Origin of the sequence: Capnocytophaga sp. oral taxon 902, assembly GCF_013394735.1 — a bacterium.
GTDB classification, from domain to species: domain Bacteria; phylum Bacteroidota; class Bacteroidia; order Flavobacteriales; family Flavobacteriaceae; genus Capnocytophaga; species Capnocytophaga ochracea.
This window is the reverse complement of sequence record NZ_CP058261.1, coordinates 2,523,530-2,581,200: the sequence shown is the minus strand read 5'-3', so window position 1 is coordinate 2,581,200 and position 57,671 is coordinate 2,523,530. Positions and strand designations below refer to the sequence as shown.

The window sequence follows — 57,671 nt, the reverse complement described above, 5'->3', positions numbered from 1 at the left end:
AGGCAAAGAGTTCTGCACTGTATCTAAAATAAGGATTATCAGTTTTTAGAGCTGCCAAATACCCTAAATAATTTGCTTCTTCTTCGGCAGCATACCCCATTTGATGTGCTATCTCGTGGCAAACAGTAATAGGCACACTATAACCTATCATCTTTCTGTTTACTTGGGCTTCATTAGTAAACGGATTCAAATACCCACTATATCCCATATAGGTGAGCAGTTTACTGTAAAGAGAAGGTTTGACGCTTTTCATTGCTTTAAAGTCTGTAACACCTTGTTTCTCCAAAGGATAGCCGTTATAAGCAATGCGATATATTTCTTTTTGTGAAAGCCAAAAGTCTACTTTAGTAGTATCATTGGTTGCTAATCGAGAATGGATTGTGTTGGCTCTGTCAATACACGTTTGTGTAGCTTTCAGCAGTTGGGCTTGGGTATATTCTTTAGAAATGTGCAAAGATTCCGATAAAGGTACCCTGAAATAGTTGAATCCCCAGAGGAAGAAAAAGGCAAAGGTAATACGTATTATTTTTGAAAATATCTTATCTAAGATTTTTAAGGGGGCTTGCCATAACTTTTTGAAGTGTTTTACTACGGCTAAAAATATACCTATAATGAGCAACGTGTATAGAATATCACCCATAGAAAAAGGTATCCACCCGAATAAAAAGTGCAACACTTTAGCTATATACGGGTAGATACCTTTACTATAAATATGTTCTGTAACGGTAGGAAAAGTACGAAAAACAAGCCAAATAACTATGTAAATAGCAAAAACACTATATTTCCATACTTGTTTCCTTTCCATTATTTCTTATCGTCTTTACCTTCTAAGTCTCTCTCAAATTGTTTTACTTCTTTGAGTTGCTCTATAATCTTATCAATAGTTTCTTTTTTGTCTATTTCAATAGGAATTTCCACTTTAGTATATTCCCAACGAATTACTAAATTTACTTTTTCATTAGAAATGTTCTCGAATGAGAACTCTAAAGCTTCTTGTAAATCTTTGGTTTGAGTAACAGGCACTGTAAATTCAATAGCATTCTCATTAGGGTCATAGCTATAAGCTCCCCACGCATCGGCATCGTAATTGAGAACTACCGTCCACTGGTGAGCTTCAGGAGTTACAAAAATAGCATAATCGCCCTTTTTTACCGACTTGCCTCCAAATTTTACAGGCTGAAGAAAACTAATACTCGTAGCTTGATTAGCTCCTAAACGCCAAATCTTCCCATAGGGAACTAATTCGCCAAATATTTTACGCCCGCGCACACTTGGGCGACCGTAATCTACTGTAATTTGACTCACAGAAAACTGTTGTGTGATTACCTGACGTGGACTTGCCATAGGGTAGCTAAAGTTCTGTGCATAAGACGCAAGACTTATCAAAAAAACTACTATAAGAATTAGTTTCTTCATATTATTCGAAGTTTAGATTTAATAAGAAACCACGGCTCTTTAAACCATTAAGGTTACCTGTCCAAGGGCTATTGGGATTATTATCGGGTATCAACTCATTATTAACTGAAAATAAGGCTCTCAGAGAAGGAGAGACTCTAAAGTAAGGAGTGTAGAAGTCAATACCTAAACCTAATTCATAGAAGAAAACATTTCTTGTAGCACGGAAAGTCTTTTCGGAATTATCAACATTTAGATTCGCATTACTACTCAAGTTAAACACCATCGAAGCTCCTGCTGTTACGTAGGGTTTTACGTTATACCAGCGCTTAGCGCTATACTTTAGCAATAATGGAATATAAATATAAGTAGAAGGAACATCGCGCATCGAATCTCTCGAATCGGAGAATCCAGGGAAGATAAGAATACGCTTGTTGTACACCAAACCTGGCTCAATTCGCAAATCGAGATGTTTCACTAAGCGCACAGAGCCTGTAAGACCTACGTTGAAACCTAATTTACGGTCAGTTTGTATTTCTCGCAGATTAGCTGTGCGATAATTTAAGTCGCGGTAATCTATTTTGAAGTCAAACACATTGGTACCAAAATAGTATCCCCATTGAAAACGTTTGTCATCAAAATGTTCTAAGTTCATAATAGGCTCTTTGATTTGCCCATACAAATCCAATGCTCCTAAAAATAAGAACAACCCTATAAGACTCTTTTTTAATGTTTTCTTATTCATTTTTTATTGTTAAAGTTCTATTTATTAGCTATGTAAATGGTGACTACTCCACCTAAGGTTTTAGGATAATATTCAGTTTTCTGATAACCTACCTTATCTAATATCTCTTGAAACTTCTTCCCGTAAGGAAAATGGATAGCCGAATCAGATAAGTACCTATAAGCCGACCTGTCTTTAGAAAAGAGTTTGCCAATGAGGGGCATCATATAATTTGTATATAGATGATACCCTTGTTTGAAAGGGAACTTTTTAGGTACAGAAGTCTCTAATACCACCAAGCGCCCCTTTGGTTTCAGCACTCTGAGAATTTCACTTAGTCCCTTTTCTAAATCTTCAAAGTTGCGTACTCCAAAACCTACCGTTACAGCATCGAAAGTAGCATCAGCAAAAGGTAGTTGCTCACTATCTCCGTGTACTAAATTAATGCGGTCAGTAAGTTTTTTTTTAGCTATCTTTTCGCGTCCTACTTCCAACATTCCCTCTGAGATATCTAATCCTGTAATTCTCACATTTGGAATAGTAGTAAGAGCAATTGCTAAATCGGCTGTGCCTGTAGCTACATCAAGCACCGTAGTAGGGTGTATCTCTGCCACTTTTTGTACTACAAATTTACGCCATTTTACATCTGAGCCCCACGAAATCAAACGGTTCAAACCATCATAAGTATCTGAGATAGTGTTAAACATTTGGGTAACTTGTTCTTTTTTACCCTGTGCTGAATCTTGATAGGGCGTAACAGTGTTCTTAGGCATATAGTGCTTAATTTTTTGCAAAGATAGAAATTAATTTTCAATTGACAATATTTTTGTCTCTTATTCACATACACGCCAATTCCAGAACCCTAGCTTTACCTCTTACCTATTTAAATGCCTTTGTATTATTCTTAATAATCGCTTCTTTCTCGGCTTCTGGAATAGAGTATTTATGACCATAAGCAGCTCCTTCCCAATCGCCGTAAGAATAGTTAGGGAGCACAATAAAACGCTTGCCAAACTCTGTTTTGTTCTTATGTACTGCCTCTGAACGTTCTTTTGGAGTACCACCATCGAAATCTTTAGAAAAGTCGGAAAGGTTGTCGCCCATCAAGAGCACGATGTCGTAATCTTTAGCAATTTGTAATCGACGATTTTCTTTGCTCTTCTCAGCAGAACGCAAGATAAGTCGATTGTCTGAAGGCAAAGGAAAATTGTACTTGCGCAAGTTCTTGGTCGTACCTTCACGTTCGTTGTCACGACGATTAGTTACATAGAAAATAGCTACTCCCTTGCTATCGGCGTATTTAAAGAACTCTAACGCGCCTGTTAGCGGTTTGGCATCGCCTAAAACTGTCCATTCTTCCCACGCTTTTTGTGAATAACTAATACCCTGTTTCGCACAATAGGCTTCAAAAGGCGAATTGTCCAAAAAGGTTTCATCTATATCGGTAACAATTGCCAGTGGTTTATCCCCTTTTTTAGCAAGGGCTTCGTCCAATCGCAATTGTGCCACGTTGAAGGCTTGCAAACACAAAGCTTCGTATTCAGCAGCGTTTTGCTGAAAGTAAGACGACCACAATTTGCCGTTAGCAATGAGGGCACTTTCTTGCGTAGTAGTTTGCGTTGTGGTAATGTTTTTAGTAGGACAGCAACTGCCAAGCAATAAAGCTGCTACTCCAATGAGTAAATAATTCTTTTTCATTTCTATTTAATTTATTAATAATCTTATTGTCTATACAAGTCGCCCTAATCTGCTAATAAATCAATTTTCCAAGCAAACTGGTCGATTATCTTGTCTACTATTATCTGCGCAAGCTTTTCTTTACTTTCTAAAGTCCAGCCTGCAATATGAGGAGTGAGAACCACATTATCCGCTTCCAATAGGTATTTAAACGATTGGGGCATTTGTTCGTCACTAAAGAAGTCTTCAAACGATGCCTTTTCATATTCTAACACGTCTAAGCCTGCCCCTAATACTTTCCCGCTTTGCAAGGCGCGTACCAAATCATCGGTAACTACGCTCTTCCCACGTGCAGTATTTAAGAACCAAAAACTCTTAGCAAAACTATTGATAAACACTTCATTCACCATACCTATAGTTTGTGGAGTTTGAGGCGTGTGCAGGCTCACTACATCTGCCTGACGAAAAAAGTCTACTAGGGTTACTTGCTTGGCATTCTCGTCACCTTTGTTGGGGAGTATATCGTAGCAAATCACACTACAGTCAAAACCGCGCAACTTCTTAGCAAAACTCTTTCCCATATTTCCGTAGCCTATAATACCTACTGTCTTGCCGTCGAGCTCCCAACCTCTGTTCTCCTCGCGCAACCATTTGCCATTTTTAATTTCGTTATTGGCTTTCTTAAACTTGTTCAGCAATGCCAGAAGCATACCGAGTGCGTGTTCGCCTACTGCATTTCTATTGCCTTCAGGGGCTGCGATGAGCGTTATACCTTTACTTTCGGCATAAGCTACGTCTATATTTTCAAGCCCTGCACCTACTCTGCCTATGAATTTCAATCGAGTAGCCTTGTCTAAAAATGTCCTGTCTATAGTAAAACGACTGCGTATAATAATTCCATCGTAATCAGCTATTTTAGCCTCAATAGACTCTTTAGAGCTTGTATAGTCTTCATAATTTTCAAAACCCTGTGCTGCGAGTTGTGAAAGCATCAAGGGGTGGTTTCTGTCTATATGTAATATCTTCATTATTAATTAATTTATTTTTTTCTTATTGGTCTAACTGAGCGCCTTGTTCAATCATTTGCATTCCTAAAGAAATTAGAAGGAATACCATCAATTATTTCATCTCAAAGTCCTAATGCTTTCCAAACCTCCACTTGCTTCTCTACTAATTGCTTTTCAGCCTGAGAAGGATTGTCTAATTGAGTTACTTCTGTTTGCCATTTTTGTTAATAACTAATAAGTTTAGCTCTTAAGCTTCCATTCTTCTGCAAAAGCTCTTTTTTGTACTATAGAAGGTTTTTGATTACTCAAAAGAAATATAAAACTCTTTTATTTTTGCATTTTGATAATTATTCACAAAATATCTATCACAAATTAGATTAATCTTCTTATTATTAGTATTAAAATTGAAATAAGTTTGTTCATCATAAAAATTATACAATGCTATAAAATCTTCTTTTATGATACTATTAAAAAAAGTAAAAGGAATAAGTTCTTTTAAAAATACCTCTATCTTTTTATAACAATTATTATATTCAAATCGAACTGTCTTATCTAGTTCCTTAACAATATATATATTATTATCTAAACTTTCTACATTATTCCATATTTCTAAAGAATCTGTTTTTTTATTTTAAAAATATTTCCTATATCCATAATTTTACTTTACTACTATTGCATTGATTTTTTAAAAATCAATGCAATATTTAATAAATTTGAGAGTTACTATAGTAGATATTTCTTATATTTTATTTAGCTATTTAATATTTTAACTTTCTAAATCAATCATTTGATGTTCTTTAAAAACTTTATAAATATTTTCATCAAAATTATGCAAGTCTAAAATGATTTCTTCTTGTTTTCCTGTAAATTGTTCACCATCTGGCTGACCAATGGTTGATGTATCTCGGTATTTTTTTATTCCGATGATTTTATCCATTCGTGTTCGATCAATAAAAAAATAGTTTTTGGCAAATTGTCCATATTTATCGTCCATATTTTGAGGATGAACTTGTGGTTCTCCAAATAATTCTATCATTTTATTTTTTACTTCTTGATTATCATTTGGAAAAGAAAAACAGATTTTGTCACCAAAATTATCTACATCAACAATACGTATGCCCTCTATTTCTACTAAAATTGAGAATTCATAAAACGAATCTATATTATCTTGGCTCAAATGAGTATTGGATAATGTAATGTATTCTTTATTCCAATTGTCGCTTGTCCAATTTAGTTGATAAAACTCTATAAAATTTTCGGAGATAGGAATATAGAATTTCTTATTTTGTCTATTGTAAGTAACCGTTCCATTATCCCAAAGATTTTTTTCCCTACCTTCAAAGTTTTTTTCATAACTATCAAAACCATTCTGTATTATTTCTTTCAGTAATAGTCGATTACTTAACAATTGTTCAGTTTTAACTCCTTGAGTTATTCTACCAGAGTTAATGGTATAATATTCTAATCTTCCCTTAAATATTAACCAATTCATATTTCTACCCGTAAAAATTATTTTTTTATCCATTTATTAACCAATACTTTATTATTTTCATCAAAACCTATATACTCATACCTTGAAACAATATTTCCTTTATTATCATACACAGTCATTGTCTCCCCTCCTTTAAAAATAATATCATTTTGATTTACATATTCTGGGATAATATTTGTCTTTGAACCAGTCATCCCCGTTTTCGTATATGGTAATGGATTATTATTTTGAGAAGTTTTAAAAGCATTGTCTATGATATTAAATTTAAATCATTCTCAAATTCTCTAATAAGATTATTCTTATTTGAAATTATCTTATTCATCTGTAAAAAACCTCCTCCTTTTTTACCATTAGGTAATATAGGCGTTGTTAGTACTTTCTCTATTTCTGCTGTAGAAGTGTATATTACAATGTTATTTGGAGCAGGAAAAGATGCTTCTGCCGTTTAATAGTGTATAAGACTCTTCTCCTAAATGATAGGATCATCTCCTTTCTTCTTCAAACTTTGTTAAGTATTACTAAATAATGTATAATAGAGTCTAAAGATTATGTCACAATCAATTTTTCTTGAATCAATCTACAACGTTTTTCAGGTGAGTGCCCCCCCCATTCTGTATAAATGAAATAAAAAGAATTATAATCTATGTCCTTATAAATTTTACAATTATTATAAGGGTAATAATTTAAAGATATAGGATAATTTGCAGACCAATAATTCTCATTTGTATGACATTCTTCCATCGTGATACCATCATCAGAATTTTCTACTTCTGAAATAAGAATTAATCTATTTTCTAAATCTTTACTAAGAATATTCCAAGATATATAATCTTTAGCAAAGGGGTCTGAATAATTATCAACATTAGAATGCTTCAACATTTCTATTAAATCTTTATTTGTCATATTTTAGATTTTTTTTACTTTTTCCCATTTAAATTGATTTTTAAGAAAATCTATATCCTTGATTATATCAATACTTATAAAACTCATCATTTGATAAGCTTATATCAAAATTATATTTTCTTTTTAGATTTATAATAATCCATTTAATATTATTGTATGTTTCTATATTGTTAAAATTAAGTGTTTCTATATTTTTAATAAATAAATCTTTTAATTCTTTTGAAATTTTCCATTCTTTCTTTAGTTTTTTATCTCCCTTGAAGCTATGCACAAAATATGACCATAATATTCCTAAAAGTTGTAACAAATCTTCTCCTGAAATATCTTTTTTTGTTTTCAATATTTTAATAATATTCTCCTCTGTTAATTCATAGTTTTCACCTTCTAATAAATAATATTCTAAGATCTCTGAATAAGTATCTGTGCTGTCATGCCCTCCTCTATCTCTGTCCATAACAAAATACTTTCCTTTTCCTAAAAGGAAATCTTCTATTTCATTATGTAGTATAGATTGTTTATATTTATTATTCATATAATTATTTATTTTATTTTTAATACATTATTACTTCCAAAAAAATTAATAAACGTATCCCAATCTTTATTATGAATAAGATTTTCTGAATTGGATATTACAGCTTCCTTAGTTCCATGTATTGTATATCCTCCAGGGATCCATAACTCATCATAGGCTCCCACTTCATTCCCGTTAGGAAAATCAAAAGTAAATTTCTCAGGAGGCACTTTGACAAAAAACACTTCATCTGTCGCTTTAAAATAATCTTTCCCTAAATCTAATTCCTCAATTAATACATTTAAATTCTTATTAGAATCATTATATTTCCTTATTACTCCTTCCATATCACTTCTTAATCCAATAAATTTTCTTGGAGCCATTGTGATATAATTTGATTCTACAACATCTCTTCTTCTAATAATAAAAGCACCTCCTTCTTTTTCAAACTTTGCTAAGTGTTGTTGGATATAACCTGAACTTAGATAAGTACTTGGGGCAGGTCTTTGTCCTTTAGGAATACTCAATATATCCTCGCTTGTTTTTCCATTAATAAAAACACCCTTAATACCCCATTGGTCATTAGGTATATTCTTAGCATCAGTAAGTTCAATAAAGACTTTTTCTTGTTGTCCTAATCCTTTTCTTTCAAACCAAGGATAGCTTTTCCGTACTCAAAATTTAAGTCTAAAGGTGAGTAACTCTTATATTTCTTACTTACCAAATATTTTTGTTCCTAAAAGTATAATATTAGTCCCTGGATTTCTTGCATATTCGCCTCCTATAAGGGCTAGACAAACTATATAACCATCAAATTTCACAATAATAGGGGTCGTATATTCATTTAAAATATAAGCCTCATATGTAATTATTCCTGTTTTTTTGTATACTTTTTCAACTAAAAAAGGGAATAAACTAGCTATTTTTTTTATTCTTTCCAAAGGAATATTTAATTTATTAGGATAAATAAGACTTAATAATTCTATTTCAGAATTATTTATCTCAGAAAACATATCAAGCTTTATTGTTTTATCTTGATTTATGAAAAAAAGTAAATCCCCATTACAAAAAGGTAATGGTGAATTTTCATTCAATTGTATTTTATTATTCAATAAAATTTTCATTTATTTCAATTTCTTTATATTTATAATTTCAATTTTTCCCTCCTTAACTAATTCTTCTATATTTTTTGAAAATTTAATTTGAACACCTTTCCCTTTTTGTCCAAACCAAGGTATAATTTCTCCTTTTTGAATTTTAATATCTTCTAAAACTTTTATTTCATAAAATTCTGCATAATCACTAACACTCCCTTTTAATGCTCTTTGTTCAAATGGATATGAAGTATTATCAATATTTTTTGGAGAAGCAAACCAACCTCTATGTATATCATCTGGCTGGATAGCACCATTGTAGTCATATCTATCTAATATTTCTCCCTTTTTTATGATATTATTTTCATAAGTTATAAACCCATCAAAAGGAGGCCATCCTTCATTCAAATTATTTTCTTTAAAGAACTTATAAAGCTCATCCCATTTTTCTTCACCCCATAGCTTAAATGCTATTTTGTATTGTTCATCTGTAGCATTAAAAGTTTTTATAAAATCTTCATAACTTACATTTCTGTAAATGAGCTTTTTAAAATCATCTACAAATCCCAAACTTCTCCATACTTCTTCTTGCTTATCTAATAAATCTCTTTCTTCTTTATTTAATGTCTTTAATTTCTCTATTCCTTTTTTCCAGTCCTGATATCTTTTAGCGAGTTGAACTCTTAAGCTTCCATTCTTCTGTAGAAGATTTTTTGTAGCTTGTGGTAGGTTCTTTGCAAACTTATAACCTGCTTGTCCAAGATTCTTTATCCCTATAACTCCCATTGCCAAGTTGTAGCTATTTACAACCTGCCCTAAAGAACTATGAGGGTCTATATGCTGTGATACATTCACTCCTATGTCCCCCACAGCTCCCACTACTTCTGCCAGTGCCTAAGCACGACGTACTGTAATACAACTTTGTTGATAATTTTTACTCTTTTTTAACCTCTAATAATTCTTTTATTTTATCAATAAATTTATAAAATTCTTCTATCTGATTTTCAGAGTATCCTTTCCCTTCTAAAAATCTCGGAGATATAGAAAAAAGATTTAATTCCTTTTTTTCATTATTTCTAAGTATAGATAAATCTTTCTCTAATATTTGATATAAAAAATTTGTTTTTTCATAGTTATTTAATATACTTTTTTTATATTCTTCCTGTGAAGAATATAAATCTTTCTCTGAGAAAAGAGTTTTTAGTTGCCAAAAAGGAATTTCTTCGATTTTCTTTTCTAATTCTTTTCTCATTAAACCCATTTTATTTTGAATAAGATTTATTATTTCATTCATTTTAATTCTTTTATACTTTTTGTTATTTCTGGGAGATTTATCTTATTTTGCTTATAATCAAAAATTACTTGCTCTATTCCTCCTTTCAAAAAGAAATCTTTAGTTACTGAAGAAGCAGGTTGCCTAGCAGCAACCCCTCTCCAAACATATATTCCTTGAGAAGGTGCTTCTATTTCAATAATTTTTGTCATCCCATTCCATTCAGGCATTACTGCTGTACCTCCTATCACTTCTGAAATAGATGTTGGTCTATCAAAAGTCCAATAGTTCCCTTTGGGTAGTGTATTCCCTGTTTGCGAAATATCATCCCAAGGTTTATATCCGTCAAAAACACGATATAATTTAGTTCCTGGCTTTATTTTAATAAATTGAATCCATTACCTAAATCTTCTATGACTTCTATATTCTCTCTCTTAATTAACTTAGCATTTTTAGCAAATGTTTCTCCTTGATATTTCTTTAATACAAAATCATTATTATTTACTTTTATTTTTATATCACTTTTTATATTATCTACAGAATTTGATATATATTCCCCTTTGGTAACACCAAGTATATTCTCATAGTCCCCTATGATTACTTTTTGATGATTTAAACTTTTTGCCTTTTCAAGCTTTGAAAAAAGCTCTAGTTTATTTGAGCTTTTGTTAAAACTACTTTCTAATTTGGAATAGTTCAATCCTTCTCTTACCCATTCTTTAATTTTATTTTTGACATTTATCCCTATTACAGTTTCCAAATCATCCACCCATTTAGCATTTAGAAGTATATCATCTATTTTATTTTCAAACCCTAATGCTTTCCAAACCTCCGCTTGCTTCTCCACTAATTGCTTTTCAGCCTGAGAAGGATTGTCTAATTGAGCTACTTCTGTTTGCCATTTTTGATGATAACTAATAAGTTTAGCTCTTAAGCTTCCATTCTTCTGCAAAAGCTCTTTTGTAGCTTGTGGTAGGTTCTTTACAAACTTATAACCTACTTGTCCAAGATTCTTTATCCCTATAACTCCCATTGCCAAGTTGTAGCTGTTTACAACCTGTCCTAAAGAACTATGAGGGTCTATATGCTGTGATACATTCACTCCTATGTCCCCACAGCTCCCACTACTTCTGCCAGTGCCCAAGCACGACGTACCCAATGCACTTTTGTAGCCAAAGCGGTTCCTCCACTAAGCGCTATCGTTGCTACATCTAAGGTGGTAATAATACCTTTTTCTATATAGTCATTCCTTATTTTATCCTTGCTATACTTTAAGAAAATAGCAGGTACTATATATACTTCATTCCCTAAATTATTCCCTTCCAATGCTGTTTGCAACAAAGGTAATTTATCCTTATCAGGAACGATAATAAGTGGCGTTAATGGAGAAACTTCAGCAATAGGTTCTCTTTGTTCGACTACATCTATTGGAACATCTCCTTTTACAAGAACTGTTTTAGAAGATTTAATCGTATAAACATCGTAAAGTTTTATATTTCCTGTAGCACTAACGTACTCTCCTTCATTTTTCTTTGATGTGGAGGAGAAATACATAAAAGAGGAATATTCACTATAACTAATAGGATTTAAATTAAGTGTTCTTTTGGCAAAATCTTCTTCATTTTTACCCCACCTATCTTCAATAGAAGCTGGATTATGGTTAAACATCCACACCAAAGCTCCTATAAAGTTAGTATAATTCTTCTTATCGGTCAAGAAATTAACAGATACATCATCTATTTCCTCTATAAGATGTTTCAATAGTTTATTGCCATTGGCTTCTAAATGGGCATAAAAACGCTTGTAATCTGTCGTCTTAATTCCAGACATCAAACGAAGCAACGCTACTTCCGAATGTTCTGTAATTCTTTCCTGACTGGCTATAATATCAAATAATTTTTCTATTTCGCCATAGGTTAACCCTGATATAGCAGCCATACAATAACTGTTTACTATTGAGGTTACCCTTTCAGGATTAGCTTCCGCTAAAAGTCCTTGCAATATTTTTCTTCCTTCATTTATTTCAGCAGTACTACATTCTTGCAAATCTCTCTCTCGTAAATGAGTGAAAAATTCCTTTCCACAAGAAGCATCTCGAACTGTATACGGTGCGATTCTCCAATAGCTTTCATTGTATTGAGCTATGTATTTCTCTATGGTTTGAACAATATTTGTTGATTGCTCATCTTTCGTTTCCCAAGGAATCGTCAAATAATCATAAGTACACCCATCTTTACGACTGCGATAGATATTTACTTTATTATTGATATTTTTAGCTTCTCTCTTTACTTTTATTGCTCCTTCTATGCCTCCTATGCCCACAAAAGCTTTGGATTGTCTATCCCAATAATATTGATACCCCTGATAACTAATCTTTTGTATAGTATATTTATCTGGTGCAACTTCAATAGTAGTGTTTATTTTTTTGCCATTTAAAAAGAATGTATCAAAAATAACACCATCAGGAGTCAATCCTAAATGTGCATTTGCATTATACTCTCCTTCCCCTTGTCCTTGGAAGGCATACAGTTTTACCTTAGGGTCATTGATTTGCTTCCAATCGCGGTAGAAGAAGTCTTGCCCCTGGTTGTAATCCATTAGGGCAGAGGTTTTACCTTTGTCGGCATTTTTACCTTTGAAAGGGTGTTCGAGTTTAAAGATGCCGTGCCCCAGTTCGTGGGCTATGGTGCGTGCATTGGTGCCGTAAACAAAGCCGTATTGCCCACCTAATCGCATATAGCCGTGATTGCCAGTGCCGTCGTTTACCAAAAAGATGTAATAAGTGTTCTCTTTTGGCTTTCTGTTGGTTGTAAATTTAGCGATGACTGCGTTTTGTTCAGGGCTATAGGTAGAAAGGTCACCAAACTCGTTTTCTGTGGGCAAAGTGCCGTTTTTGAGTTGGTCGCTAATATCAAAAGGGGTTTCAATATGTCAAGGAACATTATTTGTTTTTTCAGAATTTTATAGCGTCAGACATCGTATCCATCTGTTTAGTGAGAAAATCTCCGTAAAACTTATTAGAAACATAAATTAAATTGTTTACACCACGAAAGCCATAGTTATCATTTGAGTGAATTAAAGTATCTATTTTTTTATCACTATCAAACTGAGCTATAATATAAGGATATTTTTCATTTTTATATTGATGTTTTTTATCTATAAAAGCTAAATGGGCAACTACAAGAACAATATCATTCTTTTTATCATAAATTCCTGAAAAATAATATAGATCTGGTGAGATTTTTCCTATATTGATAGAATCAGGTCTTACATAAAGACAATATCTTTCTGATGAGATTTCAGTTGTTTTTAAGACTTGACCTGATATATAATAAGAAGTATTTTCTTCATATATACGTCTACTATTCTGTTCTCTTTCAGAATAGTAACAACTTTCATAAAACATCAAAAAACATATTATCCCAAAAAAGGTTGCCATTATTATATTAGCTGTCTTACTTGTTTGTATTACCATAATTTTAAAACTCTATTCCATTAGGAATTGTGTCCATTTGTTGGAGCAAATATTGCACTATAGGTTCTTTAACATCTGCATCTAATATATTTTCGTCTAATTCTAATTTATTATCAGAAAATGTAAAACCATATTTACCTATTTTAGGATTACACATATATGTTAGATAGGGAAGTGTATTGCTGTCTGTTTTAGCAATTCCTAATCGTGACTTAGAATTAGATAGAAGAATAGCTATTTTTTTATCTTCATCAAACACTCCCGAAATTCTATCCCTTCTTTTTTCTGATCTTAAAATATTTACAGAATCTGTTTTGACAAAAAGAGCATAAGAAAAGCTTCCTATTTTTTTAATTTTAAAAACCTGTCCTGATATATAAAAAAAAGAGTTTTCTTTATAAAAATTACTTTGCTCATTTTCATATATAGTATTATTTCTCGTCTCTATGAAATTATTTACAAAGATAAAAAGAACGCTAAGCATTATCAAACCTCCTGTGAGAAATAATATAATTTTTCGTAACATTTTTAGTAGGGTATTATAAATTTAATGTAACTCTTCAATTTTTCCCATTTAGTTTTGGGGGTGTCAACAGCTTTTTTATTAATAAAAGCTGTCTTTCCTATTCCTGCTGTAACACTTGGCGTTACTGGGGAAAGACCTCCTCCTACACCAACAGATCTAGAATATGAGAAAACATTCCAACTCACCTCTCCTTCTCTTTTCCCCTCTCCTTGCGCATAAGTATAAGCAGTCCCTGCGGAAATATCTAATCCTCCTAAAAGAAGTCCTGTACCAACACCAATACCTCCTCTTCCATATTTATATTTACCTTCAAATTTGATATGTTCCTTATATTCATCCGTTTCTGCAAAAGTCATAAATAAGCTTCCTCCTACATTAGCAGAAATACCAATATTCAATACTCCTCCCATTCCTGCTTCACCTCCTACATATGAATGAACATAACCACTATCATTACCTCCCATAAAGATGACATTTCCTAAAACAACACTAGCCTCTTGTTTTAATCCAAATTCATTTTCTAATCCAGCAGATTTTTCTATACCAAAACCAACTTTTGAAAAGTCTATTTTATTATATACTAATTCAAACATTTTTCTAAACTCTTCTATTTTATCTTTAGGTAAAATAGTTTCTAACCAACTTTTATCCACAGTACCTCCTTGGAAAGTAGGTTCTAATAGAGCATCTTGATTGGTTGCTGAAAGTGTTATAATGTCTTGGTTAAACTCGTTGTTTTTCTTTTTCTTGTAAAGATAGTCATAATACTTTTCTAACAAACGAATCTCTAAGCTTTGTCCTTCTTTTTCTTGATAATCTTGAGGAGTGTTTATCAGTTTTTGGGTCATAGTGTTTATACCATAGGCACTTCCTATCACTAACTGCCCCCAATTATCCGTTGGGTCTGAATTCTCTAGCATTTTCTTCATTACACGTTTGTATATCTCAATATCTTGCTTTTTAGAGAAAAACCTATCACTATAATTAATTTTATATTTCAATTGATTTTCTCCTTTTGTGTAGTGCAACCAAATGGCAAATCCTTGAGTTTTTTCTAATTCTTTTTTCAGTTTCTCAAATTCTTCATCTTTAATATTTGATGTACTTACAATTATCTTAAATTGATTATTAATTGTGTATATCTCAAACGAAGCATTATTAGGTACAGCAATAGTTTGTTTGCTCTTAAACTCTTTCTGGAAAGCGTTCTCTGTTAAAATAGCTCCTTGAGGAATAGTTGTACCATTAATAACACCATCAAAGTAACTGTCTTTTCCTACGTTGTTAATACTACCTCCTGTATTTTCAAAGCTATTTAATTTTTCTGTATATTTCTTTAATTCCTCTTGTAATAATTTAATTTCTTCTTCAACTTTTTTTACTTCATTAGAGGTAAAGTTTTTTCCTTTTTCAATAAGATTATCTGCACTCTTTTCTAAGTTCTCAAGAGATTTCTTGAGTTCATTATCATTATGTTTATCTATTTCATCCTTTATCTGTTTTACCTGTTCTTTTAACTCTTTCTGTTGATTCTTTTTACCCTTATATTCTCTTAGAATTGACTTAATCTTTTCTACCTCATTCGTAATATTTATCACATTCCTCTCGGTCTCATCATAAGTGGTTACGAGTTTTCCGTCTATGAGTTGCCGTTCGGTATTGAGCTTGATGCCGTTGAACACTACCTTTATCTTAGTGTCTTGCAAATAAGGTACTTTCACATAGCCTTCACCTGAGTATACGCCATTGTTACCCGTAGCGTTGAGTACCGTTACCGGGAAATCACCTGCCGTAAAGGTGGTGTTAGGATACAGGTTATCCTGCAAAGGCTCGGTGTTCTTGATGCGTATTTCGGGTTTTACCCCACATTGCACTTGGCTCTTTTCGTCTATCTGCTCGGTGGTAGTAAACTCCTGTTCGGTGCTATACATATAGCTCTCCTCACCAAATACCGAGCTACTATAGGCTGTTTCTAAGCCACAGGCTACACCCACTTTGTAAATGTAAGTACGTCCTCGTTTGAGTCCTGTAACTTTGGCATAGGGCATACTCACTTTTTGCGATTTCCACGTCTTGCCTTTCTCGCGGTACATCACCTTGTAAGGGTATTCCTGATTAGGCATCATCGCTTGAGCACTCCAGCGCAGTTGTGCCGAGGTGCTTTCAGTTATCGCAGTAAGAAATTTCGGCGCTTCACAATGAGAGACTAAATCAAAGTAAAAAGTCTCGGAGTTGCCGTTGTTTTTAAAGTACGATTGTTCGTTAGGATTATTGGGGTTATTTGTAAAAGCCCGTACCTGCCATACGTAGCGCTTGTTTTCCAATAGGATTGGCATCATATTAGTGTATGCCAAGGCTGGTGAAAAGGTTTTAGTTTGGTACACCAATCGTCCCGTCATAAACGCCTCTTCTGGCACCAATGCCAAGTCCCATACTTCTTTGAGGGTGAACTCATACTGCATAAAGGGGGCTACATCGCGAGGCATCCATTGGAAAACAATATGCTGAAAAGCGTTCTTTTTGGTAAGCACTTCTCCTTTTTGGGGCATTGTAAGCACAGGGGGTGAATAGCGTCGCACTTGTATCATCGCGCGTCCTTTGTTGGACACAGGGCGTCCAGTAGCTACGTCGTAAAGCGACAAGCCAATAAAATAAGTACCCTCAGGAAGTAGTCCGTTATAAGTCGCCTCATTAATACCGTAGAGGTTTTCGTAGCGCAGTAGGGTTTTGAAATCTATATTGGTAAGTGTGCGTCGTACGCCTGGGGATAGGTTTACCAAATAGGGGGTAATATAATCAGGTGTTTGGGCAATGACTTGTCCTTGGAAGTCCTCTAACGAGAAGCGGAGCACAAAGGGGCGTCCGCCGGTAGAGAGGTCTTTAAGCAGAAAGTGTGCTTGTATCTTCTGTTCAAAGGTGTCGGCATACCCTCTTAGGCTCTGTGGATAGGGCGGAGTGACAAACACTTGCACGTCCACAGGGTACTGCTGAGCTTGCAGAGTGAAACTCAGCAAGGTGAGGAGGAGGAGTATGTAACGACGTAAGAACATAGTAATTTTTTGCAAAAATAATAAATAATTACGAACTACAAGTGAAGAACCACAAATAATTTGCTAATCCTCAAATTTGCTAATTTGCTAATTATCCCCTACCTTTGCCGTCTATTAATAAGAAAAATTATGTCACTATCCTATTTACAACCCGTTGATGAAGCTTTTACCTTAGACGATTACAAGCCACAACAAGTAGGTTTCCAACTCCATAAACACCTCCCCTCCCTTGGTTTACCTGACCTTACCGACGTGAAAATTGCCTTTTTCTGTATCGAAACAGAAGGACAGTCATTCTATCGCTTTCGTCAGCATCTGTATTCTCTCTTTATGGGAAATTGGAATTTTGCCATTGCCGATTTGGGTAACTTGCCCTTAGGCGAAACCGACGACGATACTCATTTTGCTATCAAAGAAATTGTAGCCGAGCTCATTAAGCAAGACGTTATCCCTGTGGTGCTGGGGGGTTCGCAAGACTTTACTTATTCCCTCTACCGCGCTTTCGATAGTCTCGAACAAATGGTGAATGTAGTGTGTGTAGATGCTAAGTTCGATTTTGGCGATACCGAAGAACTCTTTGTAGAGAGCTCCTATATGAGCAAACTCATTTCAGAACCTCCCGTGAATTTACTCGATTTTACCAATCTCGGCTATCAGTCTTACTATGTAGCTCAAGAAGAGCTCGATTTGCTCGAAAAAATGTGTTTTGAAGTACACCGCTTGGGCAATATAGTGAGTGATTTGAAGATTATCGAGCCCGCAATGCGTGATGCCGATATCGTGAGTGTCGATATGACCTGTGTGCAGGCAAAAGATATGTTAACTGAAGGTAATGTAAACGGCTTCAATAGTAGGGAAATATGTGCTATCACGCGTTATGCAGGTATCAGTAGTAATGTGCAAGTGGCAGGTATTTTCGATATCCCCAATACCGATTTGGCAAGTCAGCTACTCGCCGAAATGCTTTGGTATTTCTACGAAGGATTTAACTTCCGTATCAAAGAACTACCTGTGATAAACGACGAGAATTACACTAAATACATCGTACCCATTGAAGATATCCAAATAGAGTTCTTCAAAAGTACACAAACCGAACGCTGGTGGATGAAACCCGGAGGCGATAAATACTCCGGACCTCAAAACCACATACCCTCCGGACTTATTCCTTGTCTACCTCAAGACTACGAAGAAGCCATTAGTGGCACTATCCCCGAACGTTGGTGGCGCTCCTATCGCAAATCAGTATAAGCAAATATCTTTTCTATAAAGCCATAGAAAATCGCAATTTCATTTACTTTAAATTCGCTTTTTGTTCATTTATTCTTTATCCACCCTTGCGGCTCCTACCGTTATTTGTTCGTTTTAGGTTTAGTTTAGCTTCGCTTTCTCTTCAAATAGGTCTTGTTTTTCAGATTGATAGTCTTCACTAATTTCTCTTTAAGGCTTGTCCCCCTTCGGGGGTTCGGGGGCTTTCGTCATTCGTCATTCATCTTTTCCTTCACTTTTCCTTCACTTTTCCTTCATCTTTTCTTCGTTCATTGTTCGTTCATTGTTCGTCTTTTCTTCGTTCATTGTTCGTCTTTTGTTCGTCTTTCCTATAAGCTCTCCATATCTACATTATTTCATTCTCTCGCCCCCATTTGCTAATTCTCAAATTTGCTAATTTGCTAATAACACCTGCCCGTTCAACTCGCACCGTCTTTACGCCACTATACTCCCTTTTCTAGTACGGACTTTGCCAAAGTTTCAGACTTTGGCAAAGTTGAAAGCTCCCAATAGTCTCTTTCTTACCTCCATTATTTCCTTATTTTGAATTTATCTTTTGTTCATTCATCAAGCATTCTTAAACCATTATAGCCCCACTATAGACCCACTATAGACCCACTGTAGACCCACTGTAGACCCACTGTAGACCCACTGTAGACCCACTGTAGACCCACTGTAGACCCACTGTAGACCCACTATAGACCCACTGTAGACCCACTGTAGACCCACTCTTAAGCCAGTCTTTCTTCGCCCGTTGTTCGTTTATCCCATAAGCCTTCTTTAATTTAACCACTAACCATTAATCACTAACCATTAATCTTTATGATTTCAAATTTTTATATATCATTTTTTTATCCTATTTTTGTCGCGAAAAAACACTCTCTCTTCTATCTTATCATTATCTTTTGAAGAGAGTATAATCACTTAAATTATGTCATTAATCAAATCAATCTCAGGTATTCGTGGTACTATTGGAGGTGTACCCGATGAAAATCTAACCCCTATCGATGCCGTAAAATTCGCTGCTGCTTATGGTACGTGGCTCAAAGAAAACCTCAACAAAGCAAATATAAAGGTGGTTGTAGGAAGAGACGCACGTATTTCGGGCGAAATGATACAGAACTTAGTACAATACACCCTTGTAGGATTAGGCATTAATGTAGTGGATATCGGGCTAAGTACAACTCCTACCGTCGAAGTAGCTGTCACAATGGAAAAAGCCGATGGGGGCATTATTCTCACTGCAAGTCATAATCCTAAACAGTGGAACGCCCTAAAACTTCTTAATAATAAGGGAGAGTTTCTCAGTGCTAAAGAAGGTGAAAGAATTCTAACCATTGCTCAAGAGAACAAAGTGGTTTTTGCTGACGTAGAAGATTTAGGAAGTATTTCTCACGATAATACCTATATTCAAAAACATATTGAGGCAGTGTTAGGGTTGCTAACATCTTCCACTATCGAAGCCATACGCAATTGTAAATTCAAAGTGGTTGTTGATGCGGTGAACTCCACAGGAGGTATTGCAATTCCAAAGTTATTAGAACGTTTTGGCGTAGAAGTAGTTCGTTTGTATTGTGAACCAAACGGACATTTTCCTCATAACCCCGAACCTTTAAAAGAACATTTGGGAGACATCTGCAAAAAAGTACTTGAAGAAAAAGCTGATTTTGGTATCGTAGTAGACCCCGATGTAGATAGATTAGCTTTTATTACGGAAGAAGGTGAAATGTTCGGCGAAGAATATACTTTGGTTGCTTGCGCCGATTATATTTTAGGAAAAACCAAAGGAAATGTAGTCTCTAACCTCTCTTCTTCTCGTACATTGAGAGATATAGCCGAAAAGTACGGAGTACAGTATGCAGCAGGAGCTGTAGGTGAGGTAAATGTAGTTGCTAAAATGAAGGAAGTGCACGCAATCATAGGTGGTGAAGGCAATGGAGGTATTATCTATCCTGAACTACACTATGGTCGTGATGCTTTGGTAGGTGTAGCGTTATTTCTTTCCTTACTTGCTGAAAGAAAATGCAGTGTAAAGACCTTGCGCAATAGTTATCCTGCTTATTATATGAGCAAGAACAAAATACAACTTACCAAAGACATTAACCCCGATAATATCCTAGGTGAAATGCAGAAGAAGTACGCACACGAGCAAATCAATACTATCGATGGCTTAAAGATTGATTTTCCTCAAAGCTGGGTACACTTGCGAAAATCTAATACTGAACCTATTATTCGCATTTACACTGAAGCTAAAAGTCAAGCAGAAGCCGATAAACTCGCTCTGCGTTTCATTGAAGAAATGAAAGCTGTTGCTTTTGCAAAGTAACTGATTCATAATGCACTAATTATTAAAACTCCCTATAAAGCTGTTAGCTTTATAGGGAGTTTTCTATATTCTTATTTCTACTTTTTTAAAGCTCAAGGGCTTGTTTAGGGTTGCCATTCATCAAGATCTCTATAGGATTTTCGAGAGCTTCTTTTACAGCTACTAAAAATCCTACTGATTCACGCCCATCAATGATACGGTGGTCGTATGAAAGAGCGACATACATTACAGGAGCAATCACTATCTGTCCGTTGCGCACGATAGGGCGGTCGACGATGTTGTGCATACCCAAAATCCCTGATTGTGGCGGATTGATGATAGGAGTAGAAAGCATAGAGCCAAATACGCCCCCATTAGTAATCGTAAAAGTACCACCGGTCATTTCATCTACCGTAATTTGTCCATCACGAGCGCGGGTAGCTAAGCGTTTTACTTCGGCTTCCACTCCTCTAAACGAAAGGTTCTCGGCATTGCGAATCACGGGAACCATCAAGCCTTTAGGTCCTGAAACGGCTATAGAGATGTCGCAGAAATCGTAAGTTACCTTGTCTTGTCTGTCAATCATCGAATTGACATCGGGGAAGAGTTTAAGGGCACGCACGACGGCTAAAGTAAAGAACGACATAAAGCCGAGACTCACATTATGGCGCTCTTTGAAAGCGTCCTTATATTTGGCACGCAACTCGTAAATAGCCGTCATATCCACCTCATTGAAGGTAGTGAGCATAGCGGTTTCATTCTTAGCACTCACCAAGCGTTCAGCTACTTTTCGGCGCAACATACTCATCTTAGTACGCACTTCTTTGCGCACGCCACCCGTAGGAGTCCCCATCGAAGGTTTGGAGGCTTTAAGTGCATCTTCTTTGGTAATCCGACCTCCTTTGCCTGTACCCACTACTGCTGATGCAGGAATCTCGCGTTCTGCTAATATTTTACGAGCTGCAGGACTTGGAACTTGCTTTGCAGAAGAGGCAGGTGCTATTGGAGCTGTGGAAGGTGCGGAAGCTGTAGATTTGGGTGCCACAGGAGCTTCCTGTTTAACTGGTTGTGATGGTGAAGTACCTGCTGATGAAGCTCCTGCTGGTGCTTTTGCTTTAGTATCAATCAAGCATACCACTTGTCCTACTTTTACAGCTTCGCCTTCTTCGGCTTGCAGTGTAATAACTCCACTGGCTTCAGCGGGAAGTTCGAGGGTTGCCTTATCCGAATCCACTTCGGCAACAGCTTGGTCTTTGGTTACATAATCACCCGTTTTTACAAGCCAACGGGCTATTTCTACTTCGGTGATAGATTCCCCAGGTGAAGGGACTTTCATTTCCAACATATCGTTTAGTTTTAGGTGTTAGGTATTAGTTATTTCGTCGTTAAAAAGTTTTTCAATTTTGCTAGGAGTCCTTTGCGTTCTTGTTTATCATTTTGCAAGAGAGTTTCGAGTTCTTGTCGGTTGAGGGTTATAAGCATATAGTGACCATCGAGTTTTTGTATTTTCTCTTGAGGCAATCGCTCTAAAAAGGTTTGGTAATCGAGTCCATCGAGTACCTCATAAGCATCAGGGTCGTTTTCATCGCCGTTGATGACTACCAAACTAATGCGCCACAACTTTACATCGTCTTGACTGAGGTTTACTTGGGTAAAATCTACAAAAGGCGGATATTCATACGGTAAGATAGTAGGAACGCCCTCTGTAAGAGCATAAGCTCCCATCACCTCTCCTCTATCATTTCTAAAAAACTGCTGACGTGCGATATATGCATCAGGGTGCTCATATAGTTGTTTTTCTATAAGCTGACTAAAGGCTTTTACCTTATCTTCGGCGGCCAATAACCCGTTTATCATTTCGTCTGACAAACATATAGGACGGTAGACACCGAACAGATAAGATCCTCCTTTTTCACCTTCATAACATTTGATGCCAAATTTAATATCGTTTCTATAATCGTACGTAATGGCATTGGGCTCATAAACCTCTCCTTCTTCATCAACTACTTTGCTACCCAATGCGGTGGCTACTTTGCCAATAAACTCGTACGCACCTAACCAATCGGCTTCGGTACTGGGAGTAAAGACGCGCACACCGTAGTCTTGGGTTTCGGTGTCGTAAGAGACCTCAAAACCGCGACCACTGATGCCTTCTTGTCCCATCAGCATATAGCCCCAATCACTGAGCGGTGCACTCATCACTTGGGAGTAATGCTCGTCGTTATCATCAATAGAGTATTGTACAAATCCCTCACGCTGGAGGTTGAGCAATTGCTGAGGAGTCATTTCTTCAGGTGCTTGTGTATTTTTAATGTAAAAAGTTCGACTCATTTTTTTAGGTGTTATGTGTTAGAAAGCTCCGTTCCCCATAGGGGTTGAACTTTACCAAAGTTTGCGACGAATTACTCGTCGTACTACGACTTAGGTTCATAAGGTGGTATATCTAACTTTTCAGGTTTTCCTTTTAGAGTAACTAAAATCACTCCATTTTTAGCTTTCTCACCGTATTTTTCAGTAGCTTTTTTGTCTTTTAGCACTACGATACTCTCTACTCTTTTAGGATTGACATTGTTCATAAAAAGCTTTCCTACTTCAGGATCTGAAAACTCTACATCATTGACAACAACCAGAGGAAAATCTTTGTTAGGATTTTCTATTCCTGATAGGTTATCTTTCTTAGAAGTGTCTTTGCTTTTCTTCAACGTAATGATAACCACTCCTTTTTCGGCTTTACTGCTACATAAAACAGTAGCAGAAGGATCTTTAAGTGCGCTTTTAAGTACGTTGATATTCTCAATATCATTAGGATCAATTGCGTTTAAAAAGATACTACCTATCTTGTCGTCATCTATCAGAATGCCATTCACCACGAGCAAGGGTGAATTCTGCTCTCGTGACACAATTTTGGTAACTGTTTTTTGCGCTGATAGTACATAAGTGGTTATCAGCAATAGTAATGTAATAATTCGTTTCATATCAATTGGTATTTTTAGTTTTTTATTATTCAAATACAGCTGCGATAGCTTCGTTATGGCGTTTGCGGTCACGAGTATGGCTACCAGAGGCAGGTGCTGCATAGGCGGGAGTACCTACATAACGCCATTTTACCAAATCGAAGTTCATTAACATATAACCATAAGCGCCCATATTTTTAGGTTCTTCTTGCGCCCAAATAAAGTCGGTGGCGTGTTTGTACTTCGCTATAATGGTTTTAAGCTGTGTTAGCGGTAGCGGGAACAACTGCTCGATGCGCACTAAGGCTATATCGTCTCTGCCAAGTTTTTCGCGTTCAGCATAGAGGTCGTAGTAATAGCGACCAGAGCAAAATACTACGCGTTTTACTTTTTGAGCTTTAGCAATAGAGTCGTCTAACACCTCTTGGAACTGTCCGCCAGCTAAGTCTTCCACAGTTGAAATCACTTGGGGTGACGCAGTAAGCTTTTAGGAGTGAATATTACCAACGGCTTACGGAAGGTAGTCTTCATTTGGCGACGTAGTAGGTGGAAAAAGTTAGCGGGGGTAGTACAATTGGCTACATACATATTGTTCTCAGCACAGAGTTGTAAATAGCGTTCTATACGTGCCGAAGAGTGCTCAGCTCCTTGTCCTTCATAACCGTGAGGGAGTAACATTACCAATCCGTCTTGCACTTTCCATTTGTCTTCACCACAACAGATATACTGGTCAATCATTATTTGCGCGCCATTGGAGAAGTCGCCGAACTGTGCTTCCCATATGGTGAGCGTGCGCGGACTTGCCATTGCATAGCCGTACTCATAGCCCAAGACTCCATACTCGGATAACAGCGAATTGTAGATATGGAAAGTACCTGTTGCCAATTGTTTGGTTTTGAGGTCTTGCAAGAAGCATATTTCTTCTTCGGTATCTTCTGTTTTGAGCACAGCGTGACGGTGCGAGAATGTACCGCGTTGCACATCTTCCCCAGTGATACGTACATCATAGCCCTCAGTAAGGAGTGAACCATACGCCAAGAGTTCTGCCATTCCCCAATCGATATGGTTGTGTGCATACGCCTCTTTACGGTCGGCTACAATCTTTTTCACCTTACTGATAAAAGGTTTATCGGCAGGCAATTCAGTAAGTGCCTTGGCTATTGTGTCAAGTTTTTCTTTGCTAATAGTCGTATCTACCTTTTGTAACATTTGTTTTGGCGATGCTATTTCAAAGCCTTGCCATTCGGTTTGCATAAAAGGCTTTAATATCGTAAGTGGTTCGCGACGAGATGCTTCGAGGTCAGCATCAAGAGTAGCTTTATAAGCGTTCTCTATCTCGGCAACATAACTTTGCTGTATGAGACCTTCTTTGATTAGCTTCTGTGCGTAAATATTGCGGGGATTGTCGTGCTTACTTATAATTTTGTACAAAAGAGGTTGTGTAAAACGTGGTTCATCGCCTTCATTATGACCGTATTTACGATAGCCAAAGAGATTGATATACACGTCTTTGCCAAAGGCTTGGCGGTAATCGATTGCCAAGAGAAAAGTGCGCACTACGGCTTCGGCATCGTCGGCATTTACGTGAAGCACAGGCGAATCATTCATCTTTGCAATATCGGTACAGTACAACGACGAACGCGAGTCGGCAAAATTAGCAGTGAACCCTACTTGGTTGTTTATCACTATATGCACGGTACCCGCGTTGGTGAAACCTCTCAAGCCACACATCTGCACCGTTTCGTAGACGATACCCTGCCCTGACACAGCAGCATCACCGTGAATGATGATAGGCAAGGCTTGTCGGAAATTCCCTTGACAATAACGGTCTTGTTTCGCACGAGTAATACCTCCTACGACCGCATTTACAGCTTCGAGATGCGAAGGATTAGGTACCAAATTCATATCTACGGTTTTTCCGGCACGAGTAGTGCGTTGGGTGGTGATACCCAAGTGGTATTTCACATCACCGTCGAACCAATCGTCCATTTCGTAATCCTTACCGTCGAACTCGGAAAAGATATCCTTTGGATTCTTGCCGAACACATTGGTTAATACATTTAATCGCCCACGGTGCGCCATACCGAGCACTACGTGTTTTACGCCTTGCTCGGCAGCAGCTTCCACCATAAAGTCGAGACCTGCGATGAGCGCATCGTTGCCTTCAAGCGAAAAGCGTTTTTGACCTACATACTTAGTATGAAGGAAGTTCTCAAAAGAAGTGGCTTCATTAAGTTTATTAAGGATTTGCAGTTTTTCTTCCTTAGAAAACTGAGGTTTATTGTGATTTTGCTGTAATCGTTTGGTGAACCAATCGCGTTCTTGGGGATTGTGAATATACTGATATTCTACCCCTATCGACTTACAATAAGTAGTATTCAACGCCTCAATAATTGCACTTAAAGGCGAGGGAGCTAAGCCTATTTCACGAGCAGCATCGAAGGTAGTGTTGAGGTCAGCCGTCGTAAGCCCGTAGTTTTCGATAGCCAAAGTAGGTGTATATGGCTCACGAGGACGTAGCGGATTAATTTGTGCGAATAAGTGACCGTAAGTGCGATAACCATTGATGAGGTTAAGCACGGCAAACTCTTTCTTGACAGTTTCGGAAAGCGCAGGGTTTTCGTTACCCACCACTTGTTGTACCATTACGGGTTCTGCTTCTTCTACCGGAGTACTGTATTGCTCTTGAGCAAAATCGAAACCTTGAAAGAAAGCGCGCCAACTGGGTTCTACCGCATCGGGGTTTTCGAGATATTTATCATATAAATCACCAAAATAAGCCGTACTTGCGGCATTCAAAAAAGAATACTTATCCATAAAAAGCAATTGTTTCGTTTATTTTTCATTAATGATAGGCAAAGGTAATGTTTTGTTTTGGAATAACCATACTTTTTATAAAATATTTTTAAGATAATGTATTAGTAATTTGGGAATTAGCCAATTAGAAAATTACCAAATGAGAATTCAGAATAAAAAAGGAATATCTAACCTTATAGAAATCTTAAAAATCAATAAAAATTGAAACTATAAAATAGTTATGATATTTAAAAATATCAACTCATTAAGCGGATAGTTTTCTTTATATAGATATTATCTATGAGAAATGAGGAAAAAAGAGCCATTTTGGAGGGAGTTTATCCGAAGCTAAAGCGAACCTAAGACGAAGCTAAGACGAACAAAAGACGAACAAAAGACGAAGGAACGCTATTAATAACCTATATATTAGATGCTTATAAGAGCCATTTATGATAGATAAAATCTATTAAAAAGAGGAAATTTAGTAATGTTTATTGTGAAGGCAATTTGCCAATCGTCTCTACAATATGGCTAAAAGAAATTGATTATCAAGGTAATCAACTTTGGCAAAGGTGCAAGTCGCACAGGCAACTTTGGCAAAGTGTAGCGACGCAAATGTAATTTAAGACTTTTAAAACAGCCTCGATGTAGCTCTTGAAGTATCTTGGCACTTTTTTTGTAATTATATATTTTCAAAAGATTTGGTTTTTATGAAGAAATACTTTTTTATAGCACTCCTCTGCTGGGGAGGTACTGCTCTTTGGTCTCAAAACAGTGAGGAAATAAGTAAAGAACGCGCTGGTTATGAACAACCTTATCACCCTGAGGAAGACGGTGATGCACGTATTACACAACTGCTAAAACAAGCTAAAAAAGAACACAAAAAAGTGTTGGTGCAAATAGGTGGGAATTGGTGTGTGTGGTGCTTGCGCTTTAACCATTTGGTGACTACTACGCCTGAACTGAAAAGTATTTTGGATAAGAAATATATTTTTTATCACCTAAACTTCTCACCTGAAAACAAGAATGAAAAGGCTTTTAAAAAGTACGGAAACCCTGGCGCACAATATGGTTATCCCTCTTTTTTGATTCTCAACGAAAAAGGAGATGTGCTTTTCACTCAAAAAAGTGAAGATTTAGAATCGGGGAAGGGGTATGATGTGAAGAAAGTAAAGAAATTCTTGCAAGGAAGGTTGTAATTTGCAAATTAGAAAATTAGAGAATTAGCAGATTGTGTTATTGGCTAAATTGAGTAATAAGTTTGATAATTTCAACGGCTTGAGAGGCAGGGACAGGATTGACACCTTTGCCTGTTAAAGCTTGGTAAAGGTCGTTATAAAAAAGCCAATAGTTACCGTGTTGGGCAGTGGTAAACAAACGTTTTTCAAGTGTATGGAGAATGCCATTAGGCTCGGTAACAGAAGGCAACCACTGAGAGGCTGAAGGGATAGTGCCCGCTACTAAGGCATTTTCTTGTCCGTCGAACCGCTGTTGAAGGAAGGAACCCTTAGTGCCGTGCAAGGTGTACTCCCATTGGCGTTCCAAAGCATAGGTAGTGGATTTAAGGCGGACGCGTAGTTCGTTTTCGTAAAAGAAAATCAGTTCAAAATAATCGTCGGTTTGAGTACCTTTGCGAAGGTAACCCAAATCGGCGTATACGTTTTTAGGAGTGCCAAATAGCTGGAGGGCTTGGTCTATGAGATGTGCTCCTAAATCGTAGAGAGCCCCTCCCCCACGTTCGGGAGTTTCCTTATGAGCCTTGGCACTAATTTCAGTGCGGAAACGGTCGAAGCGCATTTCTACTTCTTTGAGTTCGCCCAGCACACCACTGTTTACTATTTCTTTCACCTTTAAATAATCGCCATCATAACGCCTATTTTGGTAAACGGAAAGCAGCTTGCCTTGTTTTGTAGCCAATGTATTGAGTTCTTCAGCCTGCTCGACAGTAACCGTAAAAGGCTTTTCAACCAATACATTCTTATTTGCTAATAACGCTTCTTTGGCGTACTCATAATGGGTTTGCACGGGGGTATTGACCACTACCAAATCTACCGCAGGGTCTTGTAGCATTTCGTTTACTGAGCGATAGAGTTTAGCACCAGGATATAGAGCGTGCGAATCGGAACGATGGCGTTCTACTATCGCATAGAGGTGATACTGTGGGTGTTGTGCTATGAAAGGGGCGTGAAATACCCGTCCACTCATACCAAAGCTGGCAAGGGCTACATTAATAGTCATAGATAAGTATTTATAATTCTTTTAAGGAATTGATAATATCTTTCATCTGCTGGTAATTCTTTTCTTTTTTGCTAGCTAACGTCCAGGTAAAAACTTGGTAGTAGGTCTTTTTAGTTTCGACAATAGCCACCACGTAAAAGACTCCGATACCATTAACGGTTTCGGTAGTTTCAACTACTACAGCAGGATATTTATTAATGGTAGTTTCGGTGATTTGTTTATCAGTAGGGCGCATCATCTTGGCTTCTGCCCAACCTTTTTTGCAGATGCTAAAATAGTCCTTTAATCCGAAGGATTTAACAAAGGCTTTTTTGTTTTTAATATGCAAAGAGTCCTTTAACACTTGGTAAAGTACCTCATTAAGCTCCTTGCGGTCTTCATCAATTACTGCAACAAAAAGCTCAGACTTACCGTTGCCATATTGCAGAGAGGCTTCTTCATAAAGATTATTTTGGCTGGTAAGAGAGTTAGGTAGTGTCATTTCATATCTATCTTCAACTTTCACTACTTGAGTGGCTTCAGAGGAGGTATCGCTCACTCTGCAAGCCGTAGCTAAAAGGAAGACAAAGATGAAATGCAAGTTACGTTTTAAACGCTTCATCTCTTTCCTAATTTAGTTTTTTCCGCCACAAAAGTATAAATAATTTTTAAACTAATCAACTTTTTAGCAAAAAAATAACACAAATACTTTTTTAGTTGAAAAAAAAGGTTGAATTTTGTACCCGAAAATAGAAGAAGATGCTACCGCTGAAAGACACATTAAAACACAAAGGATTACGCAATCAATTAGCTGATTTATTGAGAGAAAAAGGCATAAAGGACAAGCGTGTATTGGAGGCTATTCGCACGATACCACGCCATTTGTTTATGGACAGCAGTTTTGAAGACCACGCTTACCAAGATAAGGCTTTCCCGATAGAGGAAGGGCAAACTATCTCTCAACCCTATACCGTAGCTTTCCAAACGGAATTGCTACAAGTATCACCTCGACAAAAAGTATTGGAGATAGGTACGGGCAGTGGCTATCAAGCTAGTGTACTGCTATATTTAGGGGTACAGCTTTACACTATTGAACGACAACAGAAACTCTTTAAACAAACACAAAAACTACTCCCCAAACTAATGAATCGTACTGTGCATATGTACTTTGGCGACGGTTATAAAGGGATTCCTAACGAAGCGCCTTTTGACCGTATTTTGGTAACGGCAGGCGCTCCTTATGTACCGAAAGCGTTGCTTGCACAATTGGCGATAGGAGGACGTTTAGTAATTCCGATAGGAGAAGAAACTCAAACAATGACGCTTTACGAGCGCATTTCGGAAAAAGAATTTCACAAGACTACGCACGGGACTTTTCAGTTTGTACCGATGCTAAAAGAGAGAAACTGATGATTAATGGTGAATGATTAGTGGTTAATGGTTAATGGTTAATGGTTAATGGTTAATGGTTAATGGTTAATGGTTAATGGTTAATGGTTAATGGTTAATGGTTAGTGGTGAATGATTCGTGGTGAATGATTAATAATAATTTTATATGAGAATTATTGCTTTTGTTTTACTATCGTTATTGCTGTTTTCGTGTAAAACAGTGCAACGCCCTAAAATGACAGCTCCTATGGATGAAGCTGCTATTAAGACCCTTAATGAAGGAACGTATTATGTGTATTCTGAGCCTATGGAAAAGCAAGCTCCCTTGTTCTTTCCGTTACTACCCAAAGAATACCAAGAAACAGCGCTACCTTTAAGTAGGTTTAAACTGCAAGTAAAAGCAGATTCGCTGTACGTGAGTTACCAAAAAGTAAAGGATAGCACGACTACTGTGAGAATCGTAGCTGGTTTTAAAGGCAAACAGAAGAAGAACTTTTGGCAACGCTATAATAGGTTTAGAATCTATCCGTTTATTCCTATTTATTTAGGAGTAGATATTGATAGAATACGCATAGCTCCTAATAAAGATGGAGATTTGTTAGTAGAAGTCTACAAAGACCGACAAGGTGCGGTTATGTTTGTACAGTTTTTCAATACTTATTATGATACTTTTGTATTTAGACGCGAAGAACATAATGAATTACCTGAAAAAACTACAACAGAGTAAGTTAAGATTTTTGGAGTTAGCAGATTAAAAAAGAGCAAAGCACTTTAATGCGCTTTGCTCTTTTTGTTCCTTAAATAAGTTTCTAAGGGTAATGATATGGGAAGTTTACTGCTTTACATAGGTTTCTACTAAAGTATGCTTTTTACCTTTTTCATCTTCTCTTGAGTAACTAAAAGTCAGTTTATTCCCTATTATAGAAAATGTTCTAGAATCAGCCCCTTTTGTTGATTTTAAAGCAATTGTATTACCAGATATTGTATAGATAAATGGTATAGACTCACATTTACATTCTTTTTTATTATTTGGGTGGCTATCATCACAAGTATTTGATACTCCTTCTTTTTCTAAGAAAGTAACGGTAGAGTTATTTCGGCATTTTTTTGAAGAAACTGACACTTCTTTTCCATTATCAGAAAAAAAATCCTCTATGCTTTTTCCATCAATAGTCATACTTTCTAATTTCCAAGTGCCAATCAAATCCTTGTTTTGTACACTTCCTCCACTGTCGCTTTTACCACAAGCGATAAGGGTTACTAAAATTACTGCCATAATGGCTACTACCTGTGTAGCAGTGCGAAAGGTCGCCCACGCTACGTTTTTGTTTTTGTTTTTGTTTTTCATTGCTATTGTTACATAAAATTAAGTTTATACCTACTCTGTTCAGGCTTTTCGGTTACCGCCTTTTAAGTAGGTTTCGCTATAATAAAGCAATAAAAAACGTGGGAACATTCCTTATTGCTCAATTTCTGAAGCCCGACCAAAGGCTATGTTACAAAGCAAAAGGAATGCCCACGTAACCGCAGGCATTTCCACTTTCACTTTCCTTGTAACATTGAAAAATTGGTCGTTTTCAGAAATTAGGAAACTGTAAAGCGAAACGCTATATGTTATTTTATAATATGTTTTAAAAACTATACAAGTTAGTACTTCTTATAATAGTTATTTTGGTTTGATGAGGCAAATGTATAAAAAAGTTTTATTTCTACAAAGCAAAAGAACAATTTTAACACAAAAAAGCAATGTGCGAGAAAATGCACATTGCTTTTTTTATTTATTACTTCTTATATCTTATTTGTAAAGATTGCGAAGTTCTTTGGCGGTATCAACCATTGCGTGGAGAGCTGCCTTGGTTTCTGGCCAGTGACGCGTTTTGAGTCCGCAGTCGGGGTTTACCCACAATTGCTCTTTGGGCACTACCGAAATGGCTTTCTTCATCAAGTTGGTCATCTCTTCTTGTGAAGGTACGCGTGGTGAGTGAATGTCGTATACTCCAGGACCTATTTCGTTAGGATATTTGAAGTCACCAAATACATCGAGGAGTTCCATTTGTGAACGTGAGCACTCTATGGTAATCACATCGGCGTCCATATCGGCGATAGCTTCAATCATATCGTTGAACTCAGAATAGCACATATGGGTATGGATTTGAGTTTCGTCTTTCACACCTGAAGCTGAAATACGGAACGCTTTGATAGCCCAATCAAAGTAGGCTTTCCACTCGCTCTTGCGCAAAGGCAATCCTTCGCGGATAGCTGGTTCGTCAATCTGAATAACTTTGATGCCTGCTTTTTCGAGGTCTACTACTTCATCGCGGATTGCTAAAGCTATCTGCAAACAAGTTTCAGAACGCGGTTGGTCATCGCGTACAAACGACCATTGCAAGATAGTTACAGGGCCTGTAAGCATACCTTTTACGGGCAATTTGGTAAGCGATTGTGCGTATTTGCTCCAGCGTACAGTCATTGGTTCTGGACGTGAAATATCACCAAAGATAATCGGTGGTTTTACGCAACGTGAACCGTAACTTTGTACCCAACCGAATTTAGTGAAGGTATATCCTTTGAGCAATTCACCAAAGTATTCCACCATATCGTTGCGCTCAAATTCGCCGTGTACGAGTACATCGATATTAGCGTCTTCTTGGAAACGGATAGACTCTTCAATTTCTTTTTCCAATAGCTTGTCGTATTCGGCTTGAGTGAGTTCTCCTTTTTTGAAGCGAGCACGCCAGCTGCGTACCTCGTCGGTTTGAGGGAATGACCCAATAGTAGTTGTAGGAAAGAGAGGTAAGTTTAACGCTTTGTGTTGTGCTACTTTACGCTCGTTGAACGGACTGTGGCGCACATCGTCTTTGGCTGTGATGTTGTTCACGCGCTCTTTCACTTTGTTGTCGTGGATAAGCGGTGAAGTTTTACGTGTTTCAGCTGCTTTTTTGTTTTCTTCAAAAACGGCTTTTACCTCAGGTGTTATGTGACCTGTAGCAAGGGCTTGCAAAGTAGTTACTTCTTTTACTTTTTGTTTAGCAAAAGCCAACCATTGTTTGATTTCAGGGGTAAGCACTTTCTCGTTGTTTTCGAGTTCGAGGTTGCAAGGAGAGTGCAATAATGAGCAAGAAGTAGCTATCAATAGGCGGTCAGCCCCGATAGCTTCTTTAGCTTTCTCAATCAATGCTAATGAGTGTTCGAAGTTGTTTTTCCAAATATTGCGCCCGTCTACTACTCCAAGCGATAGTTTTTTATCGGCAGGAAGAGCTTTGAGCACTTTGTCAAGCTGAGCTGCTGCGCGCACTAAATCGATGTGCAATACATTGAAAGGCAATGACACAGCTAATTCGGTATTGTTATCCAATGCTCCGAAGTAGGTAGTGAGGATAAATTCGGTAGTAGGGAATTTGCTTCTTAGTTCGGTATATACTTTTTTGTATACATCGGCAGCGCCTTCAGGAAGGTCGAGAGCTAAGTAAGGTTCGTCTATTTGAATAGTTTTAGCCCCTGCATCTACCAAACTTCGTACGATTTGTACATACACAGGCAACAAACGCTCAGCCAAGTCTAAACGGTGGAAACCTTGTTCTTTTTCTTTACCGAGAAGTAAATAAGTTACCAAACCGATAAGTACAGGCTTAGTGTCGAAACCGTGTTTTTTAGCCAAGTTATACTCTTGCAAAGGTTTGTTTACAAGAATTTTGAAAGATTGGTCTTTGGTAAACTCGGGTACGATATAGTGATAGTTGGTATCAAACCATTTGGTCATTTCCATTGCAGTAATATCGATACCATTTTTTTGATAGCCACGTGCTAAAGCGTAATAACGTTCTAAATCACGCAAATGTTTAATTGGTGCAAAACGCTCAGGAATAGCGCTTACTGTAAACGAAAAGTCAAGCATTTGGTCATAAAGAGAGAAGTCGTTAGAAGGAATCAAGTCTACCCCAGCTTCTCTTTGTAGTGTCCAGTTATGAACACGAATATTTTCAGCCACAGCTAAGAGTTCTTCTTCTGATATTTTACCAGCCCAGAAAGACTCATTGGCTTTTTTAAGTTCTCGTTTTTCACCAATACGAGGATAACCTAATACGTTTGATTTCATATATTTTTATTGAAATTTTAATTGGGCGCAAAGATATGAAAAATAATATCGGTACACAAATTTTTAATAATAAAATTTGTGTACCGATATGAATTTAGAATATTTTCCTAAGAATAAACTTCAAAACAGAAAAGCTAAAAATATTATCTGTTGTTTATTGTAATACTTCTTTTACTTTATCGGCGGCTTCTTGGAAGAGGATTGCTGAGTGAACCGCTAAGCCTGAATTGTCTAATATTTCTTTAGCAAGCTCGGCATTCGTACCCTGCAAGCGCACTATGATAGGCACTTTGATAGCATCGCCCATATTTTGGTAGGCATCTACTACCCCTTGTGCTACACGGTCGCAACGCACAATACCACCAAAGATATTGATAAGGATAGCCTTTACATTAGGGTCTTTGAGGATAATACGGAAAGCAGCTTCTACGCGTTTGGCATCGGCGGTACCTCCTACATCAAGGAAGTTAGCAGGTGAACCACCCGCTTGTTTGATCAAGTCCATCGTAGCCATTGCTAAGCCTGCACCATTTACCATACAGCCCACGTTACCATCAAGAGCAACATAGTTGAGCCCTACCGCTTTAGCTTCTACTTCTACTGGGTTTTCCTCTCGTGTATCGCGATAAGCCGCATACTCAGGGTGACGGAAGAGCGCATTGTCATCAAGAGTTACTTTGGCATCTACTGCCATTATTTTATTATCAGAAGTTTTTAGAACAGGGTTAATTTCAAACAAACTAGCATCAGAAGATACATAAGCATTGTAGAGTGCTGTTACGAACTTCACCATTTCTTTTTGAGCGTCACCAGTAACTCCTAAGTTGAAAGCAATCTGGCGAGCTTGGAAAGGCAAGAGCCCTACGGCAGGGTCGATTTCTTCGGTGAAGATAAGGTGCGGTGTTTTTTCGGCAACTGCCTCGATATCCATTCCGCCTTCGGTAGAATACATAATCATATTTTTACCTTTGGCACGGTTCAATAGTACCGACATATAGAACTCTTTGGGTTCGCTTTCTCCAGGGTAATATACGTCTTCGGCGATGAGCACTTGATGTACTTTTTTTCCTGAAGGTGGCGTTTGAGGGGTAACGAGTTGCATTCCTATAATTTGAGAAGCGATGGGCTCTACTTGGTCTAACCCTTTAGCTAACTTAATGCCACCACCTTTTCCGCGCCCCCCGGCGTGTACTTGTGCTTTTACCACGTACCACTGAGTATTAGTGGCTTCAGTGAGCTGTTTAGCTGCCTCTACGGCTTCGGTGGGAGTGTGAGCAACGATACCACGTTGTACGCGCACCCCAAAACTCGAAAGGATTTCCTTTCCTTGGTATTCGTGTAAGTTCATACGAGAATGATTTGGTAACTATTCGGCAAAGATACGAAACAATTTATTAATTAGCAATAAATAATGAACAATTTTTAGTATTAACTTCTTATCTCTTACCTGAAAGCACCTCTTTCGGCACTCCTCCTTTGTGAAGCATAATTGCAGTAGTTTTAAACTGTACAAAGGCTTTAGTTACATACAAGTAGCCCTCATAGTCGTTGCGCAAGCCCCAAGAGTTTTTCACGATGTAGTACTCCCGTCCGTTTTGGTCTTTGGCAAGCCCTACGATGTGCATTGCGTGGTCATCGGTGGTTTGATAGTTATCAAAATCTCTCTGACGCATCTCGGGGGTGATAGTTCTTTCGGCAGTAGGAGGATTAGAAAAAAGATACAAGGCTTCCTCGTTACTCATCTCACTCACTTCTTTTTCGGGCACAAAAGCCACTCCGTTTTTCCAACTGAAATAACGCTCACTCACATCGGCTGCCCACGCTACCGTATAACCTTTTTTAAGCGCATTGTCAATGGTTTTAGTGAGGTCGGTCATTGCGATATTATAAGCGTAATCAAAACTCCAGTTATCGGGTACTGCCATAAATACGTTTTTGTAGAGAGGCTGATCGACATACGATACCATTTCTATATAGTCGGCAGGATTGATACCTACGCGCTCTTTAGCAAAGCTCTGAGGAGTGTACTTTTTACCTTCATACATAAAACTTTCGGGCACTGCACCTAAATAGGCATCGATGGTTGCTGTGAAAGCAGGTAGCCAGTTAGGGGTGAGTTTTTTCTTCTTTTCACCATTTCTTATCATTCCTTTTAAAAAGCCTTGTAAGATAGCGTGCAGTTCACCAAAATCATTGCGAGTAGTACCATAGTGCAAGCCTGTATAAACATTTTGAGGTACAGCACCATATTTGGCGTACATATTGATTACATCGTGGAGTTCACCTCCTTGTCCGTAATCCAAATTGCCGTGCATACGCACATATTGTTTAGCTTTTTCGATATAACAGTTGCGAGCGGTGTAGATTTCGGCAAGGTCAATAGGCTTTTTACCCATACGCTTCATCTCACTTTCTATAAACGAAGCCCCTGCATAGCTCCAGCAAGTTCCACTACTACCTTGGTCTTTCACGTCGGTACGTTCGAGATTAATAACGGTAGTAAACTGAAATCCAGCATTAGCCGATTGATTTCCTGCTACCGATCTGATTAGGTCATCCTGTGCTGTTGCTACAAAAGAAGCACACAGCGCTACAAATAATGTAATGTTTTTCATAAAAAAATACTTTATAATAAAGCGCAAAAGTATAAAACAATTGGCAAAAGAGCAAATTTGGCATAGTTATCGCTATAAAAAAGTAAATGCTCAAACAATATGAAACATTTATACTTGTACATATTACTTTTGTTAGGGGGATTAGTAGCTCAAGCTCAACCTTTTGAAACACGTAAAAAAGATGAAAAGGTAGTCATTCCGTTAGAAAAATCACCTGAGATAGAGTACAAGGGTAGTCCCATCAATCTGCGGATAGCTCCTAAAAAAGAGAATAATCCCTGGATGAAGATGCCTGAAAAGAGCATTGATTTTACGGGAAAGAGTAATTTGGTACAGCGTAAAATAGAGTTCAAACCTAATTATGAGGTACTCAACGACCATAAACGGGAAGATTACGAAGCCCCAAAAGGCGACCAATTCTTTGGCGACTTCACCAATAATGGAAAGTTTGTAAATGTATATTGTCGCGACTTCGCAGCTATTGATGGCGATCGAGTGAGTTTATATGTGAATGGAGTAGAAGAAGTTCGCGATATTTTTCTTCTTGGAGAGTTCAGAGGTTTTAAAGTAGAATTGAAACCTGGCTTCAACAAAGTAGAGTTTTTAGCGCTCAACCAAGGTGAATCAGGTCCTAATACAGCCGAGTTTATGGTGCTGGACGACAAAGGCAACACCATTATACGCAACCGTTGGGATTTAGCAACAGGCTCGAAAGCACAACTTGTAATTGTAAAAGACCATTAAAGCGAAGAAAATTATTTTTATTTGTTACTTTTTTTAGCTCATATTTTTATAGGAGATTTCCTATAAAGATATGAGCTTTTTTGTAAAATCGTTTAAAGGGGTTTTTGAACAACAAGAGCAATAGCGTCTAAGTTCTTTTGGTGTTTTCTAAACGTTTTCTTCATATTCATCACGCGTTTGCGCAAATCGGGGTGGGTAAAGAGATTAAAGAAGAATTTAAACGTGCGGAATATCCCTTCATCTTGCCATACACGCTTATTTTCAAGTAAGAGCATTGCATTATGCTGTTCTTTCACCACCTTAAAACCTTGCTCTTCAAAAAGAGCTTTCCACTCACTGGGGGTCATAGGGCGTGCGTGTACACGTATATTAGCACTTAATTCTTTAAAAACATCGTTTTTCACCTCTTCGCTCACATTGTCTGGCTGTAAGCCTAATTCGTGAATAGCGTAATAACCTCCCGGTTTAAGTATCCTAAAAGCCTCCGCAATAATAGCTTTTTTGTGTTCAAGAGGTTGCATAGTGAGCATTGCCTCACCATACACTTTATTAGCAAAAGCATCAGGAAGTGTAGAAGCTACGGCATCGGCTACAATCACACGCGCATTTTCATAGTGAATATTCTTTTTAGCCAAAGCAGCAGCTGCTTCATTCATATCTACTCCCGTATAGCTGAAAGGCTTGTAAGAACAAGCTATATTAGCCGTAAATCCTAAGCCTGGGGCAAACTCTACAATATCATCTTTGGAGGTAATCTCTAAGTTTTTCACTAACCATTCGCTGAGTACTCTTCCTCCTGGGCGCAACACTTTCTTGCCGAGCTTGGCGAGAATCCAGTGTCCTTGTTTTTCATTTAATGATGTTTCTGTCTTCATCGTTTCAATGGTTTTTATAATTTAGGAGACAAAAGTACGAATTTATTTTGAATGTTTCAAAATAAATTAAGAAATCTGCTAATCAAAAAAAAGTCGCGCTTGAGCAGTTACTTCTTGTGCTACAAAATTCCTTTCCAAAAACTTGTGATACCCTACAATGCCTATCATCGCTGCATTATCGGTACAATACTGAAATTTAGGCACAAAGGTTTGCCAACCGTATTGCTGTCCTAAAGCTGTGAGCGCTTTGCGAATACCCGAATTAGCCGATACTCCTCCCCCAATAGCCACTTGCTTGATACCTGTTTCTTTTACAGCTTTTTTGAGTTTACTCATCAGTACTTCCACAATTGTGTGTTGTACCGAGGCACAGATATCGGCTAAATGTTCAGTTATGAAATTAGGATTTTCTTCAGTGTTTTTCTGTACAAAATAGAGAATACCTGTTTTAAGTCCCGAAAAACTGAAGTTGAGACCAGATATTTTAGGTTTAGAAAAACTAAAGGCTTTAGGGTTGCCCTCTTGGGCGTATTTATCGATGAGAGGCCCTCCAGGGTAAGGTAGTCCTAATATTTTAGCGGTTTTGTCGAACGCCTCCCCTACTGCATCGTCAAGAGTTTCGCCCAACACTTCCATATCAAAAAAGCTGTTCACCTTCACTATTTGGGTATGCCCTCCGCTGATAGTCATTGCAAGAAAAGGGAAATCGGGTTTAGGCTGACCTTCCTCTATAAAATGTGCTAAAATATGTGCCTGCATATGGTTCACTTCAATGAGTGGGATATTCAGTCCCATTGCCATCGACTTAGCAAATGAAGTCCCGACGAGCAACGACCCCATTAAGCCTGGCCCTCTTGTAAAGGCAATAGCCGAGAGCTCTTCTTTGGTTATTCCTGCTTTTTTGAGCGCTTGAGCCACTACGGGCACTATGTTTTGCAAGTGAGCGCGTGAAGCCAATTCGGGCACTACCCCGCCGTATTGTTTATGCACCTCTTGATTTGCCACCTCATTAGAAAGCACTTTATCATTGCAAAGCACTGAAGCAGAAGTGTCATCGCAAGAAGATTCTATAGCTAATATATAGGTATTTTCCATTCTTTTTCAGTTTAGAGCGCAAAAGTAAGGATTATTTGTTAATTTAAAAAATTGTACTTGGTTGTAGAAGTGACATTAAAATAAAAACTGAAAATTATTTGCTTTATTCATTTTTTATCTCTACATTTGTAGCCTTAAACAACAAATAAATAAAACACTATGAAAGTAACTTATTTAGGTCACGCTTGCGTGAATATAGACATCAATGGGACTCACTTTCTCGTAGACCCTTTTATTAGCCCAAACCCTTTGGCTTCACACATTGATATAAACTCTATCAAAGCGGATTATATCCTCATTACCCACGCCCACGGCGACCATATTGCCGATGTAGGGGTTATTGCCAAACGCACAGGCGCTCAACTGATTACCAATCCTGAAATTCTCGCTCATTACGAAAAATTAGGGCTTAGTGGTCACGCTATGAACCTCGGAGGCTCTCACCGCTTCGTAGATGGCAAGGTAAAAATAAAGATGATTAAGGCAGAACACTCATCTTCCTTCCCCGATGGCTCTTATGGAGGCAATCCTGCTGGTTTCTTGATTGATTACAACGATAATACTATCTACATTTCAGGAGATACCGCCTTACATTACGATATGAAAATTATTCCTCACCAATACAAGGTGAATTTAGCTATTTTTCCTATCGGCAACAACTATACAATGGGCGTACGCGATGCTCTTACAGCGGCTCGTTTTGTAGAGGTAGGCAATGTGTTAGGTGTGCATTACGACACCTTCCCTGTAATTAAAATTGATAAAGAAGCGGCTAAACGCAAATTTAAAGACGACCACCGTCGCTTACACCTCTTAGAAATAGGTGCTACTCTTGATTTAGAGGATTTGAACATCAGCACGCTTTAAGAAATCTTATCACACGAACTTTGCCAAAGCCATAGAACTTTGGTAAAGTTTTTTTTCATACCTAAAATATCAAAAATTGGCTAATTGACAAATTATTCTTACTTTTGCGCCGTTTTTACAAAAGCAAAATATTTTAAACGGAAACAATGAAAAAACTTATCGCCTGCTTATTATCCAATCTTTTACTTTTTACCTCTTACCTCTTACCTCTTACCTTAGAAGCTCAGTCTTTCCAGGTCGCAATGCCTCTCAACACTAAACCTTTGCTCGCAGGTAATTTTGCTGAATTGCGTCCCAACCACTTTCACGGTGGCATCGACCTAAAAACCGAAGGTCGTGAAGGACTACAGGTGTTTGCTTCCGAAGATGGCTATGTGTCTCGTATCAAAGTAAGTCCTTACAGTTATGGCAAAATGTTGTTTATTACCCACCCCAATGGTTATGTAACTACTTATGGGCATTTACAAAAGTACGCCCCTGAAATAGAAGCTTACGTAAAGCAAAAACAATACGAAAAGCAAAGCTATGATATCGATATACTTCTTCCCGAAAAACAATTTGTCGTAAAAAAAGGCGATTGGATAGCTCTCAGTGGTAATACAGGCGGAAGTAGAGGGCCACACTTGCATTTTGAGGTACGCGATATTCACAATAACGGTTGGAATCCTCTGCTTTTTGGTTTTCAAGAAATACAAGACACCACTCCTCCTGATGTATTGCTTGTATATGCTTATTCACTAAGTGATGACGCACAAATAGATAACACTCAGTTACCACGTCAGCTCAATAAAAATAAACAGATAGACGGCACTTACCTCACCGAGAAAGTTAATGCGATTGGCACTATAGGTTTTGGCATTTTGGGCTATGACCGTCAAGATGAAACAATGCACCGCAATGGTATTTACAAGGTGAGTTTACTTCTCAACGGAGAGACCCAGTTAGAAACTGTCTTTGATAAAGTAAACTATGACGAAACGCGTTATCTTAATGCACTTATAGACTACGAACGATATGCACAACACAAAGGGTTTGTACAGCTTTTGTACAAATTGCCTAACAACAAACTCGAATCAGTATATCCTACCTTAAAACCTAATAAAGGTTATCTTACTATTGAAGAAGGTAAACAATACACCGTATCTATTATTGCAGAAGATTTTAAAGGGAATACTACTAAAATCAATATTCCCATAGAAGGCAAACGAGAGCCTTTAAAAACAGTTCGACCAGAACCTAAAGGCAATAAGCAAGTAGTTGCTACTCGTGATAATTATTACGAAATGGAATACGGAAGTGTATACTTCCCCGAAGATACTTTTTATAAAGACTATTTGATGAATATTACTAGTACTAAGGATACTTTAACCGTAGGTAGTTCCTTCATTCCTGCTCAAAAGTTCTTTACTGTAACTATCAAAAGTGATACTTATGCCAATGAAGATACTTCTAAGGTATTTATAGCTCGTTCGAACGGGGGCTATGAACCGACAGTCTATAAAGATGGTGTGTTTACAGCCAAATCGCGTAACTTAGGAAAGTTCTATTTGCGTAAGGATACTATTCCGCCCACTCTCAAGGCAGTAAATTTTAGGAACGGTGGCATTGTGAAAGGTAATACTCTCAAGATTTTAGTAAACGATAATCTTACGGGATTTGAATCTTGTTCCGCCACCCTAAATGGGCAGTGGATTCTCTTTGAATATGAACCTAAAAACCGATGCCTCACCTTTCATTTCAGCGATATTGATACTACCCAAACCAATAGATACGAACTCATTGTAAACGCCAAAGACAGAGTAGGCAACGTAGGAACTCTGAAAGCCAACTTTACAAAACTAACAACAAACAATTAACAACTAATAACTAATAGCTATATGAAACATATCATTTTTACAGAAAAAGCGCCAGCACCTATTGGTCCTTACACACAAGCCGTGAAAGCTGGCAACACACTCTACGTATCAGGGCAAATACCGGTAAATCCTGCAACAGGAGAAGTAGTGAAAGGCATAGAAGCCGCTACCAAACAAGTAATGGAAAACCTCAAAGCTATCCTTACCGAAGCAGGAGCTACTTTTGAGAATGTAGTAAAAACTACTATTTTCTTAGCCGATATGGGACAGTTTTCACAAGTAAATGGCGTATATGCGCGCTATTTCAACGAGGCAACAGCACCTGCACGCGAAACCGTACAAGTAGCACAATTACCTAAATCCGTAGAAGTAGAGATTTCTTGCATTGCTGTATTGTAGTAATGCTGTGTAGAGAGAAAAAAGCTGTATAGCGAGACGCTATACAGCTTTTTTATGGTATTATCTACAAGTTAAACCATTTTTGCTACTTTTATAGCATCAAAGTGTTTAGTAGCATTTTTAATAGCACTATGTCTCTTCTCCATATCTGATAGAAGAAATTTGTATATAAAAAAAGTGTTTCTTAACAGTAGTATAGTACCAATACTACAATACCAAGTAATAGCATTTTTTAAAAGTAAAAGATAAAAAATAAAAGATAAATTGAAACTTGAACAAATGATGAAGGGAGGAAATCGCAAGGGTAGATGAGTAAATTAAGGAGGTTGCTTATACAAGGCTTAAACGATAAACGAACAATGAGTGGCTCTACAGTGGCTCTACAGTGGCTCTACAGTGGGTCTACAGTGGCTCTACAACGAACAAAAGACGAACAAAAGACGAACAAAAGACGAACAATGAACGAAGATAAGGTGAAGATAAGGTGAAGATAAGAGGAAGATAAAATAGAGGCAAGGTGAAATTAAAATGGAGCCTGATAAAATCGGAATTGTAGCGTTTTTGAAAAAATAATTTTTCTTGCTTCATTGTTAATTACTGATTATTTTGTACTTTTGTCGCTTTGAGTGCTAACCATTGTTTACTGATGAAAAAACAAATTACCAATACTGTACTAATGGTGCGCCCTGTGCGCTTCCGTATGAACGAAGAAACCGTTGTGAACAACTATTTCCAGGAGGAAATGGATTTGAAGAACGAGGAAATCAATCGCCAAGCGCAACAAGAGTTTGATGCCTTTGTGCATAAACTACGTGAGGTAGGAGTAAAAGTGATTGGTGTAGACGATATTTACGAGCAAAACACTCCTGATTCGGTATTTCCGAATAATTGGATTACCTTTCACCAAAATGGCAACGTAGCAATTTACCCTATGTTTGCCGAAAATCGGCGTCGTGAGCGTCGTGAAGATATTTTGGATAAGGTAGAGGAAGAAGGTTTTCTCATCGAAAATGTGTATGACTATACTGATGCTGAACAAGAAAACATCTTCTTGGAAGGTACGGGAGCTATGGTGCTCGACCGCGTGCATCGCAAGGCTTATTGTGCGCTCTCGCCCCGCGCTGATGAGGAACTATTTATTGAGTTCTGTGAAGATTTTGAGTATACGCCTGTAATTTTCAAGGCTTACCAAAAGGTAGATGGTAAGCAAGTACCTATCTATCACACCAATGTGATGATGGCTTTAGGTGAAAATTTTGCGGTGGTGTGTTTAGATACCATCACCAACAAAAGTGAGCGCAAGAACCTTTTGCATCACCTAAAAGAAGACAAGAAAGAGATTATCAGCATCACCCCTGAACAGATGTGCCAGTACGCAGGCAATATGCTACAAGTGCAGGGTAAGGACAGTACTTATTTGGTGATGAGTGATGCCGCTTATAACGCCCTTACCCCTCAACAGATACAGACGATTGAGAAATATACCCAGATACTCCACAGCAATTTAGAGACCATTGAGACTTGTGGAGGAGGCAGTGCGAGGTGTATGCTAGCAGAAGTGTTTAATCCACGTAATTAGGTGACAAGTAAAAAAATGGACAAAAAAGAATATATTAAAAGTAAAATTAGAGATATTAAAGATTTTCCAAAAGAGGGAATTATCTTCAAAGATATTACACCTTTGCTAATGGATGTGAAAGCAGGGCAATATGTAATAGACCTGCTCGTGGAGAACCTGCACGGACAGAAAATAGACAAAGTAGTGGGTATGGAAAGTAGGGGGTTCTTCTTCGGAATGTTGCTTGCACAACGATTGGGGGCTGGCTTTGTACCGGTACGCAAAAAAGGGAAATTACCTTACAAAACACTCTCACAAACCTACGATTTGGAGTACGGGCAAGACGTATTGGAAATTCACGCAGACGCTATTATAAAAGGTGAAAAAATCCTTATTCACGACGATATCCTCGCTACTGGTGGTACTGCTGAAGCGGTAGTAAAACTTGTAGAACGCCTCGGTGGTGATATTGTACAACTAGATTTCTTGATGGAACTCCACTTTTTGAACGGCAGAGAGAAACTCAAAGGACACCCTGTGTATAGCATTTTATAAGAATTAGAAGTTAATAATTAGAGCGAAACCTAAATCTCAACTCCTAAAATATAACTTCTGTATTTCAGTAGGTTATATTACATTAAGTGAAAAAATGTGTTAAATAATTTCGCCACTTAAATAAAAACTCCTACATTTGCACGAATAAAAACAAAACAAGTAATGAAAGTAAAGAATTACATTCTATATATCACTTTATTTGTAACCTCACTCATTCCTCTACAAGGTTTTGCAACTGAAAATGAGGAAGGAGAGCCTTTTCAAATCAACGATTTGATTGATGAACACATCAACGATTCACACGATTTTCACTTGTTTGATTATAAAGGGCACACTTATTCGTTACCCTTGCCTATCATTCTTTATACCGATAAAGGATTAGTGACTTTCCTATCGAGTGCCTTCCATCACGACAACAAAGGTACGGTAGTAGTAGATAAAGACGGACAGCGATTTGTGCGCTACAAAGAAGATATTTACTATGCAAATGCTGATACACCTCTCTCTTTCAACGCGAAAGGAGAAGTAACCAATACGCGTCCGTTAAACTTTTCTATTACTAAGAACGTGTTTTCATTGCTTTTAGTATCGGTATTGATGGTGCTCATCTTCACCTATATGGCACGTTCTTACAAGAAGAACCCCAAAGCCCCTAAAGGCTTAACAGGAGTTTTAGAACCTATAGTACTCTTTGTGCGCGATGAGATAGCGATTCCTAACATAGGCGAAAAGTACTACAATAGGTATATGCCTTATTTGCTTACTGTGTTTTTCTTGATTTGGATAGGAAATCTCTTCGGATTAATTCCGTTTTTCCCGTTTGCTGGTACGGTAACTAACAATATTCTTTTCACAGGTATGTTGGCTATCTTTACCCTTATTCTCACTTTATTTAGCAGTAACAAACACTATTGGAAGCATATTTTTGCTCCCCCAGGAGTTCCTACCTGGATATTACCAATTATGATACCTATTGAAATGTTGAGTGTTTTTACTAAGCCTTTTGCCTTGATGATACGTTTATTTGCCAATATGACGGCAGGACACATCATTGTACTGAGCTTGATTTCACTCATCTTCATCTTTGGAACGGTGTATATATCGCCTGTGTCGATAGTTTTTACCTTGTTTATCTGTATCTTGGAGCTATTGGTAGCTGTTTTGCAAGCCTATGTGTTTACACTGTTATCAGCTTTGTTTATAGGACAAGCAGTGGAAGAAGAACACTAATCAATTGATAATTGATAATTGACAATTAACAAGTAAGTAACTAATTAATTTTATATATATGGTTTTAGCAGGAATTGGGGCTGGATTAGCAGCCATTGGAGCTGGAATCGGTATTGGTAAAATTGGTGCTTCTGCTGTTGAAGGAGTAGCACGCCAACCCGAAGTGTCTTCAAAAATTCAAACTGTGATGATTATTGCTGCAGCACTTATCGAAGGGGTAGCCCTTTTTGCTGTGGTAGTAGCACTCATCGCAAAATAGGACGACAAAACCGTTGTGCAACGGTTGGTTACACAACGGTTTTATAAAATTAGGGCGTATGCCACTAATGATGAATTGCCTTTTATCCCTACATAAAGGGACACAAAAGAGAATAAAATAATCATATTATTAAAGACTAAATAACAACTAAAGAAATGAATTTAGCACACCCCGAAAGTTTATTATTCTGGAATACTCTCATATTTCTGATATTGCTTTTCCTCTTAGCAAAATATGCTTGGAAGCCCATAATGAATGCGGTTAAACAACGCGAAGACTCTATCAATAAGGCTTTGGAAGCTGCTGAAGAAGCTCAAAAACAAATGGCAAATCTCAAAGCCGATAATGAGCGCCTTTTAGCTGAAGCACGTGCCGAGAGAGATGTAATTTTGAAAGAGGCAAGAGATGTTAAAGATAAAATAGTAACAGAAGCCAAAGAAGAAGCACAACGCGAAGGCGAAAAACTTATCAAGCAAGCGCAACAAGCGATTGACAGTGAGAAGAAAGTAGCCTTGGCACAGCTGAAAGACCAAGTGGCAGCTCTTTCTGTTGAAATGGCTCAGAAAGTGATGATGAGCGAACTCTCAGACGAGAAGAAACAAACTGCGCTCATCAACGATTATCTAAAAGGTGTTACGTTAAACTAAAATAGGTTATGTACGGATTGAGAGTAGCAAATAGATATGCCAAGGCACTCTTGGAATACGCTCTTCTACAAAATGCATTAGAAGGGGTTTTCGCTGATATGACCTTGATAGATAAAACAATAAAAATGAATAAGGACTTGGAGCGTATGCTCATTTCGCCTATTGTGAAAACAACGGTAAAGAAGAATGTCCTTACTGAAATATTTACAATGGTTACTCCTGAAACGCAACGTTTGTTCGATTTGCTTATTCAGAACCGACGCTTGCCAATACTCGGAGCAGTAGCCGAGAAGTTTGTTGTATTGTACAACGATTATAAGCATAACAAAACAGCAGTAGTAACTACGGCAACTCCGCTTAATGAAGCTACCCGCAAAGAGATACTCGAAAAGGTAATGATGCTTACTAAAAATAAAAATGTTACCCTTGAGAACAAGATAGATAAAAATATTATTGGGGGCTTTATTCTTCGTGTAGATGATGTGCAATACAACGCCAGTGTAGCGCATAAACTTAGCAGATTACAACAAGAGTTTCAAGAGAAACTGTTTCTGTAAGCAAGAGACGAAAAGGTAAGGAGAAAGAATTGTTTAAATATTGATATAAATAAGACTGACAACTAAAAACTAACGACTAAGAAATAACAACTGAAAAAATGGCAGAAATAAAAGCCGCTGAAATTTCAGCAATTTTAAAAGAACAATTAGCTCACTTCGACGCCAATGCTTCTTTAGAAGAAGTAGGAACGGTATTACAAGTGGGAGACGGTATTGCGCGTATCTTCGGGCTATCGAATGCACAATACGGTGAATTAGTGAAATTTGACAACGGACTACAAGGGATTGTCCTCAACCTCGAAGAAGACAACGTGGGGATTACTCTCTTAGGTCCCTCTACCGATATTAAAGAAGGGGATACCATAAAACGTACAGGGCTTATTGCTTCTATCAATGTAGGTGAAGGCATTGTAGGGCGTGTGGTAAATACCTTAGGACAACCTATTGATGGAAAAGGACCTATTACCGGCAAGCTATACGAAATGCCGTTGGAACGCAAAGCCCCTGGGGTAATCTTCCGTCAGCCTGTAAACGAACCTCTACAAACAGGTATCAAGGCTATCGACGCAATGATTCCTATCGGTCGCGGACAACGTGAGTTAGTGATTGGTGACCGACAAACGGGTAAAACTACCGTGTGTATCGACACTATCCTCAACCAAAAAGAATTTTACGATGCGGGTAAACCAGTATATTGTATCTATGTGGCTATTGGTCAGAAAGCTTCTACCGTAGCAGGTATCACTAAAACCTTAGAAGATGCGGGTGCTTTGGCTTATACTACCATTGTAGCGGCTAATGCTTCCGATCCAGCTCCTATGCAGGTATATGCACCTTTCGCAGGAGCTGCTATTGGGGAATACTTCCGTGATACAGGTCGCCCAGCTCTTATTATCTACGACGACCTTTCTAAACAAGCGGTAGCTTACCGTGAGGTATCACTTCTATTACGCCGTCCACCTGGACGTGAGGCTTACCCTGGTGACGTGTTCTACTTGCACTCTCGCTTATTAGAGCGCGCTGCCAAAGTAATTAATGATGATACTATCGCACGCCAGATGAACGACCTACCCGAAAGCATTGCACCACTCGTAAAAGGGGGAGGTTCTCTCACTGCTTTGCCAATTATCGAAACTCAAGCGGGTGACGTATCAGCCTATATCCCTACTAACGTGATTTCTATTACTGACGGACAGATATTCTTGGAGTCCGATTTGTTCAACTCAGGGGTACGTCCAGCTATCAACGTGGGTATTTCGGTATCGCGTGTGGGAGGTTCAGCACAGATTAAATCGATGAAGAAAGTAGCGGGTACCCTCAAATTAGACCAAGCACAATACCGCGAACTCGAAGCTTTCGCTAAATTCGGCTCTGACCTCGATGCAGCTACTATGGGGGTTATCGAAAAAGGAAAGCGCAATGTGGAAATCTTAAAACAACCACAAAACGACCCTTACCCCGTAGAAAACCAAATTGCAATTATCTATGCAGGTTCTAAAAACTTATTGAGACAAGTGCCTGTGGACAAGATAAAAGAATTTGAGAGAGAATATTTAGAGTTCCTTAATGTATCCCATCGTGACATTTTAGACGAGCTAAAAGCTGGCAAACTCACCGATGAGATTACAGCTACTCTCGAAAAAGTAGCGAAAGATTTGAGTGAAAAATACGCAAAATAGTAAATACATCTTTTTAAACATTTATTCTTATGAGTGTTATTATATGGGTAATTATTGGAGCCATCTTTTTATTTGCGCTAAAGATTTATGTAAATAAAGTTTATACAAAAAAACATTTGCAAAAACAAATAGGGCACATCAATCAAAACCCTTTAACAGAGGAACAAATACGATTGCTTACTTTTGGGGCGATACTAACGTATTACCGTGGTGAAAATCTACTAAACCTGATACCTACTGAAATATTAGAAACATATCAGAAAGGATTACGTCGACAATGGGAAATAACAGATACAGCATCTGCTAAAGAAACTATAAGTGACTTATTAGCAGAGAAACGTTCGTTACAGTTCCGACATCTGCTAACGCAAACCTCACCTGAGCTTAGCAAAATACAGAAACAAATAGCCAAAGGTTTGGAGATAGAATTAGCACAAGTAGAAGCAGTAAAATCGGCTTATGCGTGGGATTTGTGTAGAGCAGCTTCTTTGGCTAAATGGTGTTATTGGTGCCAATATATCACAGAAACTGAAATGTGGGATATATTGCAAAAAGTATCCGATACAGCAAAAGAACAAGGCAAGAATTGGCAAGAATATACCATATCTTTCCTTTTAGGACGTACTATTCAGGGTTTTGATTTGGAAAACCTTATTATTCTAACCTCTCAGCTATTCCATAGCAAATCACCTTCATTAAGGAAGATAGAAGGAATAGATGTTTATCAAAGGTATTCTTTTTAACAGCAATGATAAAATTGCTAACTGTTAATTGATAAAATGGCGAATTTAAAAGAAATACGAAGCAGAATTTCATCGGTAAGTTCAACGATGCAAATTACAGCAGCGATGAAAATGGTATCGGCAGCCAAACTGAAAAAGGCTCAAGATGCTATTGTAGCGATGAAACCTTATGCTTATAAACTCAAGCAGTTATTAGAACATCTTAGTGCTGCCTTGGGTGATGAGAATGTTTATAACCCGCGCAAAGGAGAGGTAAAAAAAGTACTTTTGGTACCTATCACCTCCAATAGAGGACTCTGCGGGGCGTTCAATACCAGCGTGATTAAAAAAGCGTTAGAGTTAGAACAAACTACCTATAAAGACAAGCAGGTACAACTCTACACCATAGGTAAAAAAGGTAATGATGTGTTGAAAAAATACGACAATATTATAGCTCATAACAGCGAGATTTTCGATAAGCTCACCTTTGCTACAGCTGCTACTTTGGCTGAAGAACTAATGGAATTGTACACTTCGGGTAAATATGACCAGATAGTATTGGTGTACAACAGCTTTAAGAATGCAGCTACTCAAATTCTTACCGAAGAAACATTTTTGCCTATTCAGCCTATAACTACTAAAGCAAAAGGCAAAGAACTAAACACAAATTATATTTATGAGCCTTCTAAGCAAGAGATTGTAGAAGAACTCATTCCGCGTTCGTTAAAAACAGAGATTTTCAAAGCCTTACGCGACTCAGTAGCAGCAGAGCACGGTGCTCGTATGACAGCTATGCACAAAGCTACCGACAATGCTCAAGACCTTAAGAACGAACTCATACTCACCTACAACAAAGCCCGTCAGGCTACTATTACCGGTGAAATTATAGAAATCGTAGGAGGTTCAGAAGCCTTAGCATAATGTAATGCGTCGGCATACATAATAGAGAGATTTAATTTATATGGAAAACAAAAAATTTAATAATTACAAGAAGAATAGCTATTCCTCTAATGGGAATTCAGAGAAAAAGCCTTACAATTCTTCTTATAACAGCGGTAACAATCGTAACAACAACGGCAATAGTTCATTCAAAAAGAAAACTTACGGACAGAACGAAGGACGCAGTTACAGCAATAACAGTGGCAACCGTTATGAAAATAATAGCAGTAATCGTTATGAAAATAACGGTGGCAATCGTTACAACAATAGTAACAATGGTTACAACTCCGAAAATAGAAAATCTTACAATCCTAACTTCAAAAAGAACGAGGGATATAACAAGCCTAACAACTACAACCGTAATGAAGGTTATAACCGAAACGATAATTATAAAAAACCTTTCAACAAAAAACCTTATAACAACATCTACAAACCTCAAAACAACGCTCCTATAGACTACCCTACTACCACTCCAACTGAAGTGCGTTTGAACAAATATATTGCCGATGCTGGTATCTGCTCACGCCGTAATGCCGATATGTATATTTCGGCAGGTAATGTAACGGTGAATGGTGAAGTAATGACCACGCTTGGCTATCGCGTAAAGCCTACCGATGAAGTGCGTTTTGATGGAAAACTCCTTTCTTCTGAAAAGAAAGAATACATCTTGCTCAACAAACCCAAAGGTTTTATCACCACTACCAACGATGAGAAAGGACGCAAAACTGTAATGGATTTGGTCGCAAATGCTACTAATGTACGCATCTTGCCTGTAGGTCGTTTAGACAGAGCTACTACAGGGTTGTTATTGCTTACCAATGATGGAGAGCTTACCAAAAAACTCACTCACCCCACTCACGGTGTGCGCAAAATATACCACGTAATTCTCGACCGCAAACTCGACTACAAAGACTTTATGAAGGTACAAGACGGATTAGAGTTAGAAGATGGTCTTATTGAAGTAGATGAAATCAGCTATGTGAACGACAAACCTAAGAATGAAATAGGCATCAAAATTCACAGTGGTCGCAATCGTATTGTACGTCGTATTTTTGAACACTTGGGCTATCAAGTAGAAAAACTCGACCGTGTAGTATTTGCTGGGCTTACTAAAAAAGATTTACCTCGTGGTCATTGGCGTCGTCTCACTCAGCAAGAAGTAATCAACCTTCGCAATATGAAGTGATTCAATCTCCTAACTCATATTACCTAAATCCTAAAAGCTTGAATAAAAACTTAGACCCAAATAAAGAAAATTATTCGGCGCAAGAACTCGATATAGAAAGAGCCTTGCGCCCTTTGTCGTTTGATGATTTTGCAGGGCAAGAAGCAGTTTTAGAAAACCTAAAAGTATTCGTAAAAGCTGCTAATATGCGTCACGAAGCACTCGACCATACCCTTTTTCACGGACCTCCTGGACTTGGAAAGACAACTCTCGCTCATATTTTAGCTAACGAATTGGGCGTAGGTATCAAAATTACTTCAGGCCCTGTGCTTGATAAACCTGGTGATTTGGCAGGATTACTCACTAATTTGCAAGAGCGTGATGTACTTTTCATCGACGAGATACACCGCTTGAGCCCAGTAGTCGAAGAGTATCTTTACTCAGCTATGGAGGACTACAAGATTGATATAATGATAGAGTCAGGCCCTAACGCCCGCACCGTACAAATCAATCTCAATCCATTTACGCTTATAGGGGCGACTACCCGTTCAGGGCTACTTACAGCTCCTATGCGTGCACGTTTTGGTATTCAAAGTCGATTACAGTATTATTCTACCGAACTTTTGGCAGATATCGTTCAGCGCAGTGCTTCTATCCTTAAAGTACCAATTTCTATGGAAGCTGCTATAGAATTAGCGAGCAGAAGTAGAGGTACCCCGCGTATTGCGAATGCTCTCTTGCGCCGTATTCGTGACTTTGCTCAGATAAAAGGCAATGGTGAAATAAATATTGCTATTACCCGCTTCGGACTCAAAGCCTTAAATGTAGATGCTCACGGATTAGACGAAATGGACAACAAAATTCTTTCAACTCTTATTGATAAGTTCAAAGGAGGGCCTGTGGGAATTACCACTTTGGCGACTGCCGTTTCCGAAAGTGCTGAAACTATTGAAGAGGTGTATGAACCTTTCCTCATTCAAGAAGGATTCATCGTGCGTACTCCTCGCGGACGCGAAGTAACCGATTTAGCTTATAAACACTTAGGTAGAGTGAATCCTGCGAGGCAAGGCACTTTATTTGATTAAACAAATAACAATTAGATAGAAAAAATCCCTTAAAGTATGATGTTACTTTAAGGGATTTTTTATTGTTTATCTATTTTATACTTGTATCACACCCAAATTAAACGCTCTTTCAATAGGGGCATTATTAGCGGCTTCTATACCCATTGCTATCCATTGGCGAGTTTCTAATGGGTCGATAATGGCATCAGTCCAAAGGCGAGCAGCGGCGTAGTAGGGTGATATCTGCTCGTCGTATTGCTCTTTGATATGAGCAAAAAGCACGGCTTCTTTTTCAGGGGTAAGTTCCTCTCCTTTTTTCCTTAGGTTGGCAGTTTCTATCTGCAAGAGTACTTTAGCAGCTTGCGTGCCTCCCATTACCGAAATGTTTCCACTGTGCCACGATACGATAAGACGCGGGTCGTAAGCCTTACCGCACATTGCGTAGTTACCAGCCCCATACGAGTTGCCTATCACGACCGTAAATTTAGGCACTACCGAATTAGCAACCGCATTCACGAGTTTAGCCCCATCTTTGATAATCCCTCCGTGCTCTGATTTGGATCCTACCATAAAGCCCGTAACATCTTGCAAAAAGAGCAAGGGAATTTTCTTTTGGTTGCAATTGGCTATAAAGCGGGTCGCCTTGTCGGCACTATCCGAGTAGATTACTCCTCCAAACTGCATTTCCCCTTTCTTAGTTTTTACCACTTTGCGCTGGTTGGCAACAATGCCTACTGCCCAACCCTCAATACGCGCATAGCCCGTGAGAATGGTTTGTCCGTACCCTTCTTTATATTCGTCAAATTCTGAATTGTCTACCAATCGAAGGATAATTTCCTTCATATCATAAGGCTCTGTGCGCAATTTAGGCAAGATACCGTAAATTTCGTTAGGGTCTTTCAGCGGTTTATGAGCTTCAATGCGGTTAAAGCCCGCTTTTTCGGTATCGGCGAGTTTAGCCATTGTACGGCGTACACGGTCGAGAGCGTCTTTATCATCGGTTGCCTTGTAGTCGGTTACCCCGCTAATTTCGCAATGGGTAGTGGCTCCACCTAAGGTTTCATTGTCGATGTTTTCGCCTATCGCTGCCTTCACTAAATAGCTACCTGCTAGGAAGATACTGCCCGTTTTATCTACTATCAGTGCCTCATCGCTCATTATTGGTAGGTAAGCTCCACCCGCCACACAACTGCCCATTACTACGGCTATTTGGGTGATGCCCATACTACTCATCAGGGCGTTGTTGCGAAAAATGCGACCAAAGTGTTCCTTATCGGGAAAAATCTCGTCCTGCAAAGGCAAGTACACCCCTGCACTATCCACCAAATAGATGATAGGTAATCGGTTCTCCATCGCAATTTCTTGAGCGCGTAGGTTCTTTTTGGCAGTAATAGGAAACCACGCTCCCGCCTTTACAGTAGCGTCATTAGCTACTACTACGCATTGTCTACCAGCTACATAGCCTATCACCACCACTACACCAGCCGAGGGGCAACCGCCGTGTTCTTCGTACATTCCCTCACCGGCAAAAGCGCCTATTTCTATTTGGGGTTTATCATTGTCTAACAGATACTCTATGCGTTCACGAGCCGAAAGTTTACCTTGGCTGTGAAGCTTTTCGAGGTTCTTTTTGCCCCCGCCTTCTTTTACTTTTTTCAAGCGTTTGCGCAACTGACTAAGGGCTAATTTATTGTAATCTTCGTTTGTATTGAATTGAATGTCCATTATAATGTTATGAGGGTGCAAAGGTAGAAAATAATTATGAATTACAAATGATGAATAATAAGTAACAAAATAATACAGAAAATGAATCGTATAGACCTTTTATATTTTAACATCAGTTCAATATAACAAAGTAGTACTTTTCAATCACTTTTGCGTTGCTACAATCTCTCCCAGAAAGCAGGTCGCTTTCGTTTTTCATCACTTTTCTTTCGCCAAAACCTCTTTTCATCCTTCACTTTTAACCATTCACCATCAACTACTTATACACCCTTTCTATACCAATCTTCCAAGATTCGTTCAAGCTTCCTATAAGCTCCCTATAAGCTAAGCATACCCATTTACCCTCTATTTTTCACTTTTTAGCCAATTTACTCCTTCCGAACCTCTCCGAAATCTTTCGATAATCCAATTCTCTCAGCTTGCTAACTTAATCACCTGCGTAGCTCGCACTGTCCATTATGCCACAACTGCCCGTACAGCTTACACCTAATTTGCTAATCAAAAAAATTGGCACTAATTTTGTAAAGGTAGAAATAAGGTATAAGTTACCTAACTCTAACTAAGAGAGAAATTGTTAAAAATGTTAAATTAAAAAGGAAAACTGTACAACTTTTAAGAAGTTTTTGTACATTTGTGCCTTAATTTGAAATGAAAAATATGAAGATAAAAGTTCTATTTGCCCTATTCTTAGGAGGTTGCTTCTTAGGTTTTTCACAAATAAAAGTATCTCCTGTCGAAATTTATAACACAGTAGTAGATAGAGGATATGAAATACAAGAAGTTGTAGAACGATTAGGCGATTATTACTATGCTAGTAAAGATTATCCTAAGGCATTCTATTGGTATGAAAAACTGATGAAAGACGGCAACTACTCTCCTCAACCTATCAACCGTTACCGCTATGCAGTGGTATTGCAAGCCTTAGGTAAAAAAGATGAAGCTAAAAAACAATTTAACCTTTTCGAGGTACTCACAAAAAAAAGTGACGCTCCTCAAACTAACCCTACACCAGATTGCTCTCGTGAAATTATAGGCACTGTAACCGATGCCGAAACAGGTGCCAAAATTTCTGGTGCTCAAGTTTATATATTCGATAGTGCTATGGGAGCTCTTTCCAGCAATACAACTGATAGTAAAGGCTCTTTTACTACCAAAAAACTGAACTGTAACTTCCAAAATGGCTTTGTGGAAATCGTAAAAAAAGATTATGATATTGCCGATGTTCCTATCGTTTTTGAGAACAATAACACTCTCAAAAAAACAATATCATTAGCCCCTCACACAATAAGCCTTAACGAGGGCGATGATTTAGCCCCTGTTTTTGCCATTGATAATATTCATTTTAACTACGGAAGAACCAATATCCGATATGACGCCTCTGTGCAATTAGCTAAAATTGTGGCTTTTTTGGAAGCCAATCCTACTGTAAAGATAGCAATTAAAGTGCACACCGATAGCCGAGGAGAAGACGGTTACAATATGAACCTCACCGAAACTCAAGCACAATCTATCTATCAATGGCTTGTAAGCAAAGGTATTTCTCCTAACCGATTAACTGCCAAAGGTTATGGCGAAACGCAATTGGTAAATGGTTGCGAAAACGGAGTGCCTTGTAGCGAAGAAGAACACCAAGCCAATAAACGCGTAGAATTTATTATTATCGAAAAATAAAATACTTTTTTCATTAATTTTCATAGCTTCTACACTTTGTTAAACAGCAAGTTTAGCAAAGTGTAGTTTCTTTGATTTTAAAATTAAAAAAACTTACACAATATGAAAGGAAGATACTTACTCCTATTTTTCGTTTTACTAATCGCTTGTAAAGACGAAAAATCAAATCCTGAAAACAAAGAACCAAAAACAGGAGCAGGATTAAGAATTGCTACTGCTTATGGAGCTCCTAATGTCGATAAATGGATTGCTAATGCTAAAGCTATGGGTATTAATTGTATGCGATTGACTGATATGATACAAAAAGATAAAGGTCATTTGCAAGATTTAACCAGTGACCCTGAACATAAGTTTGACGAAATGGATAAGAAAGTAGCCAAAATAGTCGCCAGCGGTATGACTTATGTTTTAGATTTATCCTACATACGAAATCAACTCATAAAAGAAGGTATCAATCCTTATTCACCTTCTACCGATTGGACTCCGTATTTAGAAGCTGTTTTAAACAGAACCCCAATAAAAGGATATACTTATAAAAACGACCCCCACCTTGCTTTCATAGCCATAGCAGGCGAGCCTTTTAGTAAATACAGCGACAATCCAATAGAGAAAGCAGGAAATAAAGCTAATCTCATTGCCTTCTATAAACGGTTAGCCCTTCAGTTAAAGAGAATGGGAGTAACTCGCCCTATTTCAGCAGGTGGGTTTCTTCATCAAGGCAAAGACGGCTGGGGTACTGATGCCGATTTAGGTTTTAAAGAAATATGGTCATTACCCGAGATTGATATTCCTACCATACACGTATACGACGACGACGCTATTAATAGCATTCCCCAATTAGTTGCCTTTTGCCATAGCATTGGTAAACCTTTGGTCATTGAGGAAACAGGAAAAGAATACAAAGGAAATGATGCCGAAAGAGCTCAATGGTTTGAAAAGATTGCCTCCAAAATTAAAGACTCTCAATCCTTCCCCGATGGTATAGGTTTATGGAATATAGGCGAAATGAATGGTTATGATGTTCGCGCCGATGAACACCCTATAACTACCAAAACAGTACGAGACCTAATGCTATTAACTCAAAGCAAGCTACTAAATTAACAAACAGCTTATTATCGTCTGATTATGACTATTATTATCCCTAAAAACTACTCAACTCCCTACGGAATAATGGATACCGAGCGAGCTATAAAACTAATCAAAGACTCTTTTGAGCAGGCTTTGGCGCGTGCTTTAAACCTCACACGTATTTCGGCTCCTTTATTTGTGAAACGTTCCACAGGCCTTAATGATAACCTC

The 57,671-nt window shown here is 37.9% G+C and carries 57 protein-coding genes and 1 pseudogene (2 of these 58 running past the window's edge); 24 read left to right on the top strand and 34 right to left on the bottom strand.

Features of this window, described 5'->3' with window-relative positions:
- From HW278_RS11085 to HW278_RS12760, 20 genes are all read right to left on the bottom strand, one after another.
- A protein-coding gene (locus tag HW278_RS11085) for a DUF3810 domain-containing protein (protein ID WP_178977852.1) crosses the window boundary here: on the bottom strand, nucleotides 1-805 show its 5' portion. It extends 251 nt beyond the left edge of the window; only the first 805 of its 1,056 coding nucleotides appear in the window; the start codon lies at nucleotides 803-805; the stop codon falls past the left edge of the window.
- Nucleotides 805-1,416, bottom strand: a complete 612-nt coding sequence (locus HW278_RS11080; RefSeq protein WP_002671558.1) for a DUF2911 domain-containing protein — start codon at nucleotides 1,414-1,416, stop codon at nucleotides 805-807. Before HW278_RS11080 ends, HW278_RS11085 begins: the two co-directional genes overlap by 1 nt.
- Before the next feature lies 1 nt (nucleotide 1,417).
- Nucleotides 1,418-2,140: a porin family protein gene (locus HW278_RS11075; protein WP_178977851.1), complete on the bottom strand. Its 723-nt coding sequence runs from the start codon at nucleotides 2,138-2,140 to the stop codon at nucleotides 1,418-1,420.
- Nucleotides 2,141-2,157: 17 nt separating this feature from the next.
- Nucleotides 2,158-2,892 carry a bifunctional demethylmenaquinone methyltransferase/2-methoxy-6-polyprenyl-1,4-benzoquinol methylase UbiE gene (gene ubiE / locus HW278_RS11070; RefSeq protein ID WP_009411357.1) on the bottom strand — a complete coding sequence of 245 codons (735 nt, stop codon included), beginning with the start codon at nucleotides 2,890-2,892 and terminating at the stop codon, nucleotides 2,158-2,160.
- A gap of 106 nt (nucleotides 2,893-2,998) precedes the next feature.
- Nucleotides 2,999-3,817, bottom strand: a complete 819-nt coding sequence (locus HW278_RS11065; protein WP_178977850.1) for a 5'-nucleotidase, lipoprotein e(P4) family — start codon at nucleotides 3,815-3,817, stop codon at nucleotides 2,999-3,001.
- 44 nt (nucleotides 3,818-3,861) lie between these two features.
- Nucleotides 3,862-4,824 carry a 2-hydroxyacid dehydrogenase gene (locus HW278_RS11060; RefSeq protein ID WP_178977849.1) on the bottom strand — a complete coding sequence of 321 codons (963 nt, stop codon included), beginning with the start codon at nucleotides 4,822-4,824 and terminating at the stop codon, nucleotides 3,862-3,864.
- Between the two features lie 745 nt (nucleotides 4,825-5,569).
- Nucleotides 5,570-6,328, bottom strand: coding sequence for a hypothetical protein (locus HW278_RS11055; protein WP_178977848.1), 759 nt, complete (start codon nucleotides 6,326-6,328; stop codon nucleotides 5,570-5,572).
- Nucleotides 6,313-6,489, bottom strand: coding sequence for a hypothetical protein (locus HW278_RS11050; protein ID WP_178977847.1), 177 nt, complete (start codon nucleotides 6,487-6,489; stop codon nucleotides 6,313-6,315). Before HW278_RS11050 ends, HW278_RS11055 begins: the two co-directional genes overlap by 16 nt.
- Before the next feature lie 352 nt (nucleotides 6,490-6,841).
- Nucleotides 6,842-7,198, bottom strand: coding sequence for a hypothetical protein (locus tag HW278_RS11045; RefSeq protein ID WP_178977846.1), 357 nt, complete (start codon nucleotides 7,196-7,198; stop codon nucleotides 6,842-6,844).
- A gap of 67 nt (nucleotides 7,199-7,265) precedes the next feature.
- Nucleotides 7,266-7,730, bottom strand: a complete 465-nt coding sequence (locus HW278_RS11040) for a hypothetical protein (protein WP_178977845.1) — start codon at nucleotides 7,728-7,730, stop codon at nucleotides 7,266-7,268.
- A gap of 8 nt (nucleotides 7,731-7,738) precedes the next feature.
- Nucleotides 7,739-8,236: a hypothetical protein gene (locus HW278_RS11035; RefSeq protein ID WP_178977844.1), complete on the bottom strand. Its 498-nt coding sequence runs from the start codon at nucleotides 8,234-8,236 to the stop codon at nucleotides 7,739-7,741.
- Nucleotides 8,237-8,422: 186 nt separating this feature from the next.
- Entirely contained in the window at nucleotides 8,423-8,833 is a 411-nt protein-coding gene (locus HW278_RS11030; RefSeq protein WP_009745457.1) for a hypothetical protein, read from the bottom strand.
- A complete protein-coding gene (locus tag HW278_RS11025; RefSeq protein ID WP_178977843.1) occupies nucleotides 8,834-9,658 on the bottom strand; it encodes a TNT domain-containing protein in 825 nt (274 codons plus the stop codon).
- A gap of 79 nt (nucleotides 9,659-9,737) precedes the next feature.
- Complete coding sequence (locus tag HW278_RS11020) at nucleotides 9,738-10,097, bottom strand: hypothetical protein (RefSeq protein WP_178977842.1); 360 nt, start codon at nucleotides 10,095-10,097, stop codon at nucleotides 9,738-9,740.
- Nucleotides 10,094-10,288, bottom strand: a complete 195-nt coding sequence (locus tag HW278_RS11015; RefSeq protein ID WP_178977841.1) for a hypothetical protein — start codon at nucleotides 10,286-10,288, stop codon at nucleotides 10,094-10,096. Before HW278_RS11015 ends, HW278_RS11020 begins: the two co-directional genes overlap by 4 nt.
- A 164-nt stretch (nucleotides 10,289-10,452) precedes the next feature.
- Complete coding sequence (locus HW278_RS12765) at nucleotides 10,453-11,178, bottom strand: hypothetical protein (protein WP_255493631.1); 726 nt, start codon at nucleotides 11,176-11,178, stop codon at nucleotides 10,453-10,455.
- Nucleotides 11,179-11,180: 2 nt separating this feature from the next.
- On the bottom strand, nucleotides 11,181-12,959 hold the full coding sequence (locus tag HW278_RS11005; protein WP_255493630.1) for a hypothetical protein: 1,779 nt from the start codon (nucleotides 12,957-12,959) through the stop codon (nucleotides 11,181-11,183).
- Between the two features lie 70 nt (nucleotides 12,960-13,029).
- The gene (locus tag HW278_RS11000; RefSeq protein ID WP_178977840.1) at nucleotides 13,030-13,551 is read right to left on the bottom strand and encodes a hypothetical protein; all 522 of its coding nucleotides are present in this window, start codon (nucleotides 13,549-13,551) and stop codon (nucleotides 13,030-13,032) included.
- Between the two features lie 4 nt (nucleotides 13,552-13,555).
- Nucleotides 13,556-14,077 carry a hypothetical protein gene (locus HW278_RS10995; protein ID WP_178977839.1) on the bottom strand — a complete coding sequence of 174 codons (522 nt, stop codon included), beginning with the start codon at nucleotides 14,075-14,077 and terminating at the stop codon, nucleotides 13,556-13,558.
- Between the two features lie 2 nt (nucleotides 14,078-14,079).
- Nucleotides 14,080-17,127: a hypothetical protein gene (locus tag HW278_RS12760; protein WP_255493629.1), complete on the bottom strand. Its 3,048-nt coding sequence runs from the start codon at nucleotides 17,125-17,127 to the stop codon at nucleotides 14,080-14,082.
- 129 nt (nucleotides 17,128-17,256) lie between these two features.
- Between HW278_RS12760 and HW278_RS10985 the strand changes: the two genes are divergently transcribed.
- Nucleotides 17,257-18,375 (top strand): formimidoylglutamase, encoded by a 1,119-nt coding sequence (locus HW278_RS10985; RefSeq protein WP_178977838.1) that lies wholly within the window; start codon nucleotides 17,257-17,259, stop codon nucleotides 18,373-18,375.
- A 603-nt stretch (nucleotides 18,376-18,978) separates the two neighbouring features.
- On the opposite strand, the gene HW278_RS10980 is transcribed toward HW278_RS10985, so the two are convergent.
- The gene (locus HW278_RS10980; RefSeq protein WP_178977837.1) at nucleotides 18,979-19,122 is read right to left on the bottom strand and encodes a hypothetical protein; all 144 of its coding nucleotides are present in this window, start codon (nucleotides 19,120-19,122) and stop codon (nucleotides 18,979-18,981) included.
- 202 nt (nucleotides 19,123-19,324) lie between these two features.
- Here HW278_RS10980 and glmM point away from each other — a divergent pair, with 202 nt between their 5' ends.
- Nucleotides 19,325-20,719, top strand: coding sequence for a phosphoglucosamine mutase (gene glmM, locus HW278_RS10975; protein ID WP_178977836.1), 1,395 nt, complete (start codon nucleotides 19,325-19,327; stop codon nucleotides 20,717-20,719).
- 85 nt (nucleotides 20,720-20,804) lie between these two features.
- On the opposite strand, the gene odhB is transcribed toward glmM, so the two are convergent.
- From odhB to HW278_RS10955, 4 genes and pseudogenes are all read right to left on the bottom strand, one after another.
- Entirely contained in the window at nucleotides 20,805-22,043 is a 1,239-nt protein-coding gene (gene odhB / locus HW278_RS10970) for a 2-oxoglutarate dehydrogenase complex dihydrolipoyllysine-residue succinyltransferase (protein WP_178977835.1), read from the bottom strand.
- Between the two features lie 29 nt (nucleotides 22,044-22,072).
- The gene (locus HW278_RS10965) at nucleotides 22,073-23,029 is read right to left on the bottom strand and encodes a DUF4299 domain-containing protein (RefSeq protein WP_178977834.1); all 957 of its coding nucleotides are present in this window, start codon (nucleotides 23,027-23,029) and stop codon (nucleotides 22,073-22,075) included.
- A gap of 83 nt (nucleotides 23,030-23,112) precedes the next feature.
- Nucleotides 23,113-23,673, bottom strand: coding sequence for a TonB-dependent receptor plug domain-containing protein (locus HW278_RS10960; protein WP_178977833.1), 561 nt, complete (start codon nucleotides 23,671-23,673; stop codon nucleotides 23,113-23,115).
- Nucleotides 23,674-23,698: 25 nt separating this feature from the next.
- A pseudogene (locus HW278_RS10955) lies at nucleotides 23,699-26,469 on the bottom strand (2-oxoglutarate dehydrogenase E1 component).
- A gap of 689 nt (nucleotides 26,470-27,158) precedes the next feature.
- Here HW278_RS10955 and HW278_RS10950 point away from each other — a divergent pair.
- On the top strand, nucleotides 27,159-27,647 hold the full coding sequence (locus tag HW278_RS10950; RefSeq protein ID WP_009411346.1) for a thioredoxin family protein: 489 nt from the start codon (nucleotides 27,159-27,161) through the stop codon (nucleotides 27,645-27,647).
- Between the two features lie 37 nt (nucleotides 27,648-27,684).
- Here the strand turns inward: HW278_RS10950 and HW278_RS10945 are convergent, their stop codons facing one another.
- Together HW278_RS10945 and HW278_RS10940 are read right to left on the bottom strand one after the other, a co-directional pair.
- The gene (locus HW278_RS10945; protein ID WP_178977832.1) at nucleotides 27,685-28,686 is read right to left on the bottom strand and encodes a Gfo/Idh/MocA family oxidoreductase; all 1,002 of its coding nucleotides are present in this window, start codon (nucleotides 28,684-28,686) and stop codon (nucleotides 27,685-27,687) included.
- A gap of 10 nt (nucleotides 28,687-28,696) precedes the next feature.
- On the bottom strand, nucleotides 28,697-29,287 hold the full coding sequence (locus tag HW278_RS10940; protein ID WP_002671504.1) for a hypothetical protein: 591 nt from the start codon (nucleotides 29,285-29,287) through the stop codon (nucleotides 28,697-28,699).
- Between the two features lie 137 nt (nucleotides 29,288-29,424).
- On the opposite strand from HW278_RS10940, the gene HW278_RS10935 reads away from it, so the two are divergent.
- Nucleotides 29,425-30,075 (top strand): protein-L-isoaspartate(D-aspartate) O-methyltransferase, encoded by a 651-nt coding sequence (locus tag HW278_RS10935; protein WP_178977831.1) that lies wholly within the window; start codon nucleotides 29,425-29,427, stop codon nucleotides 30,073-30,075.
- A 145-nt stretch (nucleotides 30,076-30,220) separates the two neighbouring features.
- Nucleotides 30,221-30,781 carry a hypothetical protein gene (locus tag HW278_RS10930; RefSeq protein WP_178977830.1) on the top strand — a complete coding sequence of 187 codons (561 nt, stop codon included), beginning with the start codon at nucleotides 30,221-30,223 and terminating at the stop codon, nucleotides 30,779-30,781.
- Nucleotides 30,782-30,886: 105 nt separating this feature from the next.
- On the opposite strand, the gene HW278_RS10925 is transcribed toward HW278_RS10930, so the two are convergent.
- The 4 genes from HW278_RS10925 to HW278_RS10910 form a co-directional block, all read right to left on the bottom strand.
- Nucleotides 30,887-31,402: a lipocalin family protein gene (locus HW278_RS10925; protein ID WP_178977829.1), complete on the bottom strand. Its 516-nt coding sequence runs from the start codon at nucleotides 31,400-31,402 to the stop codon at nucleotides 30,887-30,889.
- Between the two features lie 447 nt (nucleotides 31,403-31,849).
- Nucleotides 31,850-34,150 (bottom strand): 5-methyltetrahydropteroyltriglutamate--homocysteine S-methyltransferase, encoded by a 2,301-nt coding sequence (metE, locus tag HW278_RS10920; RefSeq protein WP_178977828.1) that lies wholly within the window; start codon nucleotides 34,148-34,150, stop codon nucleotides 31,850-31,852.
- Nucleotides 34,151-34,304: 154 nt separating this feature from the next.
- Nucleotides 34,305-35,498 (bottom strand): ADP-forming succinate--CoA ligase subunit beta, encoded by a 1,194-nt coding sequence (sucC, locus tag HW278_RS10915; RefSeq protein ID WP_002671487.1) that lies wholly within the window; start codon nucleotides 35,496-35,498, stop codon nucleotides 34,305-34,307.
- Nucleotides 35,499-35,586: 88 nt separating this feature from the next.
- Entirely contained in the window at nucleotides 35,587-36,765 is a 1,179-nt protein-coding gene (locus tag HW278_RS10910; protein WP_178977827.1) for an aminopeptidase C, read from the bottom strand.
- Nucleotides 36,766-36,864: 99 nt separating this feature from the next.
- Here HW278_RS10910 and HW278_RS10905 point away from each other — a divergent pair, with 99 nt between their 5' ends.
- The gene (locus HW278_RS10905) at nucleotides 36,865-37,509 is read left to right on the top strand and encodes a hypothetical protein (protein ID WP_178977826.1); all 645 of its coding nucleotides are present in this window, start codon (nucleotides 36,865-36,867) and stop codon (nucleotides 37,507-37,509) included.
- A 92-nt stretch (nucleotides 37,510-37,601) separates the two neighbouring features.
- On the opposite strand, the gene HW278_RS10900 is transcribed toward HW278_RS10905, so the two are convergent.
- Entirely contained in the window at nucleotides 37,602-38,384 is a 783-nt protein-coding gene (locus tag HW278_RS10900) for a class I SAM-dependent methyltransferase (RefSeq protein WP_178977825.1), read from the bottom strand.
- 78 nt (nucleotides 38,385-38,462) lie between these two features.
- Nucleotides 38,463-39,479 (bottom strand): tRNA (adenosine(37)-N6)-threonylcarbamoyltransferase complex transferase subunit TsaD, encoded by a 1,017-nt coding sequence (gene tsaD / locus HW278_RS10895; protein WP_178977824.1) that lies wholly within the window; start codon nucleotides 39,477-39,479, stop codon nucleotides 38,463-38,465.
- A gap of 159 nt (nucleotides 39,480-39,638) precedes the next feature.
- Here tsaD and HW278_RS10890 point away from each other — a divergent pair, with 159 nt between their 5' ends.
- From HW278_RS10890 to ruvB, 15 genes are all read left to right on the top strand, one after another.
- On the top strand, nucleotides 39,639-40,346 hold the full coding sequence (locus HW278_RS10890; protein ID WP_009420125.1) for a metal-dependent hydrolase: 708 nt from the start codon (nucleotides 39,639-39,641) through the stop codon (nucleotides 40,344-40,346).
- A gap of 146 nt (nucleotides 40,347-40,492) precedes the next feature.
- A complete protein-coding gene (locus tag HW278_RS10885; protein ID WP_178977823.1) occupies nucleotides 40,493-42,202 on the top strand; it encodes a M23 family metallopeptidase in 1,710 nt (569 codons plus the stop codon).
- A gap of 21 nt (nucleotides 42,203-42,223) precedes the next feature.
- Nucleotides 42,224-42,601 (top strand): RidA family protein, encoded by a 378-nt coding sequence (locus HW278_RS10880; protein WP_009411914.1) that lies wholly within the window; start codon nucleotides 42,224-42,226, stop codon nucleotides 42,599-42,601.
- Nucleotides 42,602-42,909: 308 nt separating this feature from the next.
- Nucleotides 42,910-43,089, top strand: coding sequence for a hypothetical protein (locus HW278_RS10875; RefSeq protein ID WP_178977822.1), 180 nt, complete (start codon nucleotides 42,910-42,912; stop codon nucleotides 43,087-43,089).
- A gap of 158 nt (nucleotides 43,090-43,247) precedes the next feature.
- The gene (gene ctlX / locus HW278_RS10870) at nucleotides 43,248-44,180 is read left to right on the top strand and encodes a citrulline utilization hydrolase CtlX (protein ID WP_178977821.1); all 933 of its coding nucleotides are present in this window, start codon (nucleotides 43,248-43,250) and stop codon (nucleotides 44,178-44,180) included.
- A gap of 15 nt (nucleotides 44,181-44,195) precedes the next feature.
- The gene (locus HW278_RS10865; protein ID WP_016478792.1) at nucleotides 44,196-44,714 is read left to right on the top strand and encodes an adenine phosphoribosyltransferase; all 519 of its coding nucleotides are present in this window, start codon (nucleotides 44,196-44,198) and stop codon (nucleotides 44,712-44,714) included.
- A 162-nt stretch (nucleotides 44,715-44,876) separates the two neighbouring features.
- Nucleotides 44,877-45,944 carry a F0F1 ATP synthase subunit A gene (gene atpB, locus HW278_RS10860; protein ID WP_178977820.1) on the top strand — a complete coding sequence of 356 codons (1,068 nt, stop codon included), beginning with the start codon at nucleotides 44,877-44,879 and terminating at the stop codon, nucleotides 45,942-45,944.
- Between the two features lie 58 nt (nucleotides 45,945-46,002).
- Nucleotides 46,003-46,203 carry an ATP synthase F0 subunit C gene (atpE, locus tag HW278_RS10855; protein WP_002671466.1) on the top strand — a complete coding sequence of 67 codons (201 nt, stop codon included), beginning with the start codon at nucleotides 46,003-46,005 and terminating at the stop codon, nucleotides 46,201-46,203.
- A 155-nt stretch (nucleotides 46,204-46,358) separates the two neighbouring features.
- Nucleotides 46,359-46,850: a F0F1 ATP synthase subunit B gene (locus HW278_RS10850; RefSeq protein WP_002671464.1), complete on the top strand. Its 492-nt coding sequence runs from the start codon at nucleotides 46,359-46,361 to the stop codon at nucleotides 46,848-46,850.
- Between the two features lie 8 nt (nucleotides 46,851-46,858).
- Nucleotides 46,859-47,407: an ATP synthase F1 subunit delta gene (gene atpH / locus HW278_RS10845; protein WP_016478794.1), complete on the top strand. Its 549-nt coding sequence runs from the start codon at nucleotides 46,859-46,861 to the stop codon at nucleotides 47,405-47,407.
- Between the two features lie 98 nt (nucleotides 47,408-47,505).
- Nucleotides 47,506-49,086: a F0F1 ATP synthase subunit alpha gene (atpA, locus tag HW278_RS10840; protein WP_002671460.1), complete on the top strand. Its 1,581-nt coding sequence runs from the start codon at nucleotides 47,506-47,508 to the stop codon at nucleotides 49,084-49,086.
- A 29-nt stretch (nucleotides 49,087-49,115) separates the two neighbouring features.
- Nucleotides 49,116-49,829: a DUF1266 domain-containing protein gene (locus tag HW278_RS10835; RefSeq protein WP_178977819.1), complete on the top strand. Its 714-nt coding sequence runs from the start codon at nucleotides 49,116-49,118 to the stop codon at nucleotides 49,827-49,829.
- Nucleotides 49,830-49,865: 36 nt separating this feature from the next.
- Nucleotides 49,866-50,729, top strand: a complete 864-nt coding sequence (atpG, locus tag HW278_RS10830; RefSeq protein WP_178977818.1) for an ATP synthase F1 subunit gamma — start codon at nucleotides 49,866-49,868, stop codon at nucleotides 50,727-50,729.
- Between the two features lie 40 nt (nucleotides 50,730-50,769).
- Complete coding sequence (locus HW278_RS10825) at nucleotides 50,770-51,933, top strand: pseudouridine synthase (RefSeq protein WP_178977817.1); 1,164 nt, start codon at nucleotides 50,770-50,772, stop codon at nucleotides 51,931-51,933.
- Nucleotides 51,934-51,971: 38 nt separating this feature from the next.
- Nucleotides 51,972-52,997 (top strand): Holliday junction branch migration DNA helicase RuvB, encoded by a 1,026-nt coding sequence (gene ruvB / locus HW278_RS10820; RefSeq protein WP_009418380.1) that lies wholly within the window; start codon nucleotides 51,972-51,974, stop codon nucleotides 52,995-52,997.
- A 75-nt stretch (nucleotides 52,998-53,072) separates the two neighbouring features.
- Here ruvB and HW278_RS10815 read toward each other — a convergent pair whose 3' ends face one another.
- Nucleotides 53,073-54,701: an acyl-CoA carboxylase subunit beta gene (locus HW278_RS10815; RefSeq protein ID WP_178977816.1), complete on the bottom strand. Its 1,629-nt coding sequence runs from the start codon at nucleotides 54,699-54,701 to the stop codon at nucleotides 53,073-53,075.
- 648 nt (nucleotides 54,702-55,349) lie between these two features.
- Between HW278_RS10815 and HW278_RS10810 the strand changes: the two genes are divergently transcribed.
- The 3 genes from HW278_RS10810 to asnA form a co-directional block, all read left to right on the top strand.
- Nucleotides 55,350-56,372 (top strand): OmpA family protein, encoded by a 1,023-nt coding sequence (locus HW278_RS10810; protein WP_178977815.1) that lies wholly within the window; start codon nucleotides 55,350-55,352, stop codon nucleotides 56,370-56,372.
- Nucleotides 56,373-56,474: 102 nt separating this feature from the next.
- A complete protein-coding gene (locus tag HW278_RS10805; RefSeq protein WP_178977814.1) occupies nucleotides 56,475-57,473 on the top strand; it encodes a cellulase family glycosylhydrolase in 999 nt (332 codons plus the stop codon).
- 24 nt (nucleotides 57,474-57,497) lie between these two features.
- Nucleotides 57,498-57,671: the start of an aspartate--ammonia ligase gene (gene asnA, locus HW278_RS10800; protein WP_178977813.1), read on the top strand. Its footprint extends 834 nt past the window's final position; only the first 174 of its 1,008 coding nucleotides appear in the window; it begins with the start codon at nucleotides 57,498-57,500; the stop codon falls past the right edge of the window.

Bases quoted from the DNA above. Each gene is read 5' to 3' on its own strand.
- HW278_RS11080 (WP_002671558.1), bottom strand. From the start codon at position 1,416: ATGAAGAAACTAATTCTTATAGTAGTTTTTTTGATAAGTCTTGCGTCT.
- HW278_RS11075 (WP_178977851.1), bottom strand. From the start codon at position 2,140: ATGAATAAGAAAACATTAAAAAAGAGTCTTATAGGGTTGTTCTTATTT.
- ubiE (WP_009411357.1), bottom strand. From the start codon at position 2,892: ATGCCTAAGAACACTGTTACGCCCTATCAAGATTCAGCACAGGGTAAA.
- HW278_RS11065 (WP_178977850.1), bottom strand. From the start codon at position 3,817: ATGAAAAAGAATTATTTACTCATTGGAGTAGCAGCTTTATTGCTTGGC.
- HW278_RS11060 (WP_178977849.1), bottom strand. From the start codon at position 4,824: ATGAAGATATTACATATAGACAGAAACCACCCCTTGATGCTTTCACAA.
- HW278_RS11055 (WP_178977848.1), bottom strand. From the start codon at position 6,328: ATGGATAAAAAAATAATTTTTACGGGTAGAAATATGAATTGGTTAATA.
- HW278_RS11050 (WP_178977847.1), bottom strand. From the start codon at position 6,489: ATGACTGGTTCAAAGACAAATATTATCCCAGAATATGTAAATCAAAAT.
- HW278_RS11045 (WP_178977846.1), bottom strand. From the start codon at position 7,198: ATGACAAATAAAGATTTAATAGAAATGTTGAAGCATTCTAATGTTGAT.
- HW278_RS11040 (WP_178977845.1), bottom strand. From the start codon at position 7,730: ATGAATAATAAATATAAACAATCTATACTACATAATGAAATAGAAGAT.
- HW278_RS11030 (WP_009745457.1), bottom strand. From the start codon at position 8,833: ATGAAAATTTTATTGAATAATAAAATACAATTGAATGAAAATTCACCA.
- HW278_RS11020 (WP_178977842.1), bottom strand. From the start codon at position 10,097: ATGAATGAAATAATAAATCTTATTCAAAATAAAATGGGTTTAATGAGA.
- HW278_RS11015 (WP_178977841.1), bottom strand. From the start codon at position 10,288: ATGACAAAAATTATTGAAATAGAAGCACCTTCTCAAGGAATATATGTT.
- HW278_RS11000 (WP_178977840.1), bottom strand. From the start codon at position 13,551: ATGGTAATACAAACAAGTAAGACAGCTAATATAATAATGGCAACCTTT.
- HW278_RS10995 (WP_178977839.1), bottom strand. From the start codon at position 14,077: ATGTTACGAAAAATTATATTATTTCTCACAGGAGGTTTGATAATGCTT.
- HW278_RS12760 (WP_255493629.1), bottom strand. From the start codon at position 17,127: ATGTTCTTACGTCGTTACATACTCCTCCTCCTCACCTTGCTGAGTTTC.
- HW278_RS10985 (WP_178977838.1), top strand. From the start codon at position 17,257: ATGTCACTATCCTATTTACAACCCGTTGATGAAGCTTTTACCTTAGAC.
- glmM (WP_178977836.1), top strand. From the start codon at position 19,325: ATGTCATTAATCAAATCAATCTCAGGTATTCGTGGTACTATTGGAGGT.
- odhB (WP_178977835.1), bottom strand. From the start codon at position 22,043: ATGTTGGAAATGAAAGTCCCTTCACCTGGGGAATCTATCACCGAAGTA.
- HW278_RS10965 (WP_178977834.1), bottom strand. From the start codon at position 23,029: ATGAGTCGAACTTTTTACATTAAAAATACACAAGCACCTGAAGAAATG.
- HW278_RS10960 (WP_178977833.1), bottom strand. From the start codon at position 23,673: ATGAAACGAATTATTACATTACTATTGCTGATAACCACTTATGTACTA.
- HW278_RS10950 (WP_009411346.1), top strand. From the start codon at position 27,159: ATGAAGAAATACTTTTTTATAGCACTCCTCTGCTGGGGAGGTACTGCT.
- HW278_RS10945 (WP_178977832.1), bottom strand. From the start codon at position 28,686: ATGACTATTAATGTAGCCCTTGCCAGCTTTGGTATGAGTGGACGGGTA.
- HW278_RS10940 (WP_002671504.1), bottom strand. From the start codon at position 29,287: ATGAAGCGTTTAAAACGTAACTTGCATTTCATCTTTGTCTTCCTTTTA.
- HW278_RS10935 (WP_178977831.1), top strand. From the start codon at position 29,425: ATGCTACCGCTGAAAGACACATTAAAACACAAAGGATTACGCAATCAA.
- HW278_RS10930 (WP_178977830.1), top strand. From the start codon at position 30,221: ATGAGAATTATTGCTTTTGTTTTACTATCGTTATTGCTGTTTTCGTGT.
- HW278_RS10925 (WP_178977829.1), bottom strand. From the start codon at position 31,402: ATGAAAAACAAAAACAAAAACAAAAACGTAGCGTGGGCGACCTTTCGC.
- metE (WP_178977828.1), bottom strand. From the start codon at position 34,150: ATGAAATCAAACGTATTAGGTTATCCTCGTATTGGTGAAAAACGAGAA.
- sucC (WP_002671487.1), bottom strand. From the start codon at position 35,498: ATGAACTTACACGAATACCAAGGAAAGGAAATCCTTTCGAGTTTTGGG.
- HW278_RS10910 (WP_178977827.1), bottom strand. From the start codon at position 36,765: ATGAAAAACATTACATTATTTGTAGCGCTGTGTGCTTCTTTTGTAGCA.
- HW278_RS10905 (WP_178977826.1), top strand. From the start codon at position 36,865: ATGAAACATTTATACTTGTACATATTACTTTTGTTAGGGGGATTAGTA.
- HW278_RS10900 (WP_178977825.1), bottom strand. From the start codon at position 38,384: ATGAAGACAGAAACATCATTAAATGAAAAACAAGGACACTGGATTCTC.
- tsaD (WP_178977824.1), bottom strand. From the start codon at position 39,479: ATGGAAAATACCTATATATTAGCTATAGAATCTTCTTGCGATGACACT.
- HW278_RS10890 (WP_009420125.1), top strand. From the start codon at position 39,639: ATGAAAGTAACTTATTTAGGTCACGCTTGCGTGAATATAGACATCAAT.
- HW278_RS10885 (WP_178977823.1), top strand. From the start codon at position 40,493: ATGAAAAAACTTATCGCCTGCTTATTATCCAATCTTTTACTTTTTACC.
- HW278_RS10880 (WP_009411914.1), top strand. From the start codon at position 42,224: ATGAAACATATCATTTTTACAGAAAAAGCGCCAGCACCTATTGGTCCT.
- HW278_RS10875 (WP_178977822.1), top strand. From the start codon at position 42,910: ATGAGTAAATTAAGGAGGTTGCTTATACAAGGCTTAAACGATAAACGA.
- ctlX (WP_178977821.1), top strand. From the start codon at position 43,248: ATGAAAAAACAAATTACCAATACTGTACTAATGGTGCGCCCTGTGCGC.
- HW278_RS10865 (WP_016478792.1), top strand. From the start codon at position 44,196: ATGGACAAAAAAGAATATATTAAAAGTAAAATTAGAGATATTAAAGAT.
- atpB (WP_178977820.1), top strand. From the start codon at position 44,877: ATGAAAGTAAAGAATTACATTCTATATATCACTTTATTTGTAACCTCA.
- atpE (WP_002671466.1), top strand. From the start codon at position 46,003: ATGGTTTTAGCAGGAATTGGGGCTGGATTAGCAGCCATTGGAGCTGGA.
- HW278_RS10850 (WP_002671464.1), top strand. From the start codon at position 46,359: ATGAATTTAGCACACCCCGAAAGTTTATTATTCTGGAATACTCTCATA.
- atpH (WP_016478794.1), top strand. From the start codon at position 46,859: ATGTACGGATTGAGAGTAGCAAATAGATATGCCAAGGCACTCTTGGAA.
- atpA (WP_002671460.1), top strand. From the start codon at position 47,506: ATGGCAGAAATAAAAGCCGCTGAAATTTCAGCAATTTTAAAAGAACAA.
- HW278_RS10835 (WP_178977819.1), top strand. From the start codon at position 49,116: ATGAGTGTTATTATATGGGTAATTATTGGAGCCATCTTTTTATTTGCG.
- atpG (WP_178977818.1), top strand. From the start codon at position 49,866: ATGGCGAATTTAAAAGAAATACGAAGCAGAATTTCATCGGTAAGTTCA.
- HW278_RS10825 (WP_178977817.1), top strand. From the start codon at position 50,770: ATGGAAAACAAAAAATTTAATAATTACAAGAAGAATAGCTATTCCTCT.
- HW278_RS10815 (WP_178977816.1), bottom strand. From the start codon at position 54,701: ATGGACATTCAATTCAATACAAACGAAGATTACAATAAATTAGCCCTT.
- HW278_RS10810 (WP_178977815.1), top strand. From the start codon at position 55,350: ATGAAAAATATGAAGATAAAAGTTCTATTTGCCCTATTCTTAGGAGGT.
- HW278_RS10805 (WP_178977814.1), top strand. From the start codon at position 56,475: ATGAAAGGAAGATACTTACTCCTATTTTTCGTTTTACTAATCGCTTGT.